Here is a 57,671-nt window from a genome sequence, read left to right as displayed (position 1 = left end):
ACGGTCTCGCTCGTGCGCCTCCCGCTGAGCGTCGCGTCGCTGGTGCTCGCCGGGACCTGGGAGACGTACGAGTACTGGCTTCCCCTCGTCGGAGCCGCGCTGCTCGGCCAGCTGGTGGGGTCGAGGGCGTTCCATGCCTTCGGCAGCGCGCGGTACGAGCGTGTCGTCCTCTGCCTGCTCGTCGTGTCGGCGCTCGTGTCGGTGGCAGCGCTGGCGTTCGCCTGACGGCGGCCCCGATCCCGCCCGGTCTGCCAAGGGCGTTAACCTATGGTCTCCCCCAGGAGGTGGTCAGCACGGACATCAGCTCGACAGGCCTGCCCCGCGTGGTCGCCACCGATCTCGACGGGACGCTGCTGCGCAGCGACGGCAAGGTCTCCGACCGCACCCGGCAGGTCCTCGCCGACCTGGACGCGGCCGGCGTCGAGGTGGTCTTCGTGACCGCCCGCCCGCCGCGCTGGATCACCCACCTCGCCGACGCCGTGGGCGGCCACGGCCGCGTCATCTGCATCGGCGGGGCCTGCGTGCTCGACCTCGCCTCCGGCGAGACCCTCGACACCTGTGGGTTCGACGACGACGCGGTGCGTGCCGTGGTCACCGGGATCCGGGCCGCACTGCCGCACGCGGCGCTCGCCTTCGAGCGGCCCGACGGCGTCGCGTTCGACCCGCACTACCCGAACCGCGAGCCGGCGCTCGACCCCGCGCTCTGGTCCGTTCCGGTCGAGGACACGCTCCGCGCCGTCGGCACGCCGGGGCCGGTGTCCAAGATCCTCGCGCTCGACCCCGCCTACATCCCGCCGCCCGGGATCATCCTCGACCCGCCGGAGGAGATCCGGCTCGCGCAGGAGCAGTTCTTCGCCGCGGTCCGGGGCGCCGTCGGGCCGCACGCGCAGCTCGCGTACTCGGGCGCCGTCGGCCTGGCCGAGCTCATGCCGGTCGGCGTCGACAAGGCCGCCGCGCTGGCCCGCTGGTGCGCACGGCTGGGCGTCGACGCCGCCGACGTCTGGGCGTTCGGCGACATGCCCAACGACCTGCCGATGCTCACCTGGGCGGGCCGCGGCATCGCCGTCGCGAACGCCCACCGCGACGTGCTGGCGAGCGCGGACGCCGTCGTCGGGCACCATGACGCCGACGGCGTGGCCGAAGAGCTGGCGTCCGCACTGGACGGAGCTCTCCGGCCGCGTCGGTGAGCTCGGCTCAGGGGGACGGCTCCACGCCGGTCCCCGTATCGGCCGTCGCGCCTGCCTCGCGCTGGATGCGTTCGGCGATCCGGCGGATGCGGCCGAGGCGGCCGTCCCAGGCCGTGCCGACGTCCATGAGCTGCCCGACGGCGCGGGCGAGCTGCTCCTGGTCGACCCGGTACAGCTTCTCCCGGCCGGCCGTGGTGCCGTGCACCAGGCCGGCGTGGTCGAGCACGCCAAGGTGTTTCGCCACGGCCTGCCGGGTCACGGGCAGCCGCTCGCTCAGGCTCGTCGCCGTCCCGTGGCCGTCGCTCAGCAGCAGGTCGATCAGGCGCCGACGGGTGGGGTCGCCGATCGCCGACCAGAGGTCGTCGTCCACCGCCACGCTCACGTGCTCGCGCCCGCCGTCGCGGCGTACGCGCCGAGCCTCGGCAGGAAGTGGTCCCAGCCGGTGCTGTGGTCGGCGTGCTCGGCGGCGGCCTTCGCCTCGTCCCAGCCGCGCTCGCGGAAGCCGCTCTCGGTGAACTTCAGGAGGGTGCCGCCGCCCGAGGGCACCAGCTCGAAGACGACCAGGTTCGAGTTCCCCGGGGCGGCCACCTCGCCCTCCTCGTGGGTCCAGCGGAACGAGAAGTGCGTGTACGGCACCGCGTCGGCGACCGTGAGCTGAGCCCTGTGGCCGTCCTGGGTGAGGTCCCCGAAGCCGACCCAGCCCGGCTTCCCAGGCTCGGGGCCGAACTCCGCCTCGTCGGACCACCACTCCCGCACGTGCTCGGGGTTGCTCACCACGTCGAAGACGACCTCGGGTGAGGCCTCGATGTAGATCTCTCGCTCGATCGTGCCGTACTCCATCGCCGACCAGCCTCTCGTCGTGTCCGGGTGCAAGGAGACCACGTTGTCAGTGCCAGTTGCTGATCTGCACGTCGTGCGGCGACGGCTCACCCGTGCCGGTCTCGACGAACCGCTTGAGGCTCATCAGGAAGGTGGCCCACTTGGTGCTGCAGTGGTTCATGAACTCGACCGGCTCCTTCCAGCCGGTGTGGCCGAACAGGACGATCGTGAACCCGTCCTCCTCCTTGAGGTCGAAGTGGATGTGCGTGCCGATCCACTCGTCCGGCCCGGCGGTGACCAGCCAGTCCACCGACCCCGCCGGGTCGAGCTCCGTGATCTCGAGCTCGAAGGCGCCGAGCCGCTTCCCGGCGGCGTCGTTGAAGGTCGTCGTCAGCGTGCTGCCGACCGTCCCTTCGCCCGTGGTGTCCTTCGTCCACCAGCTTGCGACACCGTCGGGCGTCGCGATCGCCTCGTAGACCTTCTCCAGCGGCGCCAGCGCGCCGACCCGGTGCAGGATGTCGACCATCTCAGTTCCTCCAGTGTCAGTAATGCAACCTTTGGTTGCATGTGACTCTAGGTCGACGAACAGAGACGCGCAACCCTTGGTTGCACGTCTCGTTCCAGGAAGAGTCGGGAAGCGCCTTCCGCACGCCCGTTGTGAGCGCTAACATCAGGCGTTCGTGCACGACGCCGGGCGCCGTCGCCCGTCTTCCGCAAGGTCCTCAAAGGAGAGAACCATGAGCAGCACCCGAAAAACCGCGCCAGCGAGTCCCGTCGTCGCGCTGCGGCGCAGCATGACCGCCACCGTCGCGATGCTCGCCGTCCTGGCCCTGCTGACCTGCACGTGGGTCGTCGCCACGGCGCAGCGCGCGGCCGCCCTCGACCCGTTCACCGGGTACCTGATGGCGCACTTCACCGGCGAGTCCACCAGCGGCGAGCAGATCTACCTCGCCCACAGCACCGACGGCCTGAACTGGTCCGACCTGAACAACGGCGCACCGGTGGTCGTGTCGACGGTCGGCACCCGCGGCGTCCGGGACCCCGCGATCGTCCGCTCACCGCAGGGCGACCGGTACTGGATCATCGCGACCGACCTGCGCATCGCGAGCGGGACGTCCTGGTCGGACGCCGCCAACCGCGGCAGCACGTCGCTCGTCGTCTGGGAGTCCACCAACCTGGTGGACTGGTCGGAGCCCCGGCTCGTCAACGTGGCGGGCGGGATCCCCGGTGCGGGCAACGCGTGGGCGCCCGAGGCGATCTACGACCCCGCCACCGGCGACTACGTCGTCTACTGGGCGACGAACGCGCCCCGCGACGGCGTCACCAAGCACCGCATCTACTACTCGCGCACGCGGGACTTCCGGACCTTCAGCACCGCGCAGCTCTACATCGACCGGCCCAGCAGCACGCAGGGCATCATCGACACCCAGATCGTGGAGTCCCCGACGAGCGTCGGCGGCTACCGGTACTACCGCGCGTCCGCCGACGGCCACATCACCATCGAGGGCAGCAACTCGATCCTCGGCACGTGGACCACCATCGGGAACCTGTCCCACATGGGCATCTCCAACGGCACCGGCGGCGGGAACGTCGTCGAGGGCCCCATGTGGATGCCATTCAACAACGGCACCTCCTGGGCGCTGTGGCTCGACCAGTACGCGACCAGCCGCGGCTACATGCCGATCCGCTCGACCAACCTCGGCAGCACGCAGAACTTCCAGACGGTGAGCTCGTACAACCTGGGCGGCACGCGGAAGCGGCACGGATCGATCCTGCAGATCACCGCGGCCGAGCGGAGCCGGGTTCTCGGCCGCTGGGCGAGCACGGCGGTCAGCCGCGTCCAGTCCTACAACTTCCAGGACCGGTACCTGCGCCACGCCAACTACGACGTGCGGATCGACCCCAACGTCTCACCCGCCCAGGACGGCCAGTGGCGGATCGTCCCGGGCCTGGCCGGCAGCGGGACCGTCTCGTTCCAGTCCGTGAACCACCCCGACCACTACCTGCGGCACTGGGACCTCGACCTCACCCTGGCCCGCTACGACGGGACGGCGACCTTCCGGTCCGACGCCAGCTTCCGGGCCGTCCCCGGGCTGGCCTCGTCCTCCTGGACGTCGTACCAGTCCTACAACTTCCCCGACCGGTACCTCAGGCACTACGGCTACGTGCTCCGGCTCGACACGATCACCGACGCGACCGGCCGCGCGGACGCAACCTTCCGTGCGGTGAGCTGACCCCCGAAGGGGCTCTTGTTGTGAGCGCGGCCCATGCGCCTACGCGAACGCGCCGGTCGCGCTCACAACACAGGTCGCTCGTCGAGGAGCGGGGAGAGATGGGCAGTGGTCAGGGCGCGAGTGGCCTGGCGTGCGCCCGCCCTGAGGCATTCCGCGGTGCCCGCGCCGCTGACGTGGGCGGCGAAGAACCCGGCGAAGAACGCGTCGCCCGCACCGTTCGTGTCGACGACGTCGACGGGCTCGGCGGGGCACTCGAACCAGCCCTCGGCGGTCCGCGCGACGGCGCCGCGTGCGCCGAGCGTGCACACGACCGTGCTCGCCCCCCGCTCCAGCAGCGACGTCATCAGGGCCCGGTGATCCTCCGTGCCGTCGTCGTTGAGGAAGACGTACGAGCACGCGTCGGCGAACGGCCGGTGGAACTCGGCCACGCCGTCGTAGTCGTGCAGGTCGGTCCAGAGCGTCGCCCCGCTCGCCACGGCGGCGGGTAGCAGGCTCAGCCCGACGGCGCTCAGGTCCAGCACCACGTGCTCAGCGGTGGACACGCGAGCCACGGCCGTCGCGTCGGGCCCGGGTGATGCCGCGGGCGTGGCGAGGTAGATCGAGAGGCGCTCGCCGGCGTCGGTCATCAGGTTCAGGTGCTGCTCCGAGGGTCCGGCCACGCGGCGGCCGAGGACCTCGGCACCCCGAGCACGTTCGAGCGCCGCGAGGATCAGGTCACCCTCCGGATCGGTCCCGACGTCGGTGGCGAGCGTGCTCGCGATCCCCAGATCCGCGAGGTGCAGGACCTTGCCCGCGCTCGTACCGCCCAGCGTCCGCACCGTGCCACGCGCGAACACGGCGTGCGGCCTGGGGTCGGGCAGCTGATCGAGCCGGACCAGCGTGTTCCACGCCGCCGGTCCGGCCACCACTGTGCGAGGAGCGTTCATGCGCACACCCTGCCATCCGCCACCGACACGGCCATCGCCGCAGCCCCGCGGGCGGTCAGCCCAGCAGCTCCACACCCAGCACGGCGATGGCGGCCGGGTCACCCACCAGGTCGACGGAGGCGATCCGCCCGTCGTGCACGACCACCGCGAACACGGCGCGCGGCGTGCCGCCCGGCGCCCACGTGAACCCGACGGACCCGCCGACGAGCGCGGGAACGGCGCCTCCCGCCCGTCCCCGGAACGACTCCGCGACCGCCGCGGCCCCGCGCACCTCACGCGCCAGCAGGGGAGCGCCCTTGTCGGCGGATGCCGCCGCCGTCTCGACGGCGGTCTGGTCGGCCCGCAGGACCACGTCCGGTGCGAGCACGGCCAGGAGGCCCGCGAGGTCACCCGTGCGGGACGCCGTGAGGAACGCCTCGACCACCTGCCGGTCGGTCCGGGTCTCGGCGGCGGTCCGGGAGCCGGACCCAGCCCCGGTGGCGTCCTGAGCCGCCGCACCGGACTGCACCCGCCGCCGTCCGCGGCTCGCGAGCTGGCGTGACGCTGTGACCGAGCGGCCCAGCACCGGCGCGATCTGCTCGTAGGGGACGGCGAACAGGTCGTGCAGCACGAACGCCAGGCGTTCGGCCGGGTCGAGGCTCTGCAGCACGATCTGCATGGCCAGCCCGACGACGTCGGCCAGCTCGGCCTCCTGCGCGGGGTCGGGGGCGTCGTCGTGGGGAAGCTCGGGCCCGGGGTCGTCGGGCAGGCCCGACGGCAGCGGTGCCTCGCGACGGGTCGACCGGGAGCGCAGCATGTCGAGGCAGATCCGGCCGGTGACGGTGGTCAGCCAGGCGGCGAGGTTGTCGATCTCGGCGTCGCCGGTGCGGTTCAGCCGCAGCCAGGCCTCCTGCAGCGCGTCGTCAGCGTCGTCGGGATTGCCGAGCATCCGGTACGCGACCGCGCGCAGGCGGGGCCGGTGCTGCTCGAAGGCGGTGGCGAGCTCGTCGGGGTTCATCCGTCACATCCTCGTTCTCGGGGTCGTCAGGAGTGTGACGGCGCGCAGGGCGCCGATGTGACCGGCCGGCACCCCGGCCATGACGAGAGGGCCACGATGACCACCGAGACCACCACGCACGACTTCGTTCCCGAGGCGTCCACGACCCCGCACCTGCGGACGCTGACCTCCCGGATGACGAGCCCGGCGCTGCTCGTGCCGGGCGCGGTGAAGCACCTGGGCGCGCTGGGGCAGCTGGTCCACGGGCAGGGCGTCCCGGCGACCACGCTCGAGCTGGTGCACCTCCGCGCCAGCCAGATCAACGGGTGCGGCTGGTGCATCGACTACGGGATGCGGCAGGCGCGCAAGGCCGGCGAGTCCGAGGACCGACTCGCCTCGGTCTCCGCGTGGCGTGAGTCGCCCTACCTGTCCGACGCCGAGTGCGCGGCGCTCGAACTGGCCGAGGCCGTGACGCGCCTCGCCGACAGCCCGGACCCGGTGCCCGACGCCGTCTGGGCGCGTGCGTCGGAGCACTACGACGAGCAGGGGCTCGCGGCGCTCGTGCTCTACGTCGGGGTGACCAACCTCTACAACCGCCTCAACGTGACGACCCGCCAGGTGGCCGGCACCGGCTACTGAGCGACCCTGTTCGTCGAGTCACCCGTTGGTCGGGCCCCGTCGGTCGGGCCCCGTTGGTCGAGCTTGTCGAGACCCCGCCGAGCCCGACCAACGGCCGGCCGGATCAGTCCAGCCCCGGCCGCGGCGTCCGCCGAGCCTGCCGGATCCCGTCCACGGTGAGCAGCGCCAGCGCCACCCACACCAGCACGAACCCGGCCCAGCGTGCGGCGGGCATGTGCTCGCCGAACACGAGCAGCCCCACCAGGAACTGGAGGGCGGGAGCCAGGTACTGCAGCATCCCGACCACGGACAGCGGGAGACGCCGCGCCGCGGCGCTGAACATGAGCAGGGGCAGGGCGGTGATCACGCCCGTCGACATGAGCAGCAGCGAGTGGCCGGCGCCGTGCCCGGTGAACGTACCGGAGCTGCCGAGCCAGAGGAGGTAGGCGAGCGCGAACGGCGTCGCGACCACCGTCTCGACGGCCAGTCCGGGCAGTGCCTGGACGGTGCGCCCGACCCGGTTCTTCGCGAGCCCGTACAGGCCGAACGACAGCGCGAGGCACAGCGAGATCCAGGGCAGTCCGCCCAGCCCGGTGGACAGCACGACCACCGACGCGGCGCCGAAGCCGATCGCGACCCACTGCGCGGGCCGCAGCCGTTCCCGGAGCACCAGCACGCCGAGCAGCACCGTGACGATCGGGTTGATGAAGTAGCCCAGGGCGGCGTCGAGCACGCGGTCGCTGAGCACGGCGTACACGTACACGCCCCAGTTGACGACGATCAGCACCGCCGCGACGGCGAACGTGCCCAGGATGCGCGGCGAACGCAGGGCGGTGCGGAAGTCACCCAGCTGGCGCAGCACGGCGAGCGCGATCAGGCAGAAGAGCAGGCTCCACACGATGCGGTGCGCCACGATCTCCAGGGCACCCGCCGGCTCCAGCAGCGGGAAGAACAGCGGCATGCCGCCCCAGGCCAGGTAGGCCCCGACGCCGAGGGGCAGACCCCAGCGATCTTGTTGTTGTGTCACGCCGTCACGATAGGTCCCGGGCGCCGGACCGGATCACGGCGAGCCCTGTGGGGCGCGTCACCAGGCCGAGGCCTCTTTTCGATTTCTCGCGGCGGCCGGTTGGGGGCTATGGTTGGACCCGTTCGCGGCGGATTACCCGAGCGGCCAAAGGGGGCTGACTGTAAATCAGCTGGCACAGCCTACGGGGGTTCGAATCCCTCATCCGCCACCGCGACGAGCAGGGCGTCATCCTCAGGGATGGCGCCCTGTTCTCGTTCCCGGCCGACTTCGGTCCCCTGCCGTGTCTCGTCCGTGAACCGCTCAAGGCGGTCCAGGGCGCGCGCCACCAGGGCTCCTGGGCGACGCGGCACAACTCACACCCGATTCGATTTCACGCCAGGCCGGAGGGCATGTAGAGTCTTCCTCGCCGCCCCGATAGCTCAGTCGGCAGAGCGTCTCCATGGTAAGGAGAAGGTCAAGGGTTCGATTCCCTTTCGGGGCTCTGTGATCGACGCGGGGTCGTCCGTTTCTCTCAGCAGTGATACTGAGGAGGGAACAACGGCGGACGGCCTCGCGTTCAGTCACGCGCGGCGGGGTAGCTCAGCTGGTCAGAGCGCACGACTCATAATCGTGAGGTCGCGGGTTCGAGCCCCGCCCTCGCTACCAAGCAAGTACATCCGTTCGGCGTCCCTATGCCGGACGACGAGAAGACACATGGCGCCTCCCTCTCGAGGCGCGGAGGTGAGAGCCATGGCAAGCAAGAGTGCGGATGTCCGCCCGAAGATCACGCTCGCATGCGTGGACTGCAAGGAGCGGAACTACATCACGAAGAAGAACCGTCGTAACGACCCCGACCGCCTGGAGCTGGCGAAGTTCTGCCCGCGCTGTGGCAAGCACACGTCGCACCGCGAGACTCGCTGAGTCTCGGTAGCAACCTCACCGACGTGGCGAACGCTGACTTCGAGGGCCGGGTCTACCCGGCCAACGCTCCCTACTCCGTAGGCCGCGAGAAGATCCGCGAGTTCGCCAGTGCCGTCGGTGCCACGCACCCCGCGCACCACGATCTCGTGGCGGCGCGGGGTTCTGGCTATCAGGACCTGGTCGCCCCGCCGACGTTCGCCGTCGTCGTCGCGCAGCGCGCGGAGTCGCAGTACATCAGCGACCCCGAGGCCGACATCGACTTCTCCCGTGTGGTGCACGCGGACGAGCGCTTCACGCACCACCGCCCGATCGTCGCAGGCGACGAGCTGACGACGGTGCTGCACGTGGACCGGGTCGTCTCCCGCGGGGCCATCAGCATGGTGACCACCCGCTGCGAGATCTACGCGATCCCGGAGAGCATCGAGGTGCCGTCCCCCGAGGCCGAAAGCCTCGGCGAGCCCGTCGCCACCGTCACGTCCACGCTGGCGATCCGAGGGGCTGACGCATGAGCCGCCCCGACATCGCCGACCTCGCAGTGGGCGACGTGATCGGCACGCGCACGGTCGCCTTCGACCGCGCGGCCCTCGTCCGCTACGCGGGTGCGAGCGGCGACCTCAACCCGATCCACTGGAACGACAAGTTCGCAGTGGACGCAGGCCTGCCCGGCGTGATCGCGCACGGCATGCTCACGATGGGCACCGTCGTCGGCCTGGTCTCGGACTGGGCGGGCGACCCGGGGGCCGTCGTCGACTACCAGACGAGGTTCACCAAGCCCGTCGAGGTGCCCAACCCGGGCAGCGCGTCGATCGACGTCACGGGCACCATCGGCGTGATCGACACCGAGGCCGGCACCGTCCGCGTGGACCTCGCCGTCACGGTCGACGGGGCAAAGGTCCTGGGCCGCACCCAGGTGCTCGTCCGCCTCTGACGCTCCGCGTCCCGGTCTCGGGTTTTTAACCCGCAGGTCTTCTCATGCGCCCCCGGATCGGGTGTGATTCTCTCGTCCCCATGTACGGCCGACGAGAGGAACTCCGCGTGACGTCACGACGGCGCACCACAGCCCTGGCCGCAGCGGCCGGGCTGCTTCTTCCACTCATACCGCTCTCGGCGGCCGATGCGGCCCCGACTGCTGCGCCCGACGGCGGCGTGGTCGCGTGCGACGCAGTCCTCGCCGCGGGCTCGCTCGACGAGGCGTTCTCGGCGGCGGCCGAGGCCACCGGGGTGCCGCGGGACCTGCTCAAGGCCGTGTCCTACATGGAGTCGCGCTGGGACCAGCACACCGGCCAGGCCAGCGCCGACGGCGGTTACGGCGTGTTCAACCTCGCGGGTGACCACGGGCCCGGTCACGCGCACGGCGACGGCCTTCCGCTGTCGGACGTCAACGACAAGAAGGGCCCGGCGCGCGAGGGCACCCCCGAGATCGTCCGTGCGGCCGGCCTCACCGGACTCAGCGAGGAGGCCTTGAAGACCGAGTCGCAGGCCAACGTGTGCGGCGGTGCAGCCCTGCTCGCGTCGTACCAGGCCCAGGCGATACGCGAGGGTGCCGTCGAGGTCGACCCGGCCGGGACGACCTCGGACAGCCTGGGGGAGTGGGAGAACGCAGTGTCCCGCATGAGTGACGTCGAGGATTTCGCTACACGGGTGTACACAATCCTCAGGGAGGGTGCGGGTGCGACCACCCCTGCCGACGGTGCGGTGATCCTCACGGGTAACCGGGACGTCGTCGTGCCGCGGGCGTCCAGCGCGAGCGACCCGGAGACCGACTGTCCCGAGGAGCTCGGCTGCGAGTGGCTGCCCGCGCCCTACGAGAAGGCATCCCCGGACCTGCCGGACAACACCGGGGACTACGGCAACCACGACCAGGCCGACCGCACGGGCGCGGGCGGCCTGTCGCTCGACTACATCCTGGTCCACGACACCGAGACCGCCTACCAGCCCTCGGTCAACCTGGTGCAGGACCCGACCTACCTGGCGTGGAACTACACGCTGCGCTCCTCGGACGGGCACGTCGCGAACCACCTCGACCCGGCCGACGTCGGCTGGCACGCGGGCAACTGGTTCCTGAACATGCACTCGATAGGCCTGGAGCACGAGGGCTGGGCGGGCACGGGTTCCTGGTACACGGAGGCGATGTACCAGGCGTCGGCGGACCTGGTCCGGCACCTGGCGGCGGAGCACGACATCCCGCTCGACCGGGCGCACGTCATCGGGCACGACCAGGTGCCGGGCACCCTGCCCGGGTCCACCAAGAGCGTGCACTGGGACCCGGGCCCCTACTGGGACTGGGACCACTACTTCGAGCTGCTCGGTGCCCCGATCGGCGGCGACCTGGAGACGACGACGAACGTCGCGCCCGGCGACGTCGTCGAGGTGCGGACCGGGTACGCCGACAACCCGAACACGGTGACGGGCTGCGAAGAGGCGTCGCCGGGCTCGGGCGCGTGCGTAGCGGGCGCCGGGACGAACTTCCGGTACCTGCACCAGTCGCCGTCGGCCGACGCACCGCTCGCGAAGGACCCGGGCTGGATGCCGGACGGGTCGGACGGGACCACGTACGCGAGCGACGTGAGCGCGCGCGTGCAGTCGGGGCACAAGCTCGTCGTCGACCAGGTGGAGGGCGACTGGCTGGGTGTGTGGTGGGCAGGTTCGCTGGCCTGGCTGCACAACCCGGCAGAGCGCCCGGTGGTGGTGCCGGCGACGGCGAAGACGGTCACGGTGGCGGGCGACGCCGCGGCGCCGGTCTACGGCAGGGCCTACCCGGAGGCGGCGGCCTACGCGAAGTACCCGGGCGTCCCGGTGCAGCCGGTCACCCCGATCGAGTACACGGTCGGGGTGGGCCAGACCTACGCGGTGGCCGACGCCCACGTCGCGTCCGACTACTACCGAGCCACCACGTTCGACGGCACGGGTCCGGGCGACCGCACGGTGGTGCGCGGCGACGACGTCTACTACCAGCTCTGGCTGGCGCACCGGTACGTCTTCGTCAACGCGGCCGACGTCGAGATCCACGATCCCGTGGTGGCGGACGTGACGGGGCCGAGCATCGAGGGCCGGGCCAAGCCGGGGAAGGTCCTGCGCGCGGACGCCGGCACGTACCTCCCGGGCGAGGCGGACGTGGAGTACCGATGGCTGCGCGACGGCGAGCCGGTGCGCTGGGCGAAGGGTGACCGGTACCTGGTGACGGCCCTCGACCAGGGCGCCGAGCTCACCGTCCAGGTAACAGTCTCCGCGAAGGGCCACACGTCGGCGACATACACCTCGCCCCCGAAGCAGATCCCGCCGAGATAGAACCAGGGCGAGATAGAACTGTGGCGAGATAGAACTGCAGCGAAGTAGAACCAGGGCTTGGCGCTCGGGTTCTACTTCGCTGCAGTTCTATCTCGCCCTGGTTCTACTTCGCGGGGCCTGGGGTCACCAGTTCTGCGTGACGCCCGGCATGTTGGCCGGCAGCCTCACGTGCTTCGGGTGGTAGACGTACGTGACGCCGTCGGTCGACGTCTGCCACACACGCTCGAAGTTCTCGCGCGTGTAGACCTGTCGCACCTCTTCGTTGCTGGCCTTGTTCGGGTCGTTGATGATCGGGTCACCGTCCGCGGTGAACCCGACCAGCACGACGAGGTGCCCCGGGGTGCTGTAACCGGCCTCGGGCATCTCCGCCTCGTCGAAGTTGATCGAGAAGGTGAGCGGGATACCCGCCTCGATGAACCTCTCGGCCTCCGCGAGGGAGCGCAGCCGGGTCACGAACGACTTCAGCCCGAACGTGCTGGCGTAGGCGGCGTTGAACGGCCAGTTACCGGCACCCTCGTACGCGTAGTCCCAGGTGTTGATCGCGGCGTAGTCGACCTGCGGGTCACCATTCGGGGCCACGATGTCCGCCAGCTCCTCGGCCGGCACCTCGCGTCCGTAGGAGTAGATGACCATCGTGGACGACGTCGGCGAGCACCACACCTGGCCGCCGCCCCCGAACTCGGGGTACTCGCCGCGGTGGATGTTCTGGCTGTACTGCGGCACGTCGAGCGACACCTCGCGCCCGAGCGTGAAGTCGCTGGTACCCGTGTAGTGCTCGTCGGGCAGGTTCTCGCTGGTCATGGTGCTCACCGACGCCAGGCGCGGCGACGTCCGGGCGCCCTCGGGCCGGTAGAGCCGGGCCCGGGTCTGGAACGCGTCCGGCTCGAACCCGGCCCGTGAGACGAACGTGTCGGTGAACAGGGCCGCGTCGGTGTCGCCCTGGCCGTTCAAGGAGGTGCGGTGGATGTCGCCGACGCGCCCGTCAGCGGGCGCGAACTCGTCGCCCGACGCCCAGCGGCCCATCACGAACCACTTGGTCCAGGTCCCGTCAGCCTTGCGGCCGCGGAACTCCACCTCGACCCAGGTGCCCGTGGGGGTGTCCGCGTTCCAGGAGGGAACGGCCTGCTTGATCGGGTACCCGACCTCGACGACCGGCGAGGTCCACGTGCCGGTCTCGTACGTGACGGGCGTGCCGTCGCCGAACGGGTCGGTGTAGTCCACGAGGTCGCCGCCGCGGGCCAGGAAGAGCCCACCGTGCACGTCGAACCGGAGCTCGTCGCGCTCGCCCCGGAGCAGCTCCCGGCGTCCGTCCCAGGAGGTCAGGGTGATCTGGTTGTCCGACGCCGTAGGGCTCACCTCAGCTCCCGCCGCCGACATCGCACCCGCCACGATCCCAGTCTGGACCACGAGCGCCCCCGTAGCCGCCAACGCGAACGCCCTCGTTCGCAGGTTGTTCCGTACCGGCATTCCAGCCTCCAAGTCCCGGCTCCCTGCTGGGGTGAGCGAGCCGTCCGGCCTTGCTTATCACGGTCGGCGGTGGGGGAGAAGGAAAGTGCCGGACAGTGCTAACCTCGGCGGCGATCCCACGGGTGCCTCACGCAGGGGCTGAGATCGGGCTGTACGGCCCGGGACCGTTGAACCTGTCCGGTTAACACCGGCGTAGGAAGCAGGAGTCTCATGATGGAGAAGTCCCAGTCCCGCACGCTCGCGTACCAGTACGAGCGCGACCACGAGCACGACGGCGGGTACAGCACGCCGCAGGACGACACAGGTCTCCGGGTGCCGGTCACGGAGATCACGCTGGCGCCGTCGCCCGACGGCGCCCCCAACGAGCCGGTCCGGGTCTACCGCACGCAGGGCCCCGGCTCCGACCCGGTCCGCGGCCTGGCGCCGGCCCGCGAACCCTGGGTCGTGGCCCGCGGAGACACCGAGGAGTACGACGGCCGCGACCGGGCACTGTCCGACGACGGACGCGGCGCACTGCGACGCGGTGCCGCGAGCCAGGAGTGGCAGGGTGAACGACGTCGGCCCCGCCGGGCGCTCCCCGGCCGGACCGTCACCCAGATGCACTACGCACGCCAGGGCGTGATCACGCCCGAGATGCGGTTCGTCGCGGTGCGCGAGGGCTGCGACGTCGAGCTGGTGCGCAGCGAGGTGGCCGCCGGCCGGGCGATCATCCCGAACAACGTGAACCACCCGGAGTCGGAGCCGATGATCATCGGCAGGGCGTTCCTGGTGAAGGTCAACGCGAACATCGGCAACTCCGCCGTCCACAGCTCTATCGCGGAGGAGGTGGAAAAGCTCGAGTGGGCCACCAAGTGGGGCGCCGACACGGTCATGGACCTGTCGACGGGCGACGACATCCACACCACGCGCGAATGGCTCATGCGGAACTCGCCGGTGCCCATCGGCACCGTGCCGATCTACCAGGCCCTGGAGAAGGTGAACGGCGATGCCAGCGCGCTGACCTGGGAGATCTACCGCGACACGGTGATCGAGCAGTGCGAGCAGGGCGTCGACTACATGACCGTGCACGCCGGCGTGCTGCTGCGGTACGTGCCGCTCACCGCCGACCGGGTCACGGGCATCGTCTCGCGCGGCGGGTCGATCCTCGCGGGCTGGTGCCTGGCGCACCATCAGGAGAACTTCCTCTACACGCACTTCGACGAGCTCTGCGAGATCTTCGCCCGGTACGACGTCGCCTTCTCGCTCGGCGACGGCCTGCGGCCGGGCTCGCTCGCCGACGCGAACGACGCCGCGCAGTTCGCCGAGCTCGACACCCTCGCCGAGCTGACGAAGCGGGCCTGGGCCTACGACGTCCAGGTGATGGTCGAGGGACCCGGACACGTCCCGTTCCACCTGGTGCGCGAGAACGTGGAGCGGCAGCAGGAGCTCTGCGACGGCGCCCCGTTCTACACGCTCGGCCCGCTCGTGACCGACATCGCGCCCGGCTACGACCACATCACGTCCGCCATCGGCGCCACCGAGATCGCCCGGTACGGCACCGCGATGCTCTGCTACGTCACGCCCAAGGAGCACCTTGGCCTGCCGAACCGCGACGACGTCCGCACCGGCGTGGTGACCTACAAGATCGCCGCGCACGCCGCCGACGTCGCCAAGGGGCACCCCGGCGCCCGCGACCGGGACGACGCCCTGTCCAAGGCCCGCTTCGAGTTCCGCTGGCGGGACCAGTTCAACCTGTCGCTCGACCCGGAGCTCGCGGAGTCGTACCACGACGAGACCCTTCCGGCCGAGGCCGCGAAGACCGCGCACTTCTGCTCGATGTGCGGGCCCAAGTTCTGCTCGATGCGCATCTCGCAGGACATCCGCGACGAGTTCGGCGGGGCGCAGCACCAGGCGGCGCTCGCGGACGCGGCGTCGGCGTCGGCGTCGGCCCAAGCGGAGGGCATGGCCCAGAAGTCCGCGGAGTTCCGCGAGTCGGGCGGCGAGGTCTACCTCCCGGCCCCAACCCTCCGCCCCTGACCCCACCCCCGCCAGACCCGCGAAGTAGAGCGTGTGTCTGGACAGTTGCTCTACTTCGCGGGCAGGCGATCGGCGAAGTAGAGCGGGTGTCCGGACGCACGCTCTACTTCGCGGACCTGGGGCGACGGGCCGCGGAGGGTCAGGTCAGGTCGGGTACCGGGCCCGAGGTCGTGCCCTCGACCAGGGTCACGGGCAGCACCACCGACGGGGGCTCCTCGCCGGCCAGCAGCGCGATGACGGCCAGGCCGAGCGCCCGGCCCTTCTCGACGAGCGGCTGGTGCACGCTGGTGAGCACGTCGGGGGAGAGCCACGGCAGGTCGAGCCCGTCGAACCCGGCCACGGACACGTCCTCGGGCACCCGCAGCCCGAGCTCACGGGCGGCGATCACGGCACCGGCGGCGAGCAGGTCGGAGTGCGCGACGATCGCCGTCGGACGGTCCCGGGCGGGCGCCCACTCGGACAGGATCTCGGTGGCGGCGTCGCGCCCGTGCTCCACGAGCGAGGCGGGCGTCTCCCACGAGATGACGGGCTCGATGACGTCCCGCACGCCGGCCAGCCGATTACGGGTCGGCGTGCGCTCGGCGGACGCGAGCCGGTCGGCGTCGACCAGCCCGGACCGCTCGTCCCGCCCGAACGGCAGCGTGATCTCCGCGATCCGGGTGTGCCCGAGCTCGACGAGGTGCCGCACCGCCTCGGCGGCGCCCCGGCGGTCGTCGACGCTCACCACGGGGACGCCGGACACGTCGTGTCCCTCGCCGATCACGACGGGCACCCCCCTGCGCTGCAGCGCGGCGAGGTTCGGGTCGTCCTTGAGGGTGCCCCAGACGAGCACCGCGACGTCCATCGCGGCGGCCTCGACCAGCGGGTCGACGGCGGGCGGCAGCCCCGCCTCGGCGGCGAGCCCCATGGACTGCGTGGTCGCGCCCTGCGGCATACCCGGCACGAGCAGCACGCCGAGGCCCTGCTCGCCGATCGCGGAGACCAGGCCGTGCAGCACCTGGGTGGAGACGGGGTCGCGGAACGACCTGCCGAGCTGGTCGCCGATCACCACACCGACGATCCCGGACCGTCCCGACCGGAGCTGCCGCCCCAGGGGGTTGGGGCCCGAGTACTCGAGCTCGCGTGCGGCGGCGAGCACCTTCTCCCGGGTCTCGGGGGTGATCGGTCCGGCACCGGAGAAGGCGAGCGACGCGGTGGAGACGGAGACACCGGCCAGCTCGGCGACCTTCGCGAGGGTCGGGCGTACGGTCTGGCGGCTCATCGCGGTTCCTTGTCTCTCACCTCGGCACCAGTGGTGCGGGGCCCAGGAATCTGCTGGGCTGGTCCCAGATTGTGGCTTACGGTCGGGAGATTCAACCGCACCAAGGAGTTCAGTGCCTACTGCACACGCCGCCGCTCGCGCGGTCTTCGTCGTCTTCGCCGCCAGTGGGTTCGCGTTCGCGAGCTGGGCGTCACGCCTTCCGGCCGTCCGGGACGGGCTGTCCTTCTCCGAGCAGGAGATGGGTCTGCTGCTGCTCACGGGGTCCGTCGGTTCCGTCGCCGCCATCCCGCTCTCGGGGCTGGTCGCCGAGCGGTTCGGTACCGCGCGGACCGTCCTGGGCTTCGCGAGCCTGGTCGTGGTGGGCCTCGCCGTGGCCGGCTACGGCGTCGCCACGGGCGAGCACCTCGCGGTGCGGCTCGGCCTCATCCTGTTCGGCGTGGGCACCGGCGTCTGGGACGCCGCGATGAACCTCGAGGGCGCGGCCGTCGAGCAGCGGCTCGGCCGCGCGATCATGCCGGTCTTCCACGCCGGGTTCTCGTTCGGCACGGTGGTCGGCGCCGGCGTCGGCATCGTGGTGGCCAACGTGGGCGTCCCGGTCCTCTGGCACGTCGTGGCCGCGGGTGTGATCGCCCTGCTGTCGGTCGTGGTCGCGGTCCGCTTCTTCTCACCGAACGTCGTCGCGGCGGTGCTGCCGGACGGCGTGGCGATGGCCAGGGCGGGCAGCGCGGACGGCGCCGACCCGGGAGAGGTGACGCCCCCGCCATCGGGCATCACGGGGCTGCTCTCCGCCTGGCGGGAGTCGCGCACGCTGGCGATCGGGCTCGTGGTGCTCGCCGCCGCCCTGACCGAGGGCGTCGCCAACGACTGGGTGGGCCTCGCGGTGGTGGACGGGTTCGGCACGTCCGACGGGATGGGCGCCGCCGGCCTCGCCGTCTTCCTCACGGCCATGACGGCTGCCCGGCTCGCCGGGACGCGGGCCATCGACCGGTTCGGCCGGGTGCCGGTGCTGGTGGTCTCCGCGGTGCTCGCCTTCGCAGGCGTGCTGACGTTCGCGCTGGTCCCCGTGCTGTGGGTGGCGCTGGTCGGCGTCGGCCTGTGGGGTCTCGGTGCGGCGATGGGCTTCCCGATGGGGATGAGCGCGGCGTCCGACGAGCCGCGGCGGGCGGCCATGCGGGTGGCAGCGGTCTCGACGATCGGCTACACCGCGTTCTTCGTGGGGCCGCCTCTGATCGGCCTGGTCGCGCACACGACGGGCTACCGCCTGGCGGTGCTCGTGCTCCTGGTCCCGATGGTGCTCGCGCTGGTCCTGGCGCGCTCCGTGCGCCCGCTGCCGTCGGCCGCTGGTGTGAAGAGGTAGTGCAGGGAGCTGAGCGCCCCGACCGGCGGGGACAGGCCTGCGAGAGTGAGCAAGGAACACGTCTGCCGACACGAAAAGGTTCCAGAATTGGCAGACATCACCCACGGCATGTCGAAGATGTGCACAAATCCAACGCGACAGGTAGATAGGCTTGCACGGTGAGCCCATACCCGGCAGACACCGTCCAGGCGCAAGCGGTGGCCCCCAGCCTCGCCGATCTCACCACACTCCGCGTGGGTGGCCCGGCAGCCTCGTTCGTCGAGGCCGAGGAAGAGGCTGCTCTGATCGAGGCGGTGAGGACCGCCGACGACGACGGTGTGCCGCTGCTGGTCGTGGGTGGCGGCTCCAACCTGCTGGTGGCTGACGAAGGTTTTGACGGTCTCGTCGTACGGGACACACGCAGCGGCATCGCCGTCGAGTCGGACGATTCCTGTGGCGGCGCCGTGGTGAGCGCCCCGGCCGGCCAGAACTGGGACGAGCTCGTGGAGCGTGCCGTCGCCGAGGGCTGGGTGGGCGTCGAGTCCCTGTCGGGCATCCCCGGGACGGTGGGCGCGGCCCCGGTACAGAACATCGGCGCGTACGGTCAGGAGCTCTCTGGAGTGGTCTCACTGGTCCGCACGTGGGACCGGGGCGAGCGACGGGTGCGCACCTTCTCCGTCGGGCAGCTGGACTTCGGGTACCGCACGTCGCTGCTCAAGCGTTCGATGCACAGCGAGGGCCGGGACGAGGACCCGCGTGCTCCCTGGTACCCGTCGCCGCGCTACGTGGTGCTGGACGTGCAGTTCCAGTTCCGCCTCGGCACCCTGTCGGCGCCCGTGGGCTACGGCGAGCTGGCCCGGCGGCTGGGCGTCGAGGTGGGGCAGCGCGCCCCGATGAAGGAGGTCCGCGAGACCGTGCTGGGCCTGCGTGGGGGTAAGGGCATGCTGCTCGACCGCCCGCCGTTCGGTGCGGAGCCGGACCATGACCGCTGGAACTCCGGATCGTTCTTCACCAATCCGGTGATCCCCGTCGAGCACCTCGCGCACCTGCCCGAGGATGCCCCTCGCTACCCGGTCCGTTCGTCGACGCCGGAGACCAGCACCGGCCCGAGCCTCGGTGCGATCGACCCGACCCTCGTCAAGACCAGTGCCGCCTGGCTCATCGAGCGGGCCGGCTTCGGCAAGGGTTTCGGCCTGGCGGGGGAGCACAGCCCGGCGCGGCTGTCGACCAAGCACACGCTCGCGATGACGAACCGTGGCGGCGCCCGGGCCGAGGACGTCGTGGCCCTGGCCCGCGCCGTGCGCGACGGCGTCCGCGACCGGTTCGGCGTGACTCTCGTCCCGGAAACGGTCCTGGTGGGCGTCTCCCTCTGACCTGCCCCGTGCCGAAGTAGAACTCTGGCGAAGTAGAACTCTGGCGAAGTAGAACCGCAGCGAGAACCGCGGTTCTACTTCGCCAGAGTTCTATCTCGCCACGGTTCTACCTCGGCGGGGTCAGTCAGTAGACGACTACCGGGGTGCCCGACGGTGCGCCCCAGGTGTCCCAGATCCAGTCCATCGCGCTGTTCGACACTCGCACGCAGCCGTGCGACGCCGGGAACGCGGGCACCGACGCCGAGCCGTGCACCGCGATGCCGCCCGTGAAGAACTTGGGCCGCCACATGTCGCCCAGCTCGAGCGTCGACGAGTGCATCCCGTTCACCTCGCGGAACACGGCGAACGACCCGCGCGGCGTGTACGCGGTGTACGTGGCGCCCTTCGCCTCGTAGGTCTCCCCGTTGCCGGACGACGCGTTGATGACCTTGACGACCTTGCCGTCCTCCACGGCCAGCACGAGCTGCCGGTCGATGTCTATCTCGAGCACCTTGCCCGACGACGTGTGCGCCTTGGGCACGACGCCGTCGTCCGCCGCGTTCTGCGTGGCGTCGCCCACCACGCCGTCGCGGTACAGGCCACCGGCCTTCTGCAGCGCGAAGACCGCCTGCTGCGTCTCGCCGCCGTACGCCTTGTCGACGGAGGTCACGAAGTAACCGAGGTCCTTCAGCCGCTGCTGAAGCTTGCCCACCCGGTTGCTGACCTCGCCGTACTCGATGTAGTTGGGCTTCTCGGGCTCCTTCTTCGGGTCCTTGTCGTCGCCCTTGTCGTCGCCCTTGCCGTCGGGCTTGCCCTCATCCTGCGGCTTGCCGTCGCCCTCGTCCTCGCCGGGCTTCGCGGTGCCGTCACCGGAGTCCTCCCCGTCGCCCTCGTCAGCGCCGTCGCCGCTGGGCTCGGACGACGGATCGCTCGGCGAAGCCTCCGGCTCCTGTTCGTCGGCGCTCGGCTCCGGGCTCGGGGTGCTCTCGCCGGGGCTGGCCGAGCTGGTCGCCGCCGAGTCCGCGGGTGGCTCCTCGTCGCCGCCGCAGGCCGACAGCAGGCCCGCGGTCAGCGCGACCGCGCCCAGCGTGCCAAGGACCCTCTTACCGACTACCGCGCCCACACCATGGGCAGGCCTGCCGTGCATTACCCGCATCGTGACTCCTCCTCGACTGCACCTTCTGGGGTGGTGGTGCAGTACCGCACTCGCGAGACGACGTCGTCCCCTCGCGAGTGTCCTGTATCTCCCACTGACGCGCGGGCGTCCAGGATGGTTGCGTCGGTCGATCGTCACCCAATCGTGACCGTCACCCGATGGTGACGGTGCCGCCCGCGGGGAGTGCATCCAGCGTGTCAGCGGGATCAGGAGCTAGCAACCACGCGTCGACGCCGGCCAGGAGCCGGGCCTTGGTGCTCGACGACGCCCGGCTCGCCCGGATCGACGATGCCGCGAGCCCGGCGAGCTCCGGGTCGGTGAAGCCGTGCGCGCTCCGCGCGATCTCGTACTGGTCGACGAGCCGCGACCCGAACAGGAGCGGGTCGTCGGCTCCGAGCGCGATCTCGGCACCCGCGTCCATCAGGGTGCGCAGCGGCACCTCGTTCGCCTCGCTGTACACGCCGAGGCCGATGTTCGAGCCCGGGTTCACCTCGAGAGCGACGCCACGCTCCACGATCTCGCCGAGGAGCCGTTCGTCCTCGGCGGCGCGCACGCCGTGCCCTATCCGGTCGGGAACGAGCTCCCGCATGACCTCGCTGATGTGGTCGGGCCCCAACAACTCGCCACCGTGCGGCACGGCCGCGAGGCCGGCGCGGCGCGCGATGTCGAACGCGTGCCCGAACTGGGACGTGTCCCCGCGGCGCTCGTCGTTCGACAGCCCGAAGCCCACCACCTCGCCCACGCCGTCGCCCGCGTACCGGGCGGCGAGCCGGGCGAGCGTGCGCGCGTCGAGCGGATGCCTCATGCGAGACGCCGCGATGATCACGCCCACCTCGATGCCGTGCGCGGCGCTCGCGGCCTGGGCGGCGTCGATGACTATCTCGACGGCGGGCGTGATGCCGCCGACGAACGGGGCGTAAGAGGTCGGGTCCACCTGGATCTCGAGCCGGCCGGAGCCCTCGGCGGCGTCGTCGGCCGCGGCCTCGTCGACCAGGCGGCGCATGTCGGCCTCCGAGCGCACGCAGGCGCGGGCGGCGTCGTACAGACGCTGGAAACGGAACCAGCCGCGCTCGGTGGCGGGCAGGCGCAGGGGGTCGTTGTCGATGAGCGCTTCGGGGAGACGCACCTGGTATGCGGCTGCCATGTCGACGAGCGTCGGCACCCGCATGGATCCGGTGAAGTGGAGGTGGAGGTGCGCCTTGGGGAGGAGTGCGAGGTCGCGCATCTGCGTAGTCTGGCAAAGCGGTGCTCCGGCGGCAGCCGGGAACGTGATACTCCGCACTACTCACACATCCCGCCGTCCCATCTTTGGTGTGCGTGCGCTCCGCTCCGTATCCTGAGAAGAACATGCCCCAGATAGCCGAAATGACTGATTTACTCGATGCGCAACCACGGACACCGGTGAACCAGTGAACGAAGAGACCACGAACGAGGACAACGCCGCGGATCATCCGGTGCACGTCGTTCTCGGCGGTAAGTACGAGCTGGTCGACGTTCTCGGCACTGGTGCGACGTTCACGGTCTACGAGGCGCAGCGTGTCGCAGCCCCCGCGGTTCCGGAGCCCGCGGCGAGCGACGACGGCGATACCGACGGCGACGCCGACAAGGCCGACGCCGACGGGACCGGCGCCGACGACGCCGACGCGACCACGAGCGAGGCCCAGCCTGGCGAGGCGTCCGACGACGAGACGTCCGGTGCCGACACCACGGCTGCCGACGGTGCGGACGCCGATGCCGCGGACGCCGATCCTGCGGATGCCGACACCGACACCACGACAGACGCCGGCGACGCCGAGCCGGACGAGCCCGAGGCCGACCTCGACCAGCCGCTCGTGGTCAAGGTGCTGCACCCCCACCTCGTCGACGACCAGAACGCCCGCGACTCCCTGCGGCGCGAGGTCGAGGCCTCCGCGCTGGTGGACCACCCCGGCGTCGTGAAGGTGCTGGACTCGGGCGAGGACGACGTCGCGGGCGCGAACGTCCCCTGGACGGTCATGAACCGGATGCCGGGCGTCTCCCTGTCCGATCTCGCGGGCGACCACGGCCTGCCCTGGCGCGACGCGCTGACGATCGTCGACGGTCTGCTGGAGGCGCTCGGCGCGGTGCACGCGGCAGGCCTCGTGCACCGCGACGTCGCGCCCCGCAACGTGATGGTCGACAAGCAGGCCGACGGCACGTTCGTCGTCGGCCTGCTGGACCTCGGGCTCACCCGGCCCGCGGGCGGCGAGGGCGACGGCGCCACGGTGGCTGGCTCGGTCATCGGGATGTCGCCGGAGCAGGCCCGGGGCAAGCCGCTCGACGCGCGCAGCGACATCTACGCGGTCGGCGCGCTCGCGTACTACACGCTCACCGGGCACGCGCCCTACGAGCGTGCGCAGGCGGAGGACGTCCTGCGGGCGCACGTGAACGCGCCGGTACCTGCGGCCTCCGCGCGCCGTGCTGCCGTCCCGGCGTCCGTGGACCGCCTCGTGTCGCGGGCGATGGCCAAGGACCCGGGTCGCCGGTTCCCCACCGCCGAGGCGATGCGCGGGACCGTGACGATCCTGCTCGGCGGCCCCGCCGGCCGGCTGGGTACCAGCGGCGAGACCATGCAGCTCGGCGTGGGCGCCGGTGGCACCGAGGTGATCGACCCGGTCCTGGGTGCGGGCGCCGGCTCGGGCACCATGAAGCTGGGCCAGGTCGACGAGGGCACCGACCGGACCATGATGGTCGGCGCAGTAGGCGCCGCGGCCGTCGGAGCGGGCGTCGCAGGGGCAGCGACTGCGGCTGCGGCCGAGGGCGCGCCCGGCGCGGCGCCGACCATGGTGGCCGCGCCGCCGTCGGTAGGGCGGCCGCCGATCGGTCCCTACCCGGCGGTGCCCGAGGAGGAGCGGAAGTGGTGGCACGCCCTGACGACCGGGCGCGGCCGCGTGATCACGATCATCGTGTTCGCGCTGCTCGTGTTCGGTGGTGCGGGCCTGGTGATCGCGAACATCATCAACAGCCAGGGCACGCCGACGCCCACGCCGTCCGTCAGCAGGACCCAGGACGATCCGACGCCGACACCTTCGTCGTCGCCCCTCCCGAGTCAGTCCGACAACACCGACGACGACTTCACGCCGACGCCGACCCCCACCCCGACTCCCACGCCGACGCCGACTCCCACACCGACGCCGACGCCTACTCCCACCCCGACTCCCACGCCGACGCCGACTCCCACACCGACGCCGATCCCCACCCCGACGCCGACCCCGGCCGTGACGCCGACGAACGAGCCGGTCGAGCCGACGGACGAGCCGACCGGCGGGGGAGAAGCGGGCGGCGACCCGTCGGCGCCCGCCGACGCCGACGGCCGCTAGACCGCTCCCGGGGAGCGGTCCTGCGGCCGGCGGTCAGGCGATCCAGCCCCGCTCCCTGGCCACGGTCACCGCTGCCGTCCGGTCGGCGACGCCGAGCTTGGCGAACGCCCGGATGAGGTGCGTCTTGACCGTCGCCTCCGTGATGGACAGCTCGCGCCCGACCTGTGCGTTCGACCGGCCGAGCGCCACGAGCGTGAGCACCTCCGCTTCCCGGGCGGAGGGTCGTTCCGCGGAGCTGCGTACCGAGCTGACCAGGCGGGTCGCGACGCTGGGGGCCAGGACGGTCTCGCCCCGGGCGGCAGCGCGGACCCCCGCGACGAGCTCGGCGCGGGGCGTGTCCTTGAGCAGGTAGCCGGTGGCCCCGGCCTCGACGGCGCGCAGGATGTCGGCGTCGGTGTCGTAGGTGGTCAGCACCACGACGCGAGGTCCGGTGCCCACTATCCCGGCGGTCGCGGCCACGCCGTCGAGCACGGGCATCCGCAGGTCCATGAGCACGACGTCGGGCCGCAGCGCCGCCGCGAGGGCCACCGCCTCCCGCCCGTCGGCGGCCTCGCCCACCACCTCGAGGTCGCCCTCCACGCTGAGCATGCCCGCGAGCCCTGACCGCACCACCGGATGGTCGTCCACCACCAGCACCCGGATCATCCCGTCACCCCCTGTGTCCTCTCGTGCTCCCCGGCAGCGGTGACCGCCGGGCCGACCTGCCCGTCGACCGGTACGCGGGCGCACAGCGTGGTGCCGCCGCCGTCCCTCGGCCCGACCGCCAGCGTGCCGCCCGCCGACCGCAGGCGCTCCCGCATCCCCGCGAGCCCGAACCCGTCGACGGCCTCCGCGTCGAACCCGCGCCCGTCGTCGGACACCGTGAGCGTCACCTCTCCCCCCGCCTGCCCCAGCCGCACGACGACGGAGCCTGCCTGCGCATGCCGTCGCACGTTCGCGAACGCCTCCTGCGCGGCCCGCAGCAGCACCACCTCGACGGTCGGCGACAGCGCCCCGACCTGATCCGTCTCCACGGTCACCGCGAGGCCGGTCTCCTCCGCGAACCGCGTGCCGAGCCGGCCGAGCGCCTGGGGGAGCGACGCGTCCTGCAGCGCCACCGGCGCGAACGCCGCCACCAGGGCGCGGGCCTCGGCGAGGTTGTCGCGTGCGGTGTCCTCCACGACGTGCAGCCGCTCGCGCACGGCGACGTCGTCCCCGATGTCGAGGGCCGCCGTCGCGGCCTGCGCCTGCATCACCACGCTCGTGAACCCCTGGGCGAGCGTGTCGTGGATCTCCCGGGCCAGGCGTTCGCGCTCGGCCAGGACCCCCGCCTCGTGGCTGGTCAGGGCGAGCTGCTTCTGCGTGGCGTGCAGCTGCCCGAGCAGCCGGACCTGCTCCTCCGCCCGGTGCATCGCCACGTGGAACCACAGCCCGAGCCCGATCGAGAACACGAGGGTGACCAGCATCTGCGGCACCACCTCGCCCATGACCGCGAGGTCGAAGGAGTACCGGGACGAGATGCCGACCGACACCGCGACCGCCAGCGCGACACAGCCGACGACACCCAGCCGGGTCGACTCCAGCAGCATCCACACCTGCGCGAACGCGATGAACAGCAGGAGCGACGCCACGCCGCCCTGCGACACCGTCACCCCGGTGCCGACCACGAGCACCGACAGATACAGCAGGGCCGGCCGCTGATCCCGGGTCCGGGCCGCCCGCGCGCCCCACAGCAGATAGGCCAGCACGATCACGCCCATCGCCGAGTACGCCACGGCGAGCTGCGTTCCCCGCGTCCCGTCCAGCACCAGTGCGACGGCGGTCAGCGCGACGATCACGCCGAACGCGGCGTCCCACCACCGCACCTGGTCCTCCCACCCGGCGTACAGGCGCTCCAGACCCTGGTAGCGGTCCGCCTCGTCCTGGTCGGCCGCGGCCGCGTCGCCCGCCGTCCCGTCAGCCGTCATCGTGCCGTCGCCACCGGAACGTCCGCGTGCCGATCACGAGCCCCACCACCAGCCATGCCGCCAGTACAGCAGCCGTCGCGCCGGACTGCCAGGCCCCGGACGGCTCCGCCGCGGCGAACGCGTCCGGCAGGAACACCGACCGCATGCCCTGCGCGATCCACTTGAGCGGGAACAGCGACGACAGGTCGATCATCCAGCCGGGCAGCTGGCTGACCGAGAAGAAGACCCCGGACGTGAACTGAAGGACCAGGAGCGGCGTCACCACCACGGCGCTCGCGGACCGCCCGGAACGGGGCACCGACGAGTAGGCGACCCCGCACACCGCACCTGCCGCCGTGCCGAGCACGAAGACCCAGGCGAACGTGGCCCAGCGCCCGGCGGAGTCGGGCAGCGGGACGTCGAAGACGAGCGCCGCGACCGCGAGCAGCAGCGCCGTCTGCGCGAGCACGGTGACCAGCGACAGGAACACCTTGCCGAGAAAGTACGACGTCGCAGGCAGCGGCGTGGCGCGCAGCCGCTTCAGCGTCCCGTCGTCCCGCTCGACGGCTATCGACATGGCGAGCGTCTGGTACGTCGAGAGCATGACGCCCGTCGCGACCATGCCGGGCAGGAAGTACTGCGCGAAGCTGACCGTGACGCCGCCGGCGACGATCGGGTCGTCGTCGCCGAACACCGTCGCGAAGATCGCGAGCATGACTATCGGGTAGGCGAACCCGAAGACCACCGAGTCGCGCTCGCGGACGAACTGCAGCAGCTCGACGCCGCCGCGCACCAGCCCCAGGCGCAGCACGCCGGGCAGCCCTCTCTTCCGTCGCTCGACCCCTTCCCGCTGGTCGAGCCCTTCCCGCTGGTCGAGCCCCTCCCGCTGGTCGAGCTTGTCGAGACCCAGCCCCTCCCGCTGGTCGAGCCTGTCGAGACCCGCCCCCTCCGTCGCGCCCATCACGCCGCCTCCCTGCCCTGGTCGCCGATATCGATGCCGTCCGCCGGCGCCTCGCCGATGAGCGAGAGGTACACGTCCTCCAGCGTCGGCCGGGTCACGGCCAGGCCGGGTACCTCTTCGTCAGGTCCGGCGCTAGCGATCAGCCGGGCGACGGCGGCCGTGGGCCGGTCCGTCCGCTCGGTCCGCCGCACGCCGCCGTCGTCCCATGCGACGACGGGTGTGCGGGCCTCGGGCCCGCCGAGCGTCTCGGGCGTCCCCGAGGCGACCACCACGCCGTCCCGCACGACCACCACCCGGTCGGCCAGCTGGGCCGCCTCGTCGAGGTAGTGGGTGGTCAGGAGGATCGTGGTGCCGTCGTCGCGCAGGCTCGTCACGAGGTCCCAGAAGGACCGGCGGGCCTGCGGGTCGAACCCGGTGGTGGGCTCGTCGAGGAACAGCAGCTCGGGTCTGCCCACGATGCCGAGCGCCACGTCGAGCCGACGCCGCTGCCCGCCGGACAGCCCGCGGGTCCGCGCCCGGGTCTTCTCCGCGAGCCCCACCGCGGCGATGACCTCCGCGGGGTCGCGCGGGTCGGGGTAGGACGCCGCGGCGGCCCGCACCTTCTCCAGGACGGTGAGCTCGCTCATGTCCCGCGAGTCCTGCATGACGACGCCGATCCGGGCCCGCCAGGCGCGTCCGGCGTGCCGGGGGTCCTCGCCGAGCACGGACACCTCGCCGTCGTCGCGGTCGCGGAAGCCCTCGAGGATCTCGACGGTGGTGGTCTTGCCCGCCCCGTTGGGCCCGAGGACCGCCACGATCTCGCCCGTGGTGACGTCGAGGTCGAGACCGGCGACGGCGTCCTTGTAGCCGGCGCGCGCGTTGCCGTAGCGCTTGCGGAGGCCGCGTACCCGCACGGCCAGGGGGTCGGATGTCTGCATACCGTCGAGCATGCTCTCGCCGGCGTCCCTGGCGGGACGCCCGTTCGGCTGCACCTGCTGTCCACCGTTCGATGGACACCGCCCCGGCACGTCGTCGCTGGTCGAGCCCTCGTTGGTCGAGCCTCGTCGGTCGAGCTTGCCGAGACCGGCCGACGTCGTAGCCCTCCCGTTGGCCGCCCGTTGGCCGAGCCTGTCGGGACCCCAACGGCCCGTCAGGAACGAGTTCGACCTACGGCGTTGGGTACCGTACAGTTGTGCCTCGGTGATCGATCCTCACCTCAAGTGGCGTGCCTCTCCGGAGGCAGTTGTTACCTTGGCAGAGGGATCGAACGCAGAGGGTAGTGGCGCAATTGGTAGCGCAGCGGTCTCCAAAACCGCAGGTTGCAGGTTCGAGTCCTGTCTACCCTGCCAGCGTGAACCCCAGCGGGGCCGCGCGCAGCGGGCCCACGTGAGTGGACCTGGCAAGCCAGTCCGCGCCAGCCGGCGCGCCGGGCCACAGGAGTGGGGTAGCAGTGAGCGACACCGAGGTGATCCAGAGCGCCGCGGAGCGTCCGAGCAAGGGCGGCGGCAACATCTTCGCCCGAATCGCGCTCTTCGTGCGCCAGGTGGTGGCCGAGCTCAAGAAGGTCGTCTCGCCGACGCGCTCCGAGCTCATGACGTACACGACGGTGGTGCTGGTCTTCCTGGTCGTCGTCATGATCTTCGTCGTGCTGCTGGACTACGCGTTCGGCATGCTCGCCGGCTGGGTCTTCGGCTGATTCGGTCTTCCGCCGCGGCACGTTGACGCAGCCGTAGACGACCTCGACCACGGTCGACGTCGGTCCGGGTGCGCCGGACAAGCAGATGGGGCACGCTGCGCAGTACTTCGCTGTGACCGTTCTCGCCTGTTGCTGATTGTCGCTTCGCGGCACTTTCGCGCGACAATGGGCGAACACAGCTCGTAGAGGTACGCACACACGTGCCGGGCGTAGCCCCGGCGCACGAAGAGAAAGCAGGTTCGTTTCGTGTCCCAGGACTCTCTGGACCAGACGGAGAACGTCTCGCCGTCCGACGGCGACGATGCGACCGTCGACGCGCCCCTGGACGCCGAGAACGCCGACGTGCCTGCGGACGCCGAGACTCCGGTCGACACCGACGCCGAGACCACGGACGAGAGCGAGGTCGAGGGCGAGGCCACCGACGAGCGCACCGTCGACGCCGACGGCGACGTCATCGTGGACGAGGTCGAGGAGTTCAAGCGAACCCTCCGCGGACAGTCCGGCGACTGGTACGTCATCCACTCGTACGCGGGTTACGAGAAGCGCGTGAAGACCAACCTCGAGAACCGCATCCAGAGCCTGAACATGGAGGACTACATCTTCCAGGTCGAGGTTCCGATGGAAGAGGTCGCCGAGATCAAGAACGCGCAGAAGAAGATCGTGAGCCGGGTGCGGATCCCCGGTTACGTCCTCGTGCGCATGGACCTGACCGACGAGTCGTGGGGCGCCGTGCGGCACACCCCGGGCGTCACGGGCTTCGTCGGGCACACGCACCAGCCGGTGCCGCTGAACCTCGACGAGATCTACTCGATGCTCGCGCCCTCGATGCTGCAGCAGCCGTCGCAGGCAGGCCAGGCGGCAGCGGGCGGTGGCGCGTCCACCGGTGGCAAGGCCCCGGTCCACGTGGACTTCGAGGTCGGCGAGTCGGTGACCGTCACCGACGGTCCGTTCGACACGCTGCCCGCCTCGATCTCCGAGATCAACGTCGAGGCCCAGAAGCTCAAGGTCCTCGTCTCCATCTTCGGCCGGGAGACCCCGGTCGAGCTGGGGTTCAACCAGGTCGCCAAGATCTGATCGTTCGTCCCTCAGCATTTGCAACCGGGTCATCGCCCACGGCGTCGGCCCAACCGAACAGAAGGTAGAAACGCATGCCCCCGAAGAAGAAGGTCTCCGGCCTCATCAAGCTGCAGATCAACGCTGGTGCGGCGACGCCGGCTCCGCCGATCGGCCCCGCGCTGGGTCAGCACGGCGTGAACATCATGGAGTTCTGCAAGGCGTACAACGCCGCGACCGAGTCGCAGCGCGGCAACGTCGTCCCGGTCGAGATCACGGTGTACGAGGACCGCTCGTTCACGTTCATCACCAAGACCCCGCCGGCCGCTGAACTGATCAAGAAGGCCGCCGGTGTGCCCAAGGGCTCGCCGACGCCGCACACGGTCAAGGTCGCCACGATCACGAAGGCTCAGGTCCGCGAGATCGCGACGACCAAGCTGCAGGACCTGAACGCGAACGACCTCGACGCCGCGTCGCTGATCATCGCGGGCACCGCCCGCTCCATGGGCATCACCGTCTCTGAGTGACGAAGTCACTCAGAGCCATAAGCACAGTCGAGTGATTCCCCCGGGGCTGCTTCCAGCCCCGGACCGCACGAGGTGACCGGCGGACGTCGTCGAGCACCAGCAGTGGCAGGGCTTACCAGCCCGCTACGACCACAAGGAGAGAAACATGGCAAAGCGCAGCAAGGCGTACCTCGCCGCCGCAGAGAAGATCGACAGCGAGACGCTGTACTCGCCGCTCGAGGCGATCCGTCTCGCCAAGGAGACCGCCACCGTCAAGTACGACGCGACCGTCGAGGTCGCGTTCCGCCTCAGCGTCGACCCGCGCAAGGCGGACCAGATGGTCCGTGGCACGGTCAACCTGCCGAACGGCACGGGTAAGACCGCCAAGGTCATCGTGTTCGCCAACGCCGCCAAGGCGGAGGAGGCCCGCGCGGCCGGTGCCGACGAGGTCGGTGGCGACGAGCTGATCGAGAAGGTGGCCGCCGGCTACACCGACTTCGACGCGGCCGTCGCCACGCCGGACCTCATGGGCAAGGTCGGTCGCCTCGGTAAGGTGCTCGGTCCCCGCGGCCTCATGCCGAACCCGAAGACCGGCACCGTGACGATGGACGTGACCAAGGCTGTCACCGACATCAAGGGCGGCAAGATCGAGTTCCGCGTCGACAAGCACGCGAACCTGCACTTCATCATCGGCAAGTCCTCCTTCACGGAGGCGCAGCTGCTGGAGAACTACGCGGCCGCGCTCGACGAGGTCCTCCGCCTCAAGCCGTCGTCGTCGAAGGGTCGCTACATCAGCAAGGCGACCATGGCCACGACGATGGGCCCCGGCATCCCGCTGGACCAGAGCAAGACCACCAAGCTCCTTGAGGAGCTCTCGGCCTGAGCCGAGCTCCCCTGAGCGCAAGAAGGCCCGCATCCCGCAAGGGGTGCGGGCCTTCTTGATTTTGGTTCAGCAGGATGTATCGAACCCGGCGCTCGGCCCTCTTGTCTGATGAGCGGCATCGAGCCGACGTGCGCCGAGGAGAGGGGAGTGCCTGATGGGCACAGTGTTCTACCTCCCCGGATCCGGAACCCCCGCCGTACACTCGGTTGGTCCAAGTGGTCCACGTCCGGCATCGGACGTGGAAACATCCGCCAGCAGAGAATCCCGTGGTGCAATGACAGGATCAAGGGAGGCCCTGCCCGACGTCGACGGGCCCGGGCTCACGCTCGGCGATCGCGCTGCGATCGCCTTGACCGAGTACCGCGAGGGCAACCATCAGGCACTGGGCGAGCTGGTCCGCGAGGCGACACCGCTGCTGTGGCACACGGTCCGCGCGCAGGGCGTCGAGCACGACGCCGCCGAGGACGTGGTGCAGAGCACCTGGGTGGCCCTCGTGCGTCACGCCGACTCGATAGCTGAGCCGAAGGCCGTGCTGAAGTGGCTGCTGGTGACGGCGAAGCGCGCCGCCTGGGAGGCCGTGCGCAAGCACCGCGACGACGAGAAGCGCCGCACCGAGCTCCCGGACGACAGCCCTGAGCACCCGATGGCCCTTCCTGCGAAGGATCCGCTGCCGGACGACGAGGTCCTGCGCGAGGAACGCGACCGCATCCTGTGGATGTCGCTCCAACAACTACCCGGACGCTGCCAAGAGCTGCTGCGTCTGGTCTCGCTCGCCGACCGGCCGGACTACCGGCACATCTCGGCGGCGATCGGAATGCCGATGGGCTCCATCGGCTCGACTCGTGGACGCTGCTTGGCGAAGCTGCGGACCATCCTCGACGAGCAGGGGGACTTCTCGTGGACCTGACGCCGGAACCGAACAAGGACGAAGAGGTCGTGGGGGACCTCTCGTACGACCCGAAGGGCAAGCTCGACGCCGACGACGGGGCTGTGCTGACCCGTCTTGCCGAGCTGGTCGACGCGGTTGACCCGGTGCCGAGCGACCTCGTGGAGCGCTCACTGTTCGCGATCACGCTGGCCGGCCTGGAGGCCGACCTCATGGAGGCCGTCTATCTCGACGCGCCGCTCGCGGGCGTCCGGGGGGCCGCCGCCGCAGCGCGTGCAGACGACACAGCGCCCGCCGAGGCCAAGACAATTACCTTCACGCACGACTCGCTGACCGTCATGATCAGCTTGTCCCCGGCAGCGGGCGGCAAGGTTCGGATCGACGGCTGGGCCGCTCCCGCGGCCGGGCTGGACATAGAGCTGCACCGACCGGGGGCCGACGTCGTCACTGTCGCGTCCGACGAGGACGGCAGGTTCGCCTTCGACTCCGTCGAGCGTGGCCGCGCGAGCCTGGTGGTTCGCCGGACCGACGGCGGCGGCGGTGCTGTGAGCACGCCGGTCATCGAACTCTGAATTTCTGAATCGCTGGAATCTCTGACCCGGCTGTGGGGGCGCGGCGGGGTTAGCCGAGTGCGCCTATCGATGGAGAGGTACTGCTGTGAGTGAGCCGATGCCCGAGGGAATGCACGTCCGGGACCACGCCGGGGGGTGGCGGCCGGTCCGGGAGCTGGACCCCGCCACGGACCGGCTCCCCGGTGGCCGCATGGCGCCGACGCGCTACGTGCGAGACCGGGTGATCGTCCGGGGCGACTCCGAGGGCGGGCACAACGCGCTCCTGGAGATGATCACCGCCCGTGCCCGTGAGAACGGTGTCACGGTCACGACCGGAGAGTTCCAGCAGGCGCCGTCGCGTGAAGGCGGCGACATCGTGGGCGCCCGGCCCGACGTCGAGGTCCGGCTCGACGACGTGCGGGACGACTGGGACGCGCTCGGGCTGCTGGCCGCGGTGGCGGAGGAAGCGGGCGACAACCGCAGGCGGGTGTCGCTGGACCACGTGGTGACGGGGCACCGACAGAACGGTGGGTTCGGGGATCCGAACAAGCGGGTTCCTGCCGTGTATCCGGGTGGGGCACCCGTTCGCACAGCCGACGGAGTGTCGTCCCTTGTCACGCGGGAAGGCGTCGATCGGCCTGTGGTGGCCATCCTGGACACCGGGATCGGGCGGCACCCGTGGTTCGATGAGCCAGGAACTGCCGTGCTCCGCGACGTGCAGCTCGATGGGAGCCCCATCGGGACCTATCCCGAGGACGATGTCGATGCGGAGCGCGAGGGGCGCCGAGACGGTGGGGCGTCCCACCTGGACCCGTACGCCGGGCACGGTACCTTCATCGCCGGCGTGGTCCACCAGGTCTGCCCGGACGCGGCGCTGCTTCCAGTTCGCGTCTACGGCGGGGACGGTACGGCCTCGGAGTGGGACTTCGCGCGCTCGGTGGAGCGGCTCCTGGAATTCCATCTGCGCGGACTCGCAGGCGTCCCCGGGCACTTCCCGGTCGACATCGTGGTGATCGCCAGTGGCTACTACCTGGAGCACCCCGAGGACGACGACGACTACGAGGGCCTCTACCGCGGCAGGCTTCGTGACCTGCGCCGAGCAGGCGTTCTGGTGGTGGCATCGGCCGGCAACGACGGATCGACCCGCAAGGCATTTCCCGCGGGGTGGGCACCGCCCGTGCGACGGACGAGCAGCGGGGTGATCCCTGGTGACGCGCACGACCTCAGCCCGGACTACACGCCGCTGATCGGTGTGGCCGCCTCGAACCCCGATGGCACCTTGGCCGACTTCAGCAACGACGGTCCCTGGATCGCCGCGGTGCGCCCCGGCGTGAATGTCCTGAGCGCGATGCCCACGACCTTCGACGGCGCCGGCGAGGGTACGCGATCGGCGGACGGCTTGCGGTATACGGTCGACCCGGACGACTTCACGCAAGGCTTCGGGACCTGGAGCGGCACCTCGTTCTCATCGCCGTATCTCGCGGCGCAGCTCGCGGCGCAGATGCTTGCACACCGGTCTGCCGGTCAGTCGCCGGCGCCTGACGCGCAAGGCCGTGTCAGCGATGCCTGGCATGCTGTGACCCAGGTCGGGGATCTCTACGCGGAGGTGCCCGGAGTGCCGGTGTGAGGTTCTGATCGGGGGGCGCGGTGGGTACGGCGGAGCTAGAGGCTCTAACCGAGCGATTCGAACGGGCGCGGGAATGGAACGTCCGTGCCCGACCGCGCCGCGCTCGCCGTGAGTTCCGCGCGCTTCTCCGGGACCTCGATCGCGGTGAGGTGGCGGGCCTGATGGTGGCCGACCGAGTGGCTTGGGCCTGGCTCGTTGCTCGGTCATGGATGGGACTCGCGCAGGCAGATCTCGCCTGCACCGGAGACCTCCCGGCGGCTCTCGAGCTGCTTGACCGGGCACGGGGAGCCGCCCGGCTGCTCGATGGGCTGGAACGTCGGCGCATCGAGGCGGTGACCGACGGACAACAGGGGCTGTTCCTGCTCCGGGTCGCTGGGAAGCCCGCGGAGGCGGTGCGCCTGTTCGACCGCGTTCTTGCGGTCAGCGACTCCGGTGCACCGCGGGACCTCGCGATGGCGTACCTCAATCGGGCGATCGCTCTCTCCGACCTCGGAGATGTCGAAGGCGCGCTGGCGGACAACTTCGAGGCCGTCCGGCACGCCGAAGCGGCGGGATCGCCCATGCTCGTAGCCTTCGCACGGCACAACTCGGGCTACTACCTGAGCATGCTCGGCCATGCACCCGCAGCGCTCGCGGAGATGGCTGCCGCGCGTGAGCTCGCGCCAGACCAGGATGACGGCATCCCCATGCTCGGCCGCGCTGAGGTGCTGTACGGCGTCGGCCTGCTGGAGGAAGCGGAAGCGCTGCTCGGCGAAGCAATACCGCAGCTGCACGCTGCGGGCCGGCGCACCGACCATGCCATCGCAGAGTACGTTCGGGCACGTTGCCTCCTGGCGCTCCTGCGCTTCGAGGAGGCATCGACGTTCGCCGCCCGGGCGCGCGCTCATTTCACAGCTGCGGGCTACGAACAATGGGCCGTTCTCTCTCGGGTCCTGGAGTTCGAAGCAGCCCTCGCACCACTGCGTCGCGGTGTGCGGACACCGACAGGTGGTGAAGTCCGCCGTCGGGCACGGCAAGCGCTCACGGCCGCGCAGGACGGCGACGCCGCCGGACCGGTCCTGGGCCAGCACCCCGGTCACGCCGCACGTCTGGTCGCAGCGCAATGGTTCCTGCTGGCCAACGACCTCGATACGGCTCGGGTCACGCTCGAGGGCCTGCCCCGCGGCCTGACGAGCGCTCCGTTGACGACCCGGATCCAGCACTACACGGTCCAGGCGGAGCTGGCGTTCGCAGCTGACGACCGCACGAAGGGACTTCGCGCCGTGCGGGCGGGTCTGAGGTTGCTTGCCGACCATCGCAGCAGGCTCGGCTCGGTCGAGTCCGTCACGGCCGCCGCCGCTCACGGCGTGGAGCTGACCCGTATCGACGTCGAGGCAGCGGCGCGCACCGGACGGCCGGCGGCGCTGTTCGACGCGGCGGAGCGAGGCCGCTCCACGTTCGCCGGTACGGGCCGTGTCACTCCGCCGGACGACCCGAAAGCCGCCGCACTTCTCTCCGAGGCTCGAGGCCTGTTGGCCAGGGCTCGAGAGATGCCTGCTGATCAGGCCAAGGAGCGGGAGCGGCTCACTCGCCGTGCGCACAGGGCCCAGAGCGAGGTGCGGGAGCGCTCGTGGCGCCATGCGGGTAACGCGGGCGGGGTACAGCGTTCGGTGACTGCCCGCGAACTGCGCCAGGTGCTCGTCGAGCGAGGCGACGACACGGCAGTGGTGGCCAACTTCGTAGTGCTGGACGGCATGTTGCGCTGTGTCCGTGTCGACGCCAAAGGCGTGACGGCCATCGAGTTCGGTCCGGCGCAGGACGTGATAGAGCGGGTCCGCCGCCTGGGCGCCGACTTCGCCATGGCCGCCAACGACCTGATCCCTGCTCCGCTCCGTGCCGCCGCCAGGTCCTCGCTGGACCGTAACCTCAAGGCTCTCGACAGCATGGTGCTCGCGCCTCTGCACGCGCGGGGCGACCTCTACGTCGTAGGCCGCGAACCCCTGCTCAGCGTCCCCTGGACCGCGCTCCCGTCCCGCAGCGGCCTGCGCACCGCCGTCAACTCGTACGTCGCCCGGGGCCGCACCCATGCCCGACCGAGCGGCAAGCGTCGTCTGCTCGCGGCTGCGGGCCCTGGCGTGCAGCACGGCACCGAGGAGGTCCACGCGGTCGGCAGGCAGTGGGCGGGCGCAACCGTGCTGACCGGCGACGACGCCGTCACCGAGCATGTCCGCACGGCGCTCGCCACGCACGACGTCGTGCACCTCGCCACCCATGGCCAGCACGACGCGGACAACCCGTTGTTCGCGAGCATCGACCTGGCCGACGGCCCCCTGTTCGCCCACGAGCTCGACGGGACGCCCCTGCCCGGCTCGGTGGTGATCCTGTCCTCGTGCGAGGTCGGCGGCTCCACCCAGGTGCTGGGCGGCGAGGTGCTGGGCCTGACGTCGGTGCTCCTGCGCCTGGGCGCGCGCGCCGTGATCGCGTCCGTCGCGAAGCTCTCGGACGAGCTCGCCGCCCGGGTCATGCCGCGCCTGCACGCTCACCTTCGCGAGTCCGACGATCCGGAGGCTGCGCTCGCGGCGGCCCTCAAGGATGTCGCCGAGCCCGTCCCGCTGGTCTGCTTCAGCTCCGTCGAGGGCCTCGCCAGCGCTTGACCCCGGGGCGGGTGAATAGTCGCCCGAGCGGCCACCTTCATCCAGGCTCGAGCCGCTGACCTGCGGCGTCGGAAAGAGCGGTGACACAAGACATCTCACCCCGCTAGCGTGTCCCGCCTGACGCCCCACGAGGGCGTGGAAATGGCTAGGGGGCAGCATGTGGCCGGAACTCGAGGCGGAGCTGGTGGTCGCGCGGGACCTCAGTTCCCGCTCGCGGCCGGGCGACGCCCTGCTGCGGTTCCAGGAGGTGCTCGACCGGCTCCGGGTCATCGACCTCGCCGATCTCGAGCCCGGGGACCACGAGCGCTGGGCGGAGGGCGTCGTGCGTTCCCTGACCGGGGAGGCCGTCGCCGTCCATGCGGTCGAGAACGCGCTCGACAAGTCGCTGGCCATCCTCGAGGACGCCGAGTCCCGCGCCGAGACGGCGCCTCCGGCTGTCCGGGGGCGGCTCGTCGCCGTCGTCGAGGGGGCACGCGGCCTGCTCCTGCAGCGTTCCGGTCGCCTGGCCGATGCCATGGCCGCCTTCGACCGGGTGCTCGCGGATCCCGGGGTGCTCAACGGGCGAGACCTCGCGACGGCACTGCTCAACCGGGGTGCGACAGCCATCGAGCTGGGCCGGCTCGACGCGGCGCTCGAGGACTTCGACGTCTGCCACGAGCAGGCGGTGCGTGCGGGCACGCCCTCGATCGCTTCCCTCGCCCTGCACAACACCGGCTTCGTGCGGTACGCGCTCGGCGACCTGCCCGGCGCGCTCCGCGCCATGGAGGCGGGCCGCGCCGTCGACCCGGAGCGGGCCGACGGCCTGCTCGACATCGGCCGTGGTGCCGTCCTCTACGAGGCAGGGCTGCTCGAGGACGCCGAACGCGTGCTCAGCCAGGCCATCTCCCGCATGGTCGGTCCCGGCCGCGCGTCGCACCGTGCAGAGGCCGAGTACTTTCGCGCCCGCTGCCTCATGGCACTGCACCGGTGGGACGAGGCCCGGACCGTCGCGGCCTTCGTCCGGCAGTACTACGCCGGGGTAGGCCATCCGCAGCGCGCAGCCATCGCCCGTGTCGCGGAGCTGGAGGCGATCCTCCTGCCGGTCCGGCGTGGTGAGGCCCCGGTGCCCGACGACGCGCGCCACCGCGCCGAGCAGGCCATCGAAGCCGCGGAGGCGGGCGACGAGGTGGACCCGCTGCTCGGACAGCACCCGGGCCTGGCCGCGCGGTTCGTCGCCGCGCACTGGTATCTCCTCGCCGACGACGTCGAGGCCGCCCGCGCAGTGCTCGACAACCTCCCGGACGACCTGGCCGACGCACCGCTGACCACCCGGATCCAGCGGCAGACGGTCCTCGCGCAGATCGCGTTCGCGGCGGGGGACCGGACCGCCGGCATCGCAGCCGTCTCCCTGGGCCTCGGGCTGCTCGCCGACCACCGCGTGGGCCTGGGTTCCGTGGAGTCGGTGACGGCCGCGGCGGCACACGGCGTCGACCTGCAGCGGACCGACGTCGCGGCAGCCGTGCGGACCGGCCGGGCCGATGCACTGTTCGAGGCGGTCGAACGCGGGCGCGCCACGTTCGCAGGGGTCGGCGGCGCCGCGACACCGGACGACCCCGCCGTACGCGCACTCGTCACGGAGGCCCGGGGCCTCGCCGTCCGGGCCCGCACCCTCACGAACCGCGCGAGCGCCCCCGAGCGGGCCCACCTGTTCGAACGCTCCGGCAGGCTCCTGGCGGCGGCCCGGGAACGCGCCTGGCACCGCACGGGCGCCGACGAGGCCCCGGCCGAGGAACGCCCCGCCACCGTCGCGGACGTGCGCCGCGTGCTCGCCACCCGCGACGACGGCCCGGTGGTCGCCAACTACCTGGTGCTCGACGGCGTCCTGCGGTGCGTCCGTCTGGACGCGGACGGTGCGCGCACCGTGGAGCTGGGCCCACGGGCCGACGTCGCCGAACGGGTGCTGCGCGCCCGGGCCGATCTCGGCGTGTGCGCCAACGACCTGGTCCCGACCACGCTGCGCGCCGCCGCCCGGCGCTCCCTGACCCGCAACCTCGACGCCCTCGACGGGCTCCTCGCCGTACCGGTGGAGGCGGACGGTCCGTTGTACGTCGTCGGCCGGGACCCGCTCGTCGGCGTGCCGTGGACCGCTTTGCCGTCCCGCAGGGGCAAGCGCACCACCATGCGTTCCTACGTCGCACGCGGACGAGCCCACGCGCGGCCGGGGGAGGGGCACCGGCTCCTCGCGGCGCACGGCCCGGGCGTGACCCTCGGTGCGAGCGAGGTGCGGTCGGTGGGCGACATGTGGCCCGGCGCGACGGTTCTCACCGGCCCCGCGGCCACGACGACCGCGGTACGCGAGGCGCTCGCCACCCACGACATCGTGCACCTGGCGACCCACGGCCGGCACGACGCCGACAACCCGCTCTTCGCCTCCGTCGACCTCGCCGACGGCCCGCTCTTCGCGCACGAGCTCGACGGCACCCGGCTGCCCGGATCGGTGGTGATCCTGTCGGCGTGCGAGGTCGGCGGCTCCTCCCAGGTGGTCGGGGGAGAGGTCCTGGGCCTGACGTCGGTCCTCCTGCGCCTTGGCGCCCGCGCCGTCGTCGCGGCGGTCGCCCCGCTGTCGGACGCCGTCGCCGCCCGCGTGATGCCGCGCTTCCACGCGCACCTGCGCGCCACCGACGACCCGGAGGCGGCACTCGCCGCGGCGCTCGCGGACGAGCCCGAACCGGCGCCGCTCGTGTGCTTCGGCTCCCTGGAGGGTCTGGAGCGCTGACGGCGCCCCGGCTGCAGATCCGCCCTCGGGCAGCGTGTGGCGCGTGCCACCGTCGACGCGTGTAGCACCACGCGTGCAGCCATGTATGATTCTCAGGTAACCCAAGACCGCCGGTTGTCTGACGCTGCTCTCTCGCAGAGCCGAAGAAGACCGAAGTCCCGCTGAGAGCGGGGGCCCGCGCAGGTGACGAACTCGAGTGCGGCCCTGCCGTGCGAACCGAGCCCCGTGCACCTGCGCCGGGGCTCTTTCTCATTTTCCGGGGCACGCCCGGGGCATGCGCCCCAGGGGACGGTGGTACCACCACCGGAAGGATTGCCATGGCGAGGCCGGACAAGGCAGCCGCAGTCGCAGAGATCGCGGGCAAGTTCCGCGACTCCAACGCGGCCGTGCTGACCGAGTACCGCGGGCTCACCGTCGCGCAGCTCAAGGAGCTGCGTCGGTCGCTCAGCGGCAACGCAACCTACGCCGTGGTGAAGAACACGCTGACGGGGATCGCGGCCAAGGAGGCCGGTGTCGAGGGTCTCGACGCCGACCTGAAGGGCCCGTCCGCCATCGCATTCGTGACCGGGGACCCGGTCACGGCTGCGAAGGGTCTGCGTGACTTCGCCAAGGCGAACCCTGCTCTGGTCATCAAGGGTGGCGTGCTCGACGGCCGCCCGATGTCCGCTGCAGAGATCACGAAGCTCGCGGACCTCGAGTCCCGCGAGGTTCTGCTGGCCAAGGTGGCCGGCGGTCTGAAGGCCACGCTGACGCGTGCTGCTTACGCCTTCACCGCCAAGCCCGCCCAGGTCGCTCGCGTTATCGATGCCCTGCGTCAGAAGCAGGAGTCGGAGGGCGCTGCCGCCTGATCAGGCGGTAGCGCTAGAACAAGAACCCCCTGCTTCTCGCGGGCCGCACCGGCCCGTGAAGCGCCTACTGAAAGGAACGCCATCATGGCGAAGCTCTCCACCGACGAGCTCCTGTCCGCCTTCGAGGAGCTCACGCTCATCGAGCTGTCCGACTTCGTGAAGGCCTTCGAGGACAAGTTCGACGTCACCGCCGCCGCTCCGGTCGCCGCTGCCGTTGCCGGCCCGGCCGCCGCCGCCGAGGCCGTCGAGGAGAAGACGGAGTTCGACGTCATCCTCGAGGCCGCCGGTGACAAGAAGATCCAGGTCATCAAGGAGGTGCGCGCGCTCACGTCCCTCGGTCTCAAGGAGGCCAAGGACCTGGTCGACGGCGCACCGAAGCCGGTTCTCGAGGGCGCCGACAAGGACGCCGCCGAGAAGGCGAAGGCCGCCCTGGAGGGCGCCGGCGCCACCGTCACCGTCAAGTGACCTCAGGCTCCACCGCCTTCGGGCTGGTGTGACGGCGGCCCGGGCTCGTCCCGGGCGCCGTCCGCCGACTGCAGAGGCCCGCACCCCTCGGGGTGCGGGCCTCTCTTTTTCACCCACGTCAGCCGCAGCGCCGCGGCAGTGCGGGCCGGGTAGTGCGGATCCGCAACGATTCGAGGATTATTGCGGTCTCGGCGTGCACGTAGTAGGGCGACTGGACATACTAGAACCAGATAGGTATGCTAGCGCTTTGCGCCCGCGTGTGCCCTCGACGCCTCCCCCTGCTTCCCGAAAGTCCTGGTTGCATCCCCTCTTGTGGGATGCCCTCCGGCGACCGGTGAAGTCCGGCAGAGCTTCCTGCAGCACCGCAGAGCGTACAGCGTTCACCCGAACTGCAGGGAAGGACCCCTCTTGGCTGCCTCGCGCACCCCTTCAGCTCCGTCCGCCGAAGCCATTGCGAACCGTACCGCTTCCCGTCGCGTTTCCTTCGCAAAGATCTATGAGCCACTCGAGGTCCCCGACCTGCTTGGCCTTCAGACCGAAAGCTTCGACTGGCTCCTTGGTAACCCAGCCTGGCAGGCCAGGGTAGAAATTGCCAAGACGGCTGGCCGTAATGATGTCCCGGAAACTTCGGGCCTCGAGGAGATCTTCGAGGAGATCTCCCCGATCGAGGACTTCGGCTCCTCGATGTCTCTCTCCTTCTCGAACCACCGCTTCGAGCCGCCGAAGTACACGGCGGACGAGTGCAAGGAGAAGGACTTCACCTACGCGGCCCCGCTGTTCGTCACCGCGGAGTTCGTCAACTACACCACCGGTGAGATCAAGAGCCAGACCGTCTTCATGGGTGACTTCCCGCTCATGACGGCTCGCGGCACCTTCATCATCAACGGCACCGAGCGCGTCGTCGTCTCCCAGCTGGTTCGTTCGCCGGGCGTCTACTTCGAGCGCACCCCGGACAAGACCAGCGACAAGGACGTCTTCTCCGCGAAGATCATCCCGTCGCGTGGCGCCTGGCTCGAGTTCGAGATCGACAAGCGCGACGCCGTCGGCGTCCGTGTCGACCGCAAGCGCAAGCAGTCCGTCACGGTGCTGCTCAAGGCCCTCGGCATGAGCGAGGCGGAGATCCGCGAGGAGTTCGCCGAGTTCCCGTCCGTGCTGGACACCCTCGAGAAGGACCACGTCCACACCGAGGACGAGGCGCTCGTCGACCTGTACCGCAAGATCCGCCCGGGCGAGCCGCCCACGGTCGAGGCCGGTCGCGCGCTGCTCGAGAACTTCTACTTCAACCCGAAGCGTTACGACCTCGCGAAGGTCGGCCGCTACAAGGCGAACAAGAAGCTCGGTGTCGACGCACAGCTGGCCGAGTCCACGCTGTCGCTGACCGACGTCGTCGCGACGATCAAGTACCTCGCCGCCCTGCACGCCGACAAGCAGATCCTCTCGGGGATGCGCAACGGCAAGCCGGTCGAGGTGCGCGTCGAGGTCGACGACATCGACCACTTCGGCAACCGTCGTATCCGCGCCGTGGGTGAGCTCATCCAGAACCAGGTGCGCACGGGTCTGTCCCGCATGGAGCGCGTCGTTCGCGAGCGCATGACCACGCAGGACGTCGAGGCCATCACGCCGCAGACGCTGATCAACATCCGTCCGGTCGTCGCGTCGATCCGTGAGTTCTTCGGCACGTCGCAGCTGTCGCAGTTCATGGACCAGAACAACCCGCTGGCCGGTCTGACGCACAAGCGTCGTCTGAACGCGCTGGGCCCGGGTGGTCTGTCCCGCGACCGCGCCGGCATGGAGGTCCGTGACGTCCACCCGTCGCACTACGGCCGCATGTGCCCGATCGAGACCCCTGAGGGTCCGAACATCGGTCTGATCGGTTCGCTCGCGTCGTTCGGTCGCATCAACCCGTTCGGCTTCATCGAGACGCCGTACCGCAAGGTCGAGAACGGCAAGGTCACCGACAACATCGAGTACCTGACGGCCGATGACGAGGACCGCTACATCATCGCGCAGGCGAACACGCCGCTGCTCGAGGACGGCACGTTCGTCCTCGACCGCGTGCTCGTCCGCACCAAGGGTGGCGAGACCAACGACATCCCGGGTGCCGAGGTCGACTACATGGACGTCTCGCCGCGCCAGATGGTGTCGGTCGCGACCGCCCTGATCCCGTTCCTCGAGCACGACGACGCCAACCGCGCCCTCATGGGTGCCAACATGCAGCGCCAGGCGGTGCCGCTGGTCCGGTCCGAGGCCCCCGTGGTCGGTACCGGCATGGAGCGCCGTGCGGCGGTCGACGCCGGCGACGTCATCCTGGCGACCAAGCCCGGTGTGGTCACCGAGGTCTCGGCCGACCTGGTGCTCGTGGCGAACGACGACGGCACGACGGGCTCGTACCGCGTGCACAAGTTCGTGCGCTCGAACCAGGGCACGAGCTACAACCAGCGCGTGCTGGTCGACGAGGGCGCGCGGGTCGAGGTCGGCTCCGTGCTCGCCGACGGCCCGGCCACGGACGAGGGCGAGCTCGCGCTCGGCCGCAACCTGCTGGTCGCGTTCATGTCGTGGGAGGGCCACAACTACGAGGACGCGATCATCCTGTCGCAGCGCCTCGTGGAGGACGACGTCCTCTCCTCGATCCACATCGAGGAGCACGAGGTCGACGCTCGCGACACCAAGCTCGGCCCGGAGGAGATCACGCGGGACATCCCGAACGTCTCCGAGGAGGTCCTCGCGGACCTCGACGAGCGCGGCGTGATCCGCATCGGTGCCGAGGTCGGCGCCGGCGACATCCTGGTCGGCAAGGTCACCCCCAAGGGTGAGACCGAGCTGACCCCGGAGGAGCGCCTGCTCCGTGCGATCTTCGGTGAGAAGGCGCGCGAGGTGCGCGACACCTCGCTCAAGGTTCCCCACGGCGAGCAGGGCACGGTCATCGCGGTGCGCGAGTTCAACCGGGAGGACGGCGACGAGCTGCCCGCCGGCGTGAACCAGCTGGTCCGCGTCTACATCGCGCAGCGCCGCAAGATCACGGTCGGCGACAAGCTGGCCGGCCGCCACGGCAACAAGGGCGTCATCTCGAAGATCCTCCCGCAGGAGGACATGCCGTTCCTCGAGGACGGCACGCCTGTCGACGTCGTCCTGAACCCCCTGGGTGTGCCGGGCCGGATGAACGTCGGCCAGGTGCTGGAGACCCACCTCGGGTGGATCGCCAAGCAGGGCTGGGACGTCTCCCTGGCCGACGACAAGGGCGGGGAGTGGCTGCAGAGCCTCCCCGAGGTCGCTCACACGAGCGTTCCGGGCCGCCCCGTCGCCACGCCGGTGTTCGACGGTCTGGAGGAGGTCGCGCTCCGCGGTCTCTTCGGGGCTACCCTGCCCAACCGTGACGGCCAGCGCATGGTCAACCACGACGGCAAGGCGATGCTCTTCGACGGCCGCTCCGGCGAGCCGTTCCCCGAGCCCGTGTCGACCGGCTACATGTACATCCTGAAGCTGCACCACCTGGTCGACGACAAGATCCACGCGCGTTCGACCGGCCCGTACTCGATGATCACGCAGCAGCCTCTGGGTGGTAAGGCGCAGTTCGGTGGTCAGCGGTTCGGTGAGATGGAGGTCTGGGCACTCGAGGCGTACGGCGCCGCGTACACGCTCCAGGAGCTGCTCACCATCAAGTCCGACGACGTCCCGGGCCGTGTCAAGGTCTACGAGGCGATCGTCAAGGGCGAGAACATCCCCGACTCGGGCATCCCGGAGTCCTTCAAGGTGCTCCTCAAGGAGATGCAGTCGCTGTGCCTGAACGTCGAGGTGCTCTCGAGCGACGGTGTCTCCATCGAGATGAAGGAGTCCGACGACGAGGTGTACCGCGCCGCTGAGGAGCTCGGTATCGACCTCTCGAGGCGGCCGAACGCCGCCTCCAGCGTCGACGAGATCTGACACCGGTCCGCGCCCGCACAGCGGGCGCGGACCCGGACTCCAGGCGCGGACCTGGACACCAAGGATTTTCGAGAACTTCAGGAAGTAGGACATCTTGCTCGACGTCAACGTCTTCGACGAGCTGCGTATCGGCCTCGCCACGGCCGAGGACATCCGTGCCTGGTCGCACGGTGAGGTCAAGAAGCCAGAGACCATCAACTACCGCACCCTCAAGCCGGAGAAGGACGGGCTCTTCTGCGAGAAGATCTTCGGTCCGACCCGCGACTGGGAGTGCTACTGCGGCAAGTACAAGCGCGTGCGCTTCAAGGGCATCATCTGTGAGCGTTGTGGCGTAGAGGTCACGCGCTCCAAGGTGCGCCGTGAGCGCATGGGCCACATCGAGCTCGCCGCGCCCGTCACGCACATCTGGTTCTTCAAGGGTGTGCCGTCCCGCCTGGGCTACCTGCTGGACCTGGCGCCGAAGGACCTCGAGAAGGTCATCTACTTCGCGGCCTACATGATCACGTCGGTCGACGACGAGGCCCGCCAGGAAGACCTGCCGAACCTGCAGAACGAGATCGATCTCGAGAAGAAGGAGATCTCCGACCGCCGGGACAACGACATCAACACCCGCGCCCAGAAGCTCGAGGCCGACCTGGCCGAGCTCGAGGCCGAGGGTGCCAAGGCTGACGCGCGCCGCAAGGTGCGCGACTCCGCCGAGCGCGAGATGGCTCAGCTCCGCAAGCGTGCGGACCAGGAGCTCGACCGCCTCGAGCAGGTCTGGGACCGGTTCAAGAACCTCAAGGTCGCTGACCTCGAGGGCGACGAGATGCTGTACCGCCAGCTCCAGGACCGCTACGGCACCTACTTCGAGGGTGCGATGGGTGCGAGCGCGATCCAGCAGCGCCTCCAGAACTTCGACCTGGAGGCCGAGGCGGACTCGCTGCGCGAGACCATCCGCTCCGGCAAGGGCCAGCGCAAGACCCGTGCCCTCAAGCGCCTCAAGGTCGTGAACGCGTTCCTCACGACCACGAACTCGCCCACCGCGATGGTGCTCGACGCCGTCCCGGTCATCCCGCCGGACCTGCGCCCGATGGTGCAGCTCGACGGTGGCCGGTTCGCGACGTCGGACCTGAACGACCTGTACCGCCGCGTCATCAACCGGAACAACCGCCTCAAGCGGCTTCTGGACCTGGGCGCGCCGGAGATCATCGTCAACAACGAGAAGCGGATGCTCCAGGAGGCCGTGGACTCGCTGTTCGACAACGGCCGCCGCGGCCGTCCGGTCACGGGTCCGGGCAACCGCCCGCTGAAGTCGATCTCCGACATGCTCAAGGGCAAGCAGGGCCGGTTCCGTCAGAACCTGCTCGGCAAGCGCGTCGACTACTCGGGCCGTTCGGTCATCGTCGTCGGCCCGCAGCTCAAGCTGCACCAGTGCGGTCTGCCCAAGCAGATGGCGCTCGAGCTGTTCAAGCCGTTCGTCATGAAGCGGCTCGTGGAGCTCAACCACGCGCAGAACATCAAGAGCGCCAAGCGCATGGTCGAGCGCACGCGCCCGGTCGTGTGGGACGTGCTCGAAGAGGTCATCACGGAGCACCCCGTGCTCCTGAACCGTGCGCCGACGCTGCACCGTCTGGGCATCCAGGCGTTCGAGCCGCAGCTCGTCGAGGGCAAGGCCATCCACCTGCACCCGCTCGTCTGCGGCGCGTTCAACGCCGACTTCGACGGTGACCAGATGGCAGTGCACCTGCCGCTGAGCGCCGAGGCGCAGGCCGAGGCCCGCATCCTCATGCTCTCGAGCAACAACATCCTCAAGCCGTCGGACGGCCGTCCGGTGACCATGCCCTCGCAGGACATGATCATCGGTCTGCACCACCTCACGAGCGACCGTCCGGGCGCCGTGGGCGAGGGTCGTGCGTTCGGTTCCGTGGCCGAGGCCATCATGGCCTTCGACCGCGGTGAGCTGGACATCAACGCCAAGATCAAGCTTCTGATGTCGGACCTCGTGCCGCCGCTGAAGGACTTCGAGGCGCCCGAGGGCTGGGAGCCCGGACAGCAGCTGCTGTTCGACACCACCCTCGGCCGGTACCTGTTCAACGAGACGCTGCCCGTCGACTACCCGTACGAGAACGGTGTCGCCGACAAGAAGCGCCTCTCCACGATCGTCAACGACCTCGCCGAGCGCTACCCGAAGGTGGAGGTGGCCGCGGCGCTGGACGCGCTGAAGGACGCCGGCTACCGGTGGGCCACGCGTTCCGGTGTCACGATCGCCATCTCCGACGTCGCCGCGCCGACCGAGAAGGCCGCGATCCTCGACGAGCACGAGGCTCGGGCCCTCAAGGTCCAGCAGCAGTTCGACAAGGGTCTGATCACCGACGACGAGCGCCGCCAGGAGCTCATCGAGATCTGGACGCAGGCAACCGACCGGGTCGCCTCGGTGATGCGGGAGAAGCTCGAGAGCAACGCGCGGAACACCGTGATGCGCATGGTGGGCTCGGGTGCTCGTGGTAACTGGATGCAGGTCCGTCAGATCGCCGGTATGCGCGGCCTCGTGGCGAACCCGAAGGGCGAGATCATCCCTCGTCCGATCAAGTCCAACTACCGTGAGGGCCTGTCCGTCCTCGAGTACTTCATCGCGACGCACGGTGCCCGTAAGGGTCTGGCCGACACGGCCCTCCGTACGGCCGACTCGGGTTACCTGACCCGTCGTCTGGTGGACGTGTCGCAGGACGTCATCATCCGTGAGGACGACTGCGGTACCGAGCGCGGCCTCACGCTGCCGGTCGCCGAGCGGCTCCCGGACGGCTCGCTCGTCCCGGACGACCGCGTCGAGACCAGCATCTACTCGCGTACCTTCGCGACCGACGTGGTGGACGCCGACGGCAACGTCATCGCGACCGCCGGTTCGGACGCGGGCGACGTCATCATCGACAAGGTGATCGCGGCGGGCATCGAGAGCGTCAAGGTCCGTTCGGTCCTTACCTGCACCTCTCGCGTCGGTACCTGCGCCAAGTGCTACGGCCGCTCCCTGGCCACGGGCCTGCTCGTGGACATCGGCGAGGCCGTCGGCATCATCGCGGCGCAGTCGATCGGTGAGCCGGGCACGCAGCTGACGATGCGTACCTTCCACACCGGTGGTGTGGCTGCCGCTGAGGACATCACGCAGGGTCTGCCGCGTGTCACCGAGCTCTTCGAGGCCCGTACCCCCAAGGGTGAGGCGCCGATCGCGGAGTACACGGGTCGCGTGACGATCGAGGACACCGAGCGGACGCGTCACCTCGTGCTGACGCCGGACGACGGTGGCGAGGAGATCAAGTACCCGGTCACGAAGCGTGCGCGCCTCAAGATCGCGGACGGCGACCACGTCACCGTGGGTACGCAGCTCGTCCAGGGTGCTGTCGACCCGAAGAAGGTGCTGCGCATCCTCGGCCCGCGTGCCACGCAGACGCACCTGGTGGACCAGGTCCAGGAGACCTACCGCAGCCAGGGTGTGGACATCCACGACAAGCACATCGAGGTCATCGTGCGGCAGATGCTGCGTCGCGTGACCGTGCTCGACTCGGGTGACTCGCAGCTGCTGCCCGGTGAGCTCGCGGAGCGCATGCGCTTCGAGGACGCGAACCGCAAGGCCGTGTCGGAGGGTGGCCAGCCGGCCGCCGGCCGTCCGGAGCTGATGGGTATCACGAAGGCTTCGCTCGCCACCGACTCGTGGCTCTCGGCGGCCTCCTTCCAGGAGACCACCCGAGTGCTCACCGAGGCGTCGATGAGCGGTCGCCGTGACCCGCTGCTGGGCCTCAAGGAGAACGTCATCATCGGTAAGCTCATCCCGGCCGGTACGGGTCTGCCCCGCTACCGCAACGTCGAGGTCGAGCCCACCGAGCAGGCCAAGGCCGAGCTCTACCCGAGCTTCGGCTACGACGAGATCGACTTCCCGACGCTCGGTATGGGCTCGGGCGAGGCGATCCCGCTGGAGGACCTGGACCTCGGCGACTTCCGCTGATCCGATCCTGACTGCGACGTAGCGAACCTGTCAGAGCCCCGCTGACGTGTCAGACGTGCAGGTCACTCCCGTGACCTGCACGTCTGACACGAAGGGTGGGCTCTGACAGGTTCGCTCGTTTTCGCTCGCGGTGTTCGGGCGCATCTCACACCCGATTCGTTTTGACCCCCCGTAAACACGTGGGTATTCTTAGAATTCGTGCCCGCGCCGTCGGGCCGCACCTCTTGAAGGCCGCCGCGAGGCAGCTTCGGAAGCGGCCGATGTGAGTGCGTGGGCATCCCGGCAAGAACCTCCCGGGGCACGTCGTGCCCCGATGGCGGAGCCGGGCCATCGAGCCGGTGGTAAGTGGCGCAGCAGTCCCCGTGGGGGCTGTGGGTGTCGCATGCAATCGGCACGCACAAGCCAAACCATCGACGGGGACGCCGGCAGGGCGTCGCCGAAGCTCAAGAAGACGACGGAGACGTAGTGCCTACGATCCAGCAGCTCGTCCGCAAGGGGCGTACCTCGAAGGTCACGGCGTCCAAGACGCCGGCCCTTCATGCCTCCCCCCAGCGGCGCGGTGTGTGCACTCGCGTGTACACCACCACCCCCAAGAAGCCGAACTCGGCGCTCCGCAAGGTTGCGCGTGTGAAGCTCTCCTCCGGTACCGAGGTCACCGCGTACATCCCCGGTGTCGGCCACAACCTGCAGGAGCACTCCATCGTGCTCGTGCGTGGCGGCCGTGTGAAGGACCTCCCGGGTGTGCGGTACAAGATCGTCCGCGGCGCGCTCGACACCCAGGGTGTCAAGGGCCGCAAGCAGGGTCGGAGCAAGTACGGCGCCAAGAAGGAGAAGAGCTGATGCCCCGCAAGGGTCCGGCCCCGAAGCGGCCGCTCATCGTCGACCCGGTCTACGGGTCCCCGGTTGTCACGCAGCTGATCAACAAGGTCCTGCTCGACGGCAAGAAGTCGACCGCTGAGGCGATCGTCTACGGCGCCCTCGAGGGTGTCCGCTCCAAGACCGACGGCGACCCCGTCGTGGTCCTCAAGCGTGCGCTGGACAACGTCCGCCCCGCGCTCGAGGTCCGCTCCCGCCGCGTCGGTGGCGCCACGTACCAGGTGCCGGTCGACGTCCGCCCCACGCGTGCCACCACGCTGGCGCTGCGCTGGCTCACCGACTTCTCCCGCGCACGTCGCGAGAAGACGATGACGGAGCGTCTCATGAACGAGATCCTCGACGCGTCGAACGGTCTCGGTGCTGCGGTCAAGCGCCGCGAGGACATGCACAAGATGGCCGACTCCAACAAGGCCTTCGCGCACTACCGCTGGTAGTAGCTTCCGAGCGGCCCCGGGTCACCCCGGGGCCGTCGGTGGATGCTTGACCGCCGGCCCCCACCCATCTTCAGACCAAGGGGTAAGACACCGTGGCACTCGACGTGCTGACCGACCTGAACAAGGTCCGCAACATCGGCATCATGGCCCACATCGATGCCGGAAAGACCACGACGACCGAGCGCATCCTGTTCTACACGGGTGTGAACTACAAGATCGGTGAGACGCACGACGGTGCGTCGACGATGGACTGGATGGAGCAGGAGCAGGAGCGCGGCATCACGATCACGTCCGCCGCGACGACCTGCTACTGGAAGAACAACCAGATCAACATCATCGATACGCCGGGTCACGTCGACTTCACGGTCGAGGTGGAGCGTTCGCTCCGCGTGCTCGACGGTGCCGTTGCCGTGTTCGACGGCAAGGAGGGTGTCGAGCCCCAGTCGGAGACGGTCTGGCGCCAGGCGGACAAGTACGACGTCCCCCGCATCTGCTTCGTCAACAAGATGGACAAGCTCGGTGCGGACTTCTACTTCACCGTCGACACCATCATCAACCGCCTCAAGGCGAAGCCGCTCGTCATCCAGCTCCCGATCGGGTCGGAGAACGACTTCGAGGGCGTTGTCGACCTCATCGAGATGAAGGCGCTCACGTGGCGCGGCGACACCAAGATGGGTGAGGAGTACGAGGTCGAGGAGATCCCGGCCGACATGCTCGAGAAGGCGCAGCAGTACCGCGCCGACCTGGTCGAGGCTGTCGCCGAGGCGGACGACGAGCTGCTCGAGAAGTTCCTCGGTGGCGAGGAGCTGACGATCCCGGAGATCAAGTCCGGTATCCGGAAGCTCGTCATCAAGTCCGCGGCCTTCCCGGTCCTGTGCGGCTCGGCGTTCAAGAACAAGGGCGTCCAGCCCATGCTCGACGCCGTGATCGACTACCTGCCGACCCCGCTCGACGTCCCGGCTGTCCAGGGTGTCGACGTCAAGGACGCAGAGAAGATCATCGAGCGTCGGCCGGACGAGTCGGAGCCGTTCTCGGCACTGGCGTTCAAGGTCGCCACGCACCCGTTCTTCGGCAAGCTGACCTACGTCCGCGTCTACTCGGGCAAGGTCGCGCAGGGCGCTGCCGTGCAGAACTCGACCAAGGGCAAGAAGGAGCGCATCGGGAAGCTCTTCCAGATGCACTCCAACAAGGAGAACCCGGTCGAGGAAGCGCACGCCGGCCACATCTACGCGTTCATCGGGCTCAAGGACGTCACCACCGGTGACACCCTGTGCGACCCGCAGAACCAGGTCATCCTCGAGTCGATGAGCTTCCCGGAGCCCGTCATCGACGTGGCCATCGAGCCGAAGACGAAGGCCGACCAGGAGAAGTTGTCGACCGCCATCCAGAAGCTCGCGCAGGAGGACCCGACCTTCCGCGTGCGCCTGGACGACGAGACCGGCCAGACCGTCATCGGCGGTATGGGCGAGCTCCACCTCGACATCCTCGTCGACCGTATGCGTCGCGAGTTCAAGGTCGAGGCCAACGTCGGTAAGCCGCAGGTCGCCTACCGCGAGACCATTCGCCGCACCGCGGAGAAGGTCGACTACACGCACAAGAAGCAGACCGGTGGCTCTGGCCAGTTCGCCAAGGTCCAGGTGACCTTCTCGCCGCTGGAGACGACGGAGGGCGAGCTCTACGAGTTCGAGAACGCCGTCACCGGTGGTCGTATCCCGCGCGAGTACATCCCGTCCGTGGACGCTGGTATCCAGTCGGCCATGCAGCAGGGTGTGCTGGCAGGCTTCCCGGTCGTCGGCGTCAAGGCGTCGCTGATCGACGGTGCGTACCACGACGTCGACTCCTCGGAGATGGCGTTCAAGATTGCCGGTTCGATGGTCTTCAAGGAAGGCGTCAAGCGCGCCGACCCTGTCCTGCTCGAGCCGGTCATGGCCGTCGAGGTGCGTACGCCCGAGGAGTACATGGGCGACGTGATCGGCGACATCAACTCCCGACGTGGCATGATCCAGTCCATGGAGGACGCGACCGGCGTCAAGGTCGTTCGCGCCCAGGTGCCGCTCAGTGAGATGTTCGGCTACATCGGTGACCTCCGGTCGAAGACCCAGGGTCGCGCGGTGTACTCGATGCAGTTCGACAGCTACGCCGAGGTTCCCAAGGCAGTTGCCGAAGAGATCATCAAGAAGACCCGGGGCGAGTGAGTCCCCACAGGTCGACCCGCACAACCAACCTGTAGGAAGAACCGCACGCCCCGCAGTTGTAGGCTTCTTGGCCGAGCATCTGCAACGTTCGGAACATCTACCCAAGTCCCAGGAGGACCCCAGTGGCTAAGGCCAAGTTCGAGCGGACCAAGCCGCACGTCAACATCGGCACGATCGGTCACGTCGACCACGGTAAGACGACGCTGACCGCCGCGATCTCGAAGACGCTTGCGGACAAGTACCCGGAGCTCCCGGCGAACACGCAGCGCAACTTCGACGAGATCGACGCCGCGCCGGAGGAGAAGCAGCGCGGTATCACGATCAACATCGCGCACATCGAGTACGAGACGCCGAAGCGCCACTACGCGCACGTCGACGCTCCGGGTCACGCCGACTACATCAAGAACATGATCACCGGTGCCGCGCAGATGGACGGCGCGATCCTGGTGGTTGCCGCGACCGACGGCCCGATGGCCCAGACGCGTGAGCACGTTCTGCTCGCCCGTCAGGTCGGCGTGCCGTACCTGATGGTGGCGCTCAACAAGTCCGACATGGTCGACGACGAGGAGATCCTCGAGCTCGTCGAGATGGAGGTCCGTGAGCTGCTGTCCTCGCAGGAGTTCGACGGCGACAACGCTCCCGTCGTCCGCGTCTCGGGCCTCAAGGCTCTCGAGGGCGACGCCGAGTGGGTCGAGAAGATCGTCGAGCTGATGGACGCCGTCGACGAGAACGTGCCGGAGCCGGTGCGTGACCTCGACAAGCCGTTCCTGATGCCGATCGAGGACGTCTTCACGATCACCGGTCGTGGCACCGTCGTCACCGGCAAGGTCGAGCGTGGCACGCTCGACATCAACTCCGACGTCGAGATCGTCGGTATCCGCGTGCCGCAGAAGACCACGGTCACGGGTATCGAGACGTTCCACAAGCAGATGGACCAGGCGCAGGCCGGCGACAACACCGGTCTCCTCCTGCGTGGCATCAAGCGCGAGGACGTCGAGCGCGGTCAGGTCATCGTGAAGCCGGGTTCGATCACCCCGCACACGAACTTCGAGGCTCAGGTCTACATCCTGGGCAAGGACGAGGGTGGCCGTCACAACCCGTTCTACTCGAACTACCGCCCGCAGTTCTACTTCCGCACCACGGACGTCACCGGCGTCATCACGCTGCCCGAGGGCACCGAGATGGTCATGCCCGGCGACAACACCGAGATGACGGTCGAGCTGATCCAGCCGATCGCCATGGAGGAGGGCCTGGGCTTCGCCATCCGCGAGGGTGGCCGCACGGTCGGTTCAGGCCGTGTCACCAAGATCCTCAAGTGATCTTGGAGCACAGACTCATCTGACGGAAGTCAGCTGAACGATGGGGCCCGGGTGCTTCGGCACCCGGGCCCCGTTGCGTAAGTAGCCCGCGTCACACGTCCTCCGTTTGGTACATGCGGAGACGTATGGCAAGATTGCATAGTTGCCTGTCAAGGGCGCGCTCTTTCAAGTGTCGAACAGTGTGCAGAACCGCAGTCCTTGGTCCCGGATCGTTCGGGGCCAACAGAGGCTGGAGCGGTCACCCTCCCGGGGAGAAACCGGGTGAGGGGTCGCGGGGTTTATCGCCTGTTGTTCGATACGTACGAGGCGCCCCGCGGAGCACACGTCCTTCGGTCTTCCGGAGGCACTGTTCCGAGCAGGCTCTGCAAACGTCGTGGTCGCTCTGGCTTGCAGCCAGCGCAGATCACTTCCCAACGGCCCCGGCACCAGCAATGGTGTTATGCGCCCGGCTGTGCCGCATTATGCGACACGCCCGAGTGCGTGGGTCGGACAGTAGCGGTTCGAGAGAGAGAGTCAGACGACGCCATGGCGGGACAGAAGATCCGCATCCGGCTCAAGTCCTACGACCACGAGGTGATCGACAGTTCGGCGCGCAAGATCGTCGACACGGTCACTCGCGCTGGTGCGACGGTCGTGGGTCCGGTGCCGCTGCCGACGGAGAAGAACGTCTTCGTTGTGATCCGGTCGCCTCACAAGTACAAGGACAGCCGCGAGCACTTCGAGATGCGTACGCACAAGCGGCTCATCGACATCATCGATCCCACGCCCAAGGCCGTCGACTCGCTCATGCGACTCGACCTGCCGGCGGACGTGAACATCGAGATCAAGCTCTGAGGCTGGAGGACATCATGACCAACCAGCAGAAGAACGTGACCGCGTTGCTCGGGACCAAGCTCGGCATGACGCAGCTCTGGGACGAGGCAGGCCGCCTCGTGCCGGTGACCGTTGTCGCCGTGGGCACCAATGTGGTGACCCAGGTCCGCACCGCAGACGCAGACGGTTATGCGGCTGTGCAGCTCGCGACCGGGCAGGTTGACCCGCGCAAGGTCACCAAGCCCCTCAAGGGCCACTTCGAGAAGGCCGGCGTCACGCCGCGCCGTCACGTGGCCGAGATCCGCACCGAGAACGCCTCCGAGTACACCCTTGGCCAGGAGATCACCGCCGACGCCTTCGAGGCCGGCGCGCTGGTCGACGTGGTCGGTACCACCAAGGGCAAGGGCACCGCCGGCGTCATGAAGCGTCACGGCTTCCATGGCGTGGGTGCCTCGCACGGTGCGCACCGCAACCACCGCAAGCCCGGCTCGATCGGTGGCGCTTCGACGCCGTCGCGAGTCTTCAAGGGCATGAAGATGGCCGGTCGGATGGGTAACGCCCGTCAGACCACCCAGAACCTGACCGTTCACGCGGTCGACGCCGAGAAGGGTCTGCTGCTCGTCAAGGGCGCGGTTCCCGGCCCCAAGGGTGGCGTCGTCCTCGTGCGTAACGCCGCGAAGGGAGCGTGAACCCGATGACCGCTCTGACTGTCGACGTCCTGGACGCCCAGGGCAAGAAGTCCGGCACCGCCGAGCTCCCTTCTGAGGTGTTCGACGTCGCCGTGAACATTCCGCTGATCCACCAGGTGGTCGTTGCGCAGCGCGCAGCCGCCCGCCAGGGGACCGCCTCCACGAAGACTCGTGGCGAGGTCCGCGGTGGTGGCCGCAAGCCGTACAAGCAGAAGGGCACCGGCCGCGCCCGTCAGGGTTCGACGCGTGCTCCGCAGTTTGCCGGCGGTGGCGTCGTCCACGGCCCGCAGCCGCGCAGCTACGACCAGCGCACCCCGAAGAAGATGAAGGCTGCCGCCCTGCGCGGTGCCCTCTCGGACCGGGCTCGTTCGGGTCGCGTGCACGTCGTCTCCGGCTTCGGCATCGAGGGTGTCCCCTCGACCAAGACGGCGCTTGCCACCATCACGAAGCTGACGACGCGTGCCCACGTGCTCGTCGTGACGCTGCGCGACGACGAGGCCACGGTCAAGTCCCTGCGCAACGTTCCCGAGGTGCACCTCCTGGTCGCTGACCAGCTGAACACCTATGACGTGCTCATCTCCGACGACGTCATCTTCACCGAGGGTGCGCTTGGCGCGTTCCTCGAGGGCCCGACCAAGGGCGCGAAGGCTGTCGCCACGGAGTCCGAGGCCGAGACCGCTGAGGAGACCGCCAAGTGACCGTCACCGTGAAGGACCCGCGCGACATCCTGATCGCGCCGGTCGTCTCCGAGAAGAGCTACAACCTTCTCGACGAGGGCAAGTACACCTTCATCGTCGACCCGAGCGCGAACAAGACCGAGATCAAGATCGCTATTGAGAAGGTCTTCAGCGTCAAGGTCGCGTCGGTGAACACGATGAACCGCAAGGGCAAGACGCGTCGCACGCGTTTTGGCCTCGGCAAGCGTAAGGACACGAAGCGTGCGATCGTCACCCTCCGCGAGGGCACGATCGACATCTTCGGCGGTCCGGTCGGCTGAGCTGACGAGAGACGATTGAGGACAGGTTTCCATGGGAATCCGTAAGTACAAGCCGACTACGCCCGGCCGCCGCGGCTCCAGCGTTGCCGACTTTGTCGAGATCACGCGCTCGCAGCCCGAGAAGTCGCTGATCCGCCCGCTGAGCAAGACCGGTGGTCGTAACAACACCGGTCGTATCACGACGCGTCACAAGGGTGGCGGCCACAAGCGCGCCTACCGCGTCATCGACTTCCGTCGTCACGACAAGGACGGCGTGCCCGCGAAGGTCGCTCACATCGAGTACGACCCCAACCGCACGGCACGCATCGCGCTCCTGCACTACGCGGACGGCGAGAAGCGCTACATCATCGCGCCGAACAAGCTGTCGCAGGGCGACCGCATCGAGGCCGGTGCGGGTGCCGACATCAAGCCCGGCAACAACCTGCCGCTGCGCAACATCCCGACCGGTACGGTCATCCACGCCATCGAGCTTCGGCCCGGCGGCGGTGCGAAGATCGCCCGCTCGGCTGGTGCGTCGGTGCAGCTCGTTGCCAAGGACGGCCCCTATGCGCAGCTGCGCATGCCGTCCGGCGAGATCCGGATGGTCGACCTGCGCTGCCGCGCGACGGTCGGCGAGGTCGGCAACGCCGAGCAGTCGAACATCAACTGGGGCAAGGCCGGCCGCATGCGGTGGAAGGGCAAGCGCCCGACCGTCCGTGGTGTCGCCATGAACCCGGTGGACCACCCCCACGGTGGTGGTGAAGGCAAGACGTCCGGCGGACGTCACCCGGTCAGCCCTTGGGGCCAGGCCGAGGGTCGTACCCGCCGTCCGAACAAGTCGAGCGACCGGATGATCGTCCGTCGCCGTCGTACCGGCAAGAAGCGCTGATAGGAGCCTGAAACATGCCTCGTAGCCTGAAGAAGGGCCCCTTCGTAGACGGACACCTCCAGAAGAAGGTGGACGTCCAGAACGAGAAGGGGACCAAGACAGTTATCAAGACCTGGTCCCGTCGGTCGGTTGTCACGCCCGACTTTCTCGGTCACACCTTTGCCGTGCACGACGGTCGCAAGCACGTCCCGGTCTTCGTGACCGAGTCGATGGTCGGCCACAAGCTCGGCGAGTTCGCTCCCACGCGGACCTTCCGCGGCCACGTGAAGGACGACAGGAAGGGTCGTCGCCGCTGAGGCGTGGGGTTCTCCCCGCACACAGCAGCGATGATCTGGACTGTCTGAGAAAAGGAAGCAGGACAGCAATGGAAGCCAAGGCGCAGGCGCGGTTCGTCCGTGTCACGCCCCAGAAGGCCCGGCGCGTCGTGGACCTCATCCGTGGCAAGCAGGCCTCTGAGGCCGTCGCGGTGCTGAAGTTCGCACCGCAGGCCGCCAGTGAGCCGATCCGCAAGGTCGTGGAGAGCGCGATCGCGAACGCTCGGGTGAAGGCCGACCGCGCGAGCGAGCGCTTCGACGAGGGCGACCTGGTCGTCTCCGCCGCGTTCGTGGACGAGGGGCCGACGCTCAAGCGTTTCCGGCCTCGGGCTCAGGGACGTGCTACGCGCATTCTCAAGCGCACCAGCCACATCACCGTGGTGCTCGCCGATAAGGAAGGGGCCCGATAGTGGGACAGAAGGTTCACCCGCACGGGTACCGCCTGGGTATTACGACTGACCACCGGTCGCGTTGGTTCGCCGACAGCACCAAGCCTGGTCAGCGGTACCGCGACTACGTCCGTGAGGACGTTCAGATCCGCAAGCTCATGGGCACCGGCCTCGAGCGTGCGGGTATCTCCAAGGTCGAGATCGAGCG

51 protein-coding genes, 4 tRNA genes and 1 riboswitch (2 of these 56 running past the window's edge) are annotated in these 57,671 nt (G+C 69.7%); of the genes, 41 read left to right on the top strand and 14 right to left on the bottom strand.

Annotation, left to right across the window (positions count from 1 at the left end; genetic code table 11):
* Together ACNYC2_RS24750 and ACNYC2_RS24745 are read left to right on the top strand one after the other, a co-directional pair.
* On the top strand, positions 1–225 hold the 3' portion of the coding sequence (locus ACNYC2_RS24750; protein WP_419704298.1) for a sulfite exporter TauE/SafE family protein. 519 nt of this gene lie to the left of the window's left edge; only the last 225 of its 744 coding nucleotides appear in the window; the start codon falls outside the window, past its left edge; the stop codon is at positions 223–225.
* 59 nt (positions 226–284) lie between these two features.
* On the top strand, positions 285–1,187 hold the full coding sequence (locus ACNYC2_RS24745; RefSeq protein WP_419704297.1) for an HAD family hydrolase: 903 nt from the start codon (positions 285–287) through the stop codon (positions 1,185–1,187).
* Positions 1,188–1,194: 7 nt separating this feature from the next.
* Here the strand turns inward: ACNYC2_RS24745 and ACNYC2_RS24740 are convergent, their stop codons facing one another.
* Genes ACNYC2_RS24740 through ACNYC2_RS24730 form a run of 3 tightly spaced genes read right to left on the bottom strand, consistent with a single transcriptional unit; the run spans position 1,195 to position 2,532 of the window.
* Positions 1,195–1,569, bottom strand: a complete 375-nt coding sequence (locus tag ACNYC2_RS24740; RefSeq protein ID WP_419704296.1) for an ArsR/SmtB family transcription factor — start codon at positions 1,567–1,569, stop codon at positions 1,195–1,197.
* Entirely contained in the window at positions 1,566–2,027 is a 462-nt protein-coding gene (locus ACNYC2_RS24735; protein WP_419704295.1) for an SRPBCC domain-containing protein, read from the bottom strand. Before ACNYC2_RS24735 ends, ACNYC2_RS24740 begins: the two co-directional genes overlap by 4 nt.
* A 46-nt stretch (positions 2,028–2,073) precedes the next feature.
* A complete protein-coding gene (locus ACNYC2_RS24730; protein WP_419704294.1) occupies positions 2,074–2,532 on the bottom strand; it encodes an SRPBCC family protein in 459 nt (152 codons plus the stop codon).
* Positions 2,533–2,743: 211 nt separating this feature from the next.
* Between ACNYC2_RS24730 and ACNYC2_RS24725 the strand changes: the two genes are divergently transcribed.
* Entirely contained in the window at positions 2,744–4,240 is a 1,497-nt protein-coding gene (locus tag ACNYC2_RS24725) for a glycoside hydrolase family 43 protein (protein ID WP_419704293.1), read from the top strand.
* Positions 4,241–4,302: 62 nt separating this feature from the next.
* Here the strand turns inward: ACNYC2_RS24725 and ACNYC2_RS24720 are convergent, their stop codons facing one another.
* Together ACNYC2_RS24720 and ACNYC2_RS24715 are read right to left on the bottom strand one after the other, a co-directional pair.
* Positions 4,303–5,166 carry a carbohydrate kinase family protein gene (locus ACNYC2_RS24720; RefSeq protein WP_419704292.1) on the bottom strand — a complete coding sequence of 288 codons (864 nt, stop codon included), beginning with the start codon at positions 5,164–5,166 and terminating at the stop codon, positions 4,303–4,305.
* A 55-nt stretch (positions 5,167–5,221) separates the two neighbouring features.
* A complete protein-coding gene (locus tag ACNYC2_RS24715) occupies positions 5,222–6,163 on the bottom strand; it encodes a sigma-70 family RNA polymerase sigma factor (protein ID WP_419704291.1) in 942 nt (313 codons plus the stop codon).
* A gap of 96 nt (positions 6,164–6,259) precedes the next feature.
* Here ACNYC2_RS24715 and ACNYC2_RS24710 point away from each other — a divergent pair, with 96 nt between their 5' ends.
* The gene (locus ACNYC2_RS24710; protein ID WP_419704290.1) at positions 6,260–6,781 is read left to right on the top strand and encodes a carboxymuconolactone decarboxylase family protein; all 522 of its coding nucleotides are present in this window, start codon (positions 6,260–6,262) and stop codon (positions 6,779–6,781) included.
* A 103-nt stretch (positions 6,782–6,884) separates the two neighbouring features.
* Here ACNYC2_RS24710 and rarD read toward each other — a convergent pair whose 3' ends face one another.
* Complete coding sequence (gene rarD / locus ACNYC2_RS24705; protein ID WP_419704289.1) at positions 6,885–7,787, bottom strand: EamA family transporter RarD; 903 nt, start codon at positions 7,785–7,787, stop codon at positions 6,885–6,887.
* Positions 7,788–7,913: 126 nt separating this feature from the next.
* Here rarD and ACNYC2_RS24700 point away from each other — a divergent pair.
* The 7 genes from ACNYC2_RS24700 to ACNYC2_RS24670 all read left to right on the top strand — a co-directional run bounded on the left by ACNYC2_RS24700 (position 7,914) and on the right by ACNYC2_RS24670 (position 11,975).
* Positions 7,914–7,995 (top strand) — tRNA-Tyr (locus ACNYC2_RS24700).
* Positions 7,996–8,195: 200 nt separating this feature from the next.
* A tRNA-Thr gene (locus tag ACNYC2_RS24695) sits at positions 8,196–8,268 on the top strand.
* A gap of 87 nt (positions 8,269–8,355) precedes the next feature.
* Positions 8,356–8,432, top strand: a tRNA-Met gene (locus tag ACNYC2_RS24690).
* A gap of 84 nt (positions 8,433–8,516) precedes the next feature.
* Positions 8,517–8,687 (top strand): 50S ribosomal protein L33, encoded by a 171-nt coding sequence (gene rpmG, locus ACNYC2_RS24685; protein WP_013837798.1) that lies wholly within the window; start codon positions 8,517–8,519, stop codon positions 8,685–8,687.
* A gap of 23 nt (positions 8,688–8,710) precedes the next feature.
* Positions 8,711–9,196, top strand: a complete 486-nt coding sequence (locus tag ACNYC2_RS24680; RefSeq protein ID WP_419704288.1) for an FAS1-like dehydratase domain-containing protein — start codon at positions 8,711–8,713, stop codon at positions 9,194–9,196.
* Complete coding sequence (locus ACNYC2_RS24675; RefSeq protein WP_419704287.1) at positions 9,193–9,615, top strand: MaoC family dehydratase; 423 nt, start codon at positions 9,193–9,195, stop codon at positions 9,613–9,615. Before ACNYC2_RS24680 ends, ACNYC2_RS24675 begins: the two co-directional genes overlap by 4 nt.
* Positions 9,616–9,722: 107 nt before the next feature.
* A complete protein-coding gene (locus ACNYC2_RS24670) occupies positions 9,723–11,975 on the top strand; it encodes an N-acetylmuramoyl-L-alanine amidase (RefSeq protein ID WP_419704286.1) in 2,253 nt (750 codons plus the stop codon).
* A 123-nt stretch (positions 11,976–12,098) separates the two neighbouring features.
* On the opposite strand, the gene ACNYC2_RS24665 is transcribed toward ACNYC2_RS24670, so the two are convergent.
* Positions 12,099–13,382, bottom strand: coding sequence for a C39 family peptidase (locus ACNYC2_RS24665; RefSeq protein WP_419704285.1), 1,284 nt, complete (start codon positions 13,380–13,382; stop codon positions 12,099–12,101).
* A 170-nt stretch (positions 13,383–13,552) separates the two neighbouring features.
* Positions 13,553–13,658: riboswitch (TPP riboswitch) on the top strand.
* Between ACNYC2_RS24665 and thiC the strand changes: the two genes are divergently transcribed.
* The gene (gene thiC / locus ACNYC2_RS24660; protein WP_419704284.1) at positions 13,653–15,458 is read left to right on the top strand and encodes a phosphomethylpyrimidine synthase ThiC; all 1,806 of its coding nucleotides are present in this window, start codon (positions 13,653–13,655) and stop codon (positions 15,456–15,458) included. (Overlaps the previous riboswitch by 6 nt.)
* Positions 15,459–15,597: 139 nt before the next feature.
* On the opposite strand, the gene ACNYC2_RS24655 is transcribed toward thiC, so the two are convergent.
* Positions 15,598–16,719, bottom strand: coding sequence for a LacI family DNA-binding transcriptional regulator (locus tag ACNYC2_RS24655; protein WP_419704283.1), 1,122 nt, complete (start codon positions 16,717–16,719; stop codon positions 15,598–15,600).
* Between the two features lie 112 nt (positions 16,720–16,831).
* Between ACNYC2_RS24655 and ACNYC2_RS24650 the strand changes: the two genes are divergently transcribed.
* The gene (locus ACNYC2_RS24650) at positions 16,832–18,076 is read left to right on the top strand and encodes an MFS transporter (RefSeq protein WP_419704282.1); all 1,245 of its coding nucleotides are present in this window, start codon (positions 16,832–16,834) and stop codon (positions 18,074–18,076) included.
* 158 nt (positions 18,077–18,234) lie between these two features.
* A complete protein-coding gene (locus tag ACNYC2_RS24645; RefSeq protein ID WP_419704281.1) occupies positions 18,235–19,428 on the top strand; it encodes a UDP-N-acetylmuramate dehydrogenase in 1,194 nt (397 codons plus the stop codon).
* A gap of 124 nt (positions 19,429–19,552) precedes the next feature.
* Here the strand turns inward: ACNYC2_RS24645 and ACNYC2_RS24640 are convergent, their stop codons facing one another.
* A complete protein-coding gene (locus tag ACNYC2_RS24640; RefSeq protein WP_419704280.1) occupies positions 19,553–20,563 on the bottom strand; it encodes a L,D-transpeptidase family protein in 1,011 nt (336 codons plus the stop codon).
* Positions 20,564–20,714: 151 nt separating this feature from the next.
* Positions 20,715–21,788 (bottom strand): adenosine deaminase, encoded by a 1,074-nt coding sequence (locus ACNYC2_RS24635; RefSeq protein ID WP_419704279.1) that lies wholly within the window; start codon positions 21,786–21,788, stop codon positions 20,715–20,717.
* Between the two features lie 184 nt (positions 21,789–21,972).
* On the opposite strand from ACNYC2_RS24635, the gene ACNYC2_RS24630 reads away from it, so the two are divergent.
* Positions 21,973–23,901 (top strand): serine/threonine-protein kinase, encoded by a 1,929-nt coding sequence (locus tag ACNYC2_RS24630; protein WP_419704278.1) that lies wholly within the window; start codon positions 21,973–21,975, stop codon positions 23,899–23,901.
* A 33-nt stretch (positions 23,902–23,934) separates the two neighbouring features.
* On the opposite strand, the gene ACNYC2_RS24625 is transcribed toward ACNYC2_RS24630, so the two are convergent.
* The 4 genes from ACNYC2_RS24625 to ACNYC2_RS24610 all read right to left on the bottom strand — a co-directional run bounded on the left by ACNYC2_RS24625 (position 23,935) and on the right by ACNYC2_RS24610 (position 27,704).
* Positions 23,935–24,546: a response regulator gene (locus ACNYC2_RS24625; RefSeq protein WP_419704277.1), complete on the bottom strand. Its 612-nt coding sequence runs from the start codon at positions 24,544–24,546 to the stop codon at positions 23,935–23,937.
* Entirely contained in the window at positions 24,543–25,847 is a 1,305-nt protein-coding gene (locus tag ACNYC2_RS24620; protein WP_419704276.1) for a sensor histidine kinase, read from the bottom strand. Before ACNYC2_RS24620 ends, ACNYC2_RS24625 begins: the two co-directional genes overlap by 4 nt.
* A complete protein-coding gene (locus ACNYC2_RS24615) occupies positions 25,837–26,619 on the bottom strand; it encodes an ABC transporter permease (RefSeq protein WP_419707896.1) in 783 nt (260 codons plus the stop codon). The genes ACNYC2_RS24620 and ACNYC2_RS24615 overlap by 11 nt, the downstream gene beginning before the upstream one ends.
* A 167-nt stretch (positions 26,620–26,786) precedes the next feature.
* Positions 26,787–27,704 carry an ABC transporter ATP-binding protein gene (locus ACNYC2_RS24610; protein WP_419704275.1) on the bottom strand — a complete coding sequence of 306 codons (918 nt, stop codon included), beginning with the start codon at positions 27,702–27,704 and terminating at the stop codon, positions 26,787–26,789.
* Between the two features lie 335 nt (positions 27,705–28,039).
* Here ACNYC2_RS24610 and ACNYC2_RS24605 point away from each other — a divergent pair.
* The 26 genes from ACNYC2_RS24605 to rpsC form a co-directional block, all read left to right on the top strand.
* Positions 28,040–28,115 (top strand) — tRNA-Trp (locus ACNYC2_RS24605).
* Positions 28,116–28,216: 101 nt separating this feature from the next.
* The gene (gene secE, locus ACNYC2_RS24600) at positions 28,217–28,462 is read left to right on the top strand and encodes a preprotein translocase subunit SecE (RefSeq protein ID WP_419704274.1); all 246 of its coding nucleotides are present in this window, start codon (positions 28,217–28,219) and stop codon (positions 28,460–28,462) included.
* A 246-nt stretch (positions 28,463–28,708) separates the two neighbouring features.
* On the top strand, positions 28,709–29,536 hold the full coding sequence (nusG, locus tag ACNYC2_RS24595) for a transcription termination/antitermination protein NusG (RefSeq protein ID WP_419704273.1): 828 nt from the start codon (positions 28,709–28,711) through the stop codon (positions 29,534–29,536).
* Positions 29,537–29,610: 74 nt separating this feature from the next.
* Entirely contained in the window at positions 29,611–30,042 is a 432-nt protein-coding gene (gene rplK, locus ACNYC2_RS24590; protein WP_116673573.1) for a 50S ribosomal protein L11, read from the top strand.
* A 145-nt stretch (positions 30,043–30,187) separates the two neighbouring features.
* On the top strand, positions 30,188–30,904 hold the full coding sequence (gene rplA / locus ACNYC2_RS24585; RefSeq protein WP_419704272.1) for a 50S ribosomal protein L1: 717 nt from the start codon (positions 30,188–30,190) through the stop codon (positions 30,902–30,904).
* Positions 30,905–31,178: 274 nt separating this feature from the next.
* Positions 31,179–31,811, top strand: a complete 633-nt coding sequence (locus tag ACNYC2_RS24580; RefSeq protein ID WP_419704271.1) for an RNA polymerase sigma factor — start codon at positions 31,179–31,181, stop codon at positions 31,809–31,811.
* Entirely contained in the window at positions 31,802–32,362 is a 561-nt protein-coding gene (locus ACNYC2_RS24575; RefSeq protein WP_419704270.1) for a hypothetical protein, read from the top strand. Before ACNYC2_RS24580 ends, ACNYC2_RS24575 begins: the two co-directional genes overlap by 10 nt.
* A gap of 268 nt (positions 32,363–32,630) precedes the next feature.
* Positions 32,631–33,968 (top strand): S8 family peptidase, encoded by a 1,338-nt coding sequence (locus ACNYC2_RS24570; RefSeq protein ID WP_419704269.1) that lies wholly within the window; start codon positions 32,631–32,633, stop codon positions 33,966–33,968.
* A 209-nt stretch (positions 33,969–34,177) separates the two neighbouring features.
* On the top strand, positions 34,178–36,601 hold the full coding sequence (locus tag ACNYC2_RS24565) for a CHAT domain-containing protein (RefSeq protein ID WP_419704268.1): 2,424 nt from the start codon (positions 34,178–34,180) through the stop codon (positions 36,599–36,601).
* Between the two features lie 157 nt (positions 36,602–36,758).
* Positions 36,759–39,356, top strand: coding sequence for a CHAT domain-containing protein (locus tag ACNYC2_RS24560; RefSeq protein ID WP_419704267.1), 2,598 nt, complete (start codon positions 36,759–36,761; stop codon positions 39,354–39,356).
* Between the two features lie 317 nt (positions 39,357–39,673).
* Complete coding sequence (gene rplJ, locus ACNYC2_RS24555; RefSeq protein ID WP_357443978.1) at positions 39,674–40,204, top strand: 50S ribosomal protein L10; 531 nt, start codon at positions 39,674–39,676, stop codon at positions 40,202–40,204.
* An 84-nt stretch (positions 40,205–40,288) separates the two neighbouring features.
* Positions 40,289–40,669, top strand: coding sequence for a 50S ribosomal protein L7/L12 (gene rplL / locus ACNYC2_RS24550; RefSeq protein ID WP_419704266.1), 381 nt, complete (start codon positions 40,289–40,291; stop codon positions 40,667–40,669).
* Positions 40,670–41,077: 408 nt separating this feature from the next.
* Positions 41,078–44,590: a DNA-directed RNA polymerase subunit beta gene (rpoB, locus tag ACNYC2_RS24545; RefSeq protein WP_357510377.1), complete on the top strand. Its 3,513-nt coding sequence runs from the start codon at positions 41,078–41,080 to the stop codon at positions 44,588–44,590.
* Positions 44,591–44,684: 94 nt separating this feature from the next.
* Positions 44,685–48,569: a DNA-directed RNA polymerase subunit beta' gene (locus ACNYC2_RS24540; protein ID WP_419704265.1), complete on the top strand. Its 3,885-nt coding sequence runs from the start codon at positions 44,685–44,687 to the stop codon at positions 48,567–48,569.
* 465 nt (positions 48,570–49,034) lie between these two features.
* A complete protein-coding gene (gene rpsL, locus ACNYC2_RS24535) occupies positions 49,035–49,409 on the top strand; it encodes a 30S ribosomal protein S12 (RefSeq protein ID WP_108492305.1) in 375 nt (124 codons plus the stop codon).
* Positions 49,409–49,879: a 30S ribosomal protein S7 gene (rpsG, locus tag ACNYC2_RS24530; RefSeq protein WP_182620558.1), complete on the top strand. Its 471-nt coding sequence runs from the start codon at positions 49,409–49,411 to the stop codon at positions 49,877–49,879. Before rpsL ends, rpsG begins: the two co-directional genes overlap by 1 nt.
* 92 nt (positions 49,880–49,971) lie before the next feature.
* Positions 49,972–52,074 (top strand): elongation factor G, encoded by a 2,103-nt coding sequence (fusA, locus tag ACNYC2_RS24525; RefSeq protein WP_419704264.1) that lies wholly within the window; start codon positions 49,972–49,974, stop codon positions 52,072–52,074.
* A gap of 122 nt (positions 52,075–52,196) precedes the next feature.
* A complete protein-coding gene (tuf, locus tag ACNYC2_RS24520; RefSeq protein WP_357510383.1) occupies positions 52,197–53,393 on the top strand; it encodes an elongation factor Tu in 1,197 nt (398 codons plus the stop codon).
* Between the two features lie 525 nt (positions 53,394–53,918).
* Positions 53,919–54,227: a 30S ribosomal protein S10 gene (rpsJ, locus tag ACNYC2_RS24515; protein WP_019146773.1), complete on the top strand. Its 309-nt coding sequence runs from the start codon at positions 53,919–53,921 to the stop codon at positions 54,225–54,227.
* Positions 54,228–54,241: 14 nt separating this feature from the next.
* Positions 54,242–54,895: a 50S ribosomal protein L3 gene (rplC, locus tag ACNYC2_RS24510; protein ID WP_357443963.1), complete on the top strand. Its 654-nt coding sequence runs from the start codon at positions 54,242–54,244 to the stop codon at positions 54,893–54,895.
* A gap of 5 nt (positions 54,896–54,900) precedes the next feature.
* Positions 54,901–55,593 carry a 50S ribosomal protein L4 gene (rplD, locus tag ACNYC2_RS24505; RefSeq protein WP_419704263.1) on the top strand — a complete coding sequence of 231 codons (693 nt, stop codon included), beginning with the start codon at positions 54,901–54,903 and terminating at the stop codon, positions 55,591–55,593.
* Positions 55,590–55,892, top strand: coding sequence for a 50S ribosomal protein L23 (rplW, locus tag ACNYC2_RS24500; protein WP_357443959.1), 303 nt, complete (start codon positions 55,590–55,592; stop codon positions 55,890–55,892). Before rplD ends, rplW begins: the two co-directional genes overlap by 4 nt.
* Before the next feature lie 31 nt (positions 55,893–55,923).
* A complete protein-coding gene (gene rplB / locus ACNYC2_RS24495; protein ID WP_116673589.1) occupies positions 55,924–56,760 on the top strand; it encodes a 50S ribosomal protein L2 in 837 nt (278 codons plus the stop codon).
* A 14-nt stretch (positions 56,761–56,774) separates the two neighbouring features.
* Positions 56,775–57,056, top strand: a complete 282-nt coding sequence (gene rpsS, locus ACNYC2_RS24490; RefSeq protein ID WP_253869175.1) for a 30S ribosomal protein S19 — start codon at positions 56,775–56,777, stop codon at positions 57,054–57,056.
* 68 nt (positions 57,057–57,124) lie between these two features.
* On the top strand, positions 57,125–57,484 hold the full coding sequence (gene rplV / locus ACNYC2_RS24485) for a 50S ribosomal protein L22 (protein ID WP_116673591.1): 360 nt from the start codon (positions 57,125–57,127) through the stop codon (positions 57,482–57,484).
* Positions 57,484–57,671, top strand: partial view of a 30S ribosomal protein S3 gene (gene rpsC / locus ACNYC2_RS24480; protein WP_116673592.1) — the 5' end (the start) only. The gene runs 667 nt beyond the window's last position; the window shows 188 of its 855 coding nt (coding positions 1–188); it begins with the start codon at positions 57,484–57,486; its stop codon lies beyond the right edge, outside the window. The genes rplV and rpsC overlap by 1 nt, the downstream gene beginning before the upstream one ends.

Origin of the sequence: Promicromonospora sp. NFX87, assembly GCF_048564965.1 — a bacterium.
Lineage (GTDB): Bacteria > Actinomycetota > Actinomycetes > Actinomycetales > Cellulomonadaceae > Promicromonospora.
This window is presented reverse-complemented; position numbering and strand designations above follow the sequence as displayed.

Bases quoted from the DNA above. Each gene is read 5' to 3' on its own strand.
- rpsJ (WP_019146773.1), top strand. From the start codon at position 53,919: ATGGCGGGACAGAAGATCCGCATCCGGCTCAAGTCCTACGACCACGAG.
- ACNYC2_RS24715 (WP_419704291.1), bottom strand. From the start codon at position 6,163: ATGAACCCCGACGAGCTCGCCACCGCCTTCGAGCAGCACCGGCCCCGC.
- rplV (WP_116673591.1), top strand. From the start codon at position 57,125: ATGGAAGCCAAGGCGCAGGCGCGGTTCGTCCGTGTCACGCCCCAGAAG.
- ACNYC2_RS24720 (WP_419704292.1), bottom strand. From the start codon at position 5,166: ATGAACGCTCCTCGCACAGTGGTGGCCGGACCGGCGGCGTGGAACACG.
- ACNYC2_RS24640 (WP_419704280.1), bottom strand. From the start codon at position 20,563: ATGCGGGTAATGCACGGCAGGCCTGCCCATGGTGTGGGCGCGGTAGTC.
- ACNYC2_RS24610 (WP_419704275.1), bottom strand. From the start codon at position 27,704: ATGCAGACATCCGACCCCCTGGCCGTGCGGGTACGCGGCCTCCGCAAG.
- ACNYC2_RS24730 (WP_419704294.1), bottom strand. From the start codon at position 2,532: ATGGTCGACATCCTGCACCGGGTCGGCGCGCTGGCGCCGCTGGAGAAG.
- rplJ (WP_357443978.1), top strand. From the start codon at position 39,674: ATGGCGAGGCCGGACAAGGCAGCCGCAGTCGCAGAGATCGCGGGCAAG.
- ACNYC2_RS24675 (WP_419704287.1), top strand. From the start codon at position 9,193: ATGAGCCGCCCCGACATCGCCGACCTCGCAGTGGGCGACGTGATCGGC.
- ACNYC2_RS24625 (WP_419704277.1), bottom strand. From the start codon at position 24,546: ATGATCCGGGTGCTGGTGGTGGACGACCATCCGGTGGTGCGGTCAGGG.
- rplK (WP_116673573.1), top strand. From the start codon at position 29,611: ATGCCCCCGAAGAAGAAGGTCTCCGGCCTCATCAAGCTGCAGATCAAC.
- rplL (WP_419704266.1), top strand. From the start codon at position 40,289: ATGGCGAAGCTCTCCACCGACGAGCTCCTGTCCGCCTTCGAGGAGCTC.
- ACNYC2_RS24565 (WP_419704268.1), top strand. From the start codon at position 34,178: ATGGGACTCGCGCAGGCAGATCTCGCCTGCACCGGAGACCTCCCGGCG.
- ACNYC2_RS24735 (WP_419704295.1), bottom strand. From the start codon at position 2,027: ATGGAGTACGGCACGATCGAGCGAGAGATCTACATCGAGGCCTCACCC.
- rpsG (WP_182620558.1), top strand. From the start codon at position 49,409: ATGCCCCGCAAGGGTCCGGCCCCGAAGCGGCCGCTCATCGTCGACCCG.
- ACNYC2_RS24620 (WP_419704276.1), bottom strand. From the start codon at position 25,847: ATGACGGCTGACGGGACGGCGGGCGACGCGGCCGCGGCCGACCAGGAC.
- thiC (WP_419704284.1), top strand. From the start codon at position 13,653: ATGATGGAGAAGTCCCAGTCCCGCACGCTCGCGTACCAGTACGAGCGC.
- ACNYC2_RS24560 (WP_419704267.1), top strand. From the start codon at position 36,759: ATGTGGCCGGAACTCGAGGCGGAGCTGGTGGTCGCGCGGGACCTCAGT.
- rpmG (WP_013837798.1), top strand. From the start codon at position 8,517: ATGGCAAGCAAGAGTGCGGATGTCCGCCCGAAGATCACGCTCGCATGC.
- ACNYC2_RS24570 (WP_419704269.1), top strand. From the start codon at position 32,631: ATGATCACCGCCCGTGCCCGTGAGAACGGTGTCACGGTCACGACCGGA.
- ACNYC2_RS24580 (WP_419704271.1), top strand. From the start codon at position 31,179: ATGACAGGATCAAGGGAGGCCCTGCCCGACGTCGACGGGCCCGGGCTC.
- rplB (WP_116673589.1), top strand. From the start codon at position 55,924: ATGGGAATCCGTAAGTACAAGCCGACTACGCCCGGCCGCCGCGGCTCC.
- rplD (WP_419704263.1), top strand. From the start codon at position 54,901: ATGACCGCTCTGACTGTCGACGTCCTGGACGCCCAGGGCAAGAAGTCC.
- rplA (WP_419704272.1), top strand. From the start codon at position 30,188: ATGGCAAAGCGCAGCAAGGCGTACCTCGCCGCCGCAGAGAAGATCGAC.
- ACNYC2_RS24655 (WP_419704283.1), bottom strand. From the start codon at position 16,719: ATGAGCCGCCAGACCGTACGCCCGACCCTCGCGAAGGTCGCCGAGCTG.
- ACNYC2_RS24710 (WP_419704290.1), top strand. From the start codon at position 6,260: ATGACCACCGAGACCACCACGCACGACTTCGTTCCCGAGGCGTCCACG.
- ACNYC2_RS24725 (WP_419704293.1), top strand. From the start codon at position 2,744: ATGAGCAGCACCCGAAAAACCGCGCCAGCGAGTCCCGTCGTCGCGCTG.
- rpsS (WP_253869175.1), top strand. From the start codon at position 56,775: ATGCCTCGTAGCCTGAAGAAGGGCCCCTTCGTAGACGGACACCTCCAG.
- ACNYC2_RS24635 (WP_419704279.1), bottom strand. From the start codon at position 21,788: ATGCGCGACCTCGCACTCCTCCCCAAGGCGCACCTCCACCTCCACTTC.
- rplC (WP_357443963.1), top strand. From the start codon at position 54,242: ATGACCAACCAGCAGAAGAACGTGACCGCGTTGCTCGGGACCAAGCTC.